At 38.3% G+C, this 55,815-nt stretch carries 73 protein-coding genes and 2 other annotated features (1 of these 75 only partly in view); of the genes, 69 read left to right on the top strand and 4 right to left on the bottom strand.

The features are described 5' to 3' along the window. From radA to rpsI, 64 genes are all read left to right on the top strand, one after another. Positions 1-698: the 3' portion of a DNA repair protein RadA gene (radA, locus tag F7888_RS18810; protein WP_191782230.1), read on the top strand. Its footprint begins 673 nt before the window's first position; 698 of the gene's 1,371 nt are visible here — the last part of the coding sequence; its start codon lies off the left edge, out of view; it ends in the stop codon at positions 696-698. Positions 699-700: 2 nt separating this feature from the next. Then, a complete protein-coding gene (disA, locus tag F7888_RS18805; protein WP_191782228.1) occupies positions 701-1,774 on the top strand; it encodes a DNA integrity scanning diadenylate cyclase DisA in 1,074 nt (357 codons plus the stop codon). A gap of 190 nt (positions 1,775-1,964) precedes the next feature. Then, a complete protein-coding gene (locus F7888_RS18800; RefSeq protein WP_191782227.1) occupies positions 1,965-3,053 on the top strand; it encodes a PIN/TRAM domain-containing protein in 1,089 nt (362 codons plus the stop codon). A 150-nt stretch (positions 3,054-3,203) separates the two neighbouring features. Next, the gene (ispD, locus tag F7888_RS18795; protein ID WP_191782224.1) at positions 3,204-3,893 is read left to right on the top strand and encodes a 2-C-methyl-D-erythritol 4-phosphate cytidylyltransferase; all 690 of its coding nucleotides are present in this window, start codon (positions 3,204-3,206) and stop codon (positions 3,891-3,893) included. A 16-nt stretch (positions 3,894-3,909) separates the two neighbouring features. Further along, positions 3,910-4,389, top strand: coding sequence for a 2-C-methyl-D-erythritol 2,4-cyclodiphosphate synthase (gene ispF / locus F7888_RS18790; RefSeq protein WP_191782221.1), 480 nt, complete (start codon positions 3,910-3,912; stop codon positions 4,387-4,389). An 18-nt stretch (positions 4,390-4,407) separates the two neighbouring features. Beyond that, a complete protein-coding gene (gene gltX, locus F7888_RS18785) occupies positions 4,408-5,865 on the top strand; it encodes a glutamate--tRNA ligase (RefSeq protein ID WP_191782219.1) in 1,458 nt (485 codons plus the stop codon). A 94-nt stretch (positions 5,866-5,959) separates the two neighbouring features. After that, positions 5,960-6,192, top strand: a binding site (T-box leader). Between the two features lie 79 nt (positions 6,193-6,271). Further along, positions 6,272-6,925: a serine O-acetyltransferase gene (gene cysE / locus F7888_RS18780; protein WP_191782217.1), complete on the top strand. Its 654-nt coding sequence runs from the start codon at positions 6,272-6,274 to the stop codon at positions 6,923-6,925. Continuing rightward, complete coding sequence (gene cysS / locus F7888_RS18775) at positions 6,906-8,309, top strand: cysteine--tRNA ligase (RefSeq protein ID WP_191782215.1); 1,404 nt, start codon at positions 6,906-6,908, stop codon at positions 8,307-8,309. The genes cysE and cysS overlap by 20 nt, the downstream gene beginning before the upstream one ends. Further along, the gene (locus tag F7888_RS18770) at positions 8,309-8,725 is read left to right on the top strand and encodes a Mini-ribonuclease 3 (RefSeq protein WP_191782212.1); all 417 of its coding nucleotides are present in this window, start codon (positions 8,309-8,311) and stop codon (positions 8,723-8,725) included. The genes cysS and F7888_RS18770 overlap by 1 nt, the downstream gene beginning before the upstream one ends. Positions 8,726-8,742: 17 nt before the next feature. After that, on the top strand, positions 8,743-9,486 hold the full coding sequence (gene rlmB, locus F7888_RS18765; protein WP_191782210.1) for a 23S rRNA (guanosine(2251)-2'-O)-methyltransferase RlmB: 744 nt from the start codon (positions 8,743-8,745) through the stop codon (positions 9,484-9,486). Between the two features lie 5 nt (positions 9,487-9,491). Continuing rightward, positions 9,492-10,001, top strand: coding sequence for an NYN domain-containing protein (locus F7888_RS18760; protein ID WP_191782209.1), 510 nt, complete (start codon positions 9,492-9,494; stop codon positions 9,999-10,001). 68 nt (positions 10,002-10,069) lie between these two features. After that, positions 10,070-10,720: an RNA polymerase sporulation sigma factor SigH gene (gene sigH / locus F7888_RS18755; RefSeq protein WP_412096014.1), complete on the top strand. Its 651-nt coding sequence runs from the start codon at positions 10,070-10,072 to the stop codon at positions 10,718-10,720. A 130-nt stretch (positions 10,721-10,850) separates the two neighbouring features. After that, a complete protein-coding gene (gene rpmG, locus F7888_RS18750; protein ID WP_191782207.1) occupies positions 10,851-11,000 on the top strand; it encodes a 50S ribosomal protein L33 in 150 nt (49 codons plus the stop codon). A gap of 30 nt (positions 11,001-11,030) precedes the next feature. Next, positions 11,031-11,213: a preprotein translocase subunit SecE gene (gene secE, locus F7888_RS18745; protein WP_191782205.1), complete on the top strand. Its 183-nt coding sequence runs from the start codon at positions 11,031-11,033 to the stop codon at positions 11,211-11,213. A 128-nt stretch (positions 11,214-11,341) separates the two neighbouring features. Further along, on the top strand, positions 11,342-11,875 hold the full coding sequence (gene nusG, locus F7888_RS18740; protein WP_191782203.1) for a transcription termination/antitermination protein NusG: 534 nt from the start codon (positions 11,342-11,344) through the stop codon (positions 11,873-11,875). A 227-nt stretch (positions 11,876-12,102) separates the two neighbouring features. Further along, a complete protein-coding gene (rplK, locus tag F7888_RS18735; protein ID WP_090859062.1) occupies positions 12,103-12,528 on the top strand; it encodes a 50S ribosomal protein L11 in 426 nt (141 codons plus the stop codon). A gap of 111 nt (positions 12,529-12,639) precedes the next feature. Then, positions 12,640-13,341, top strand: coding sequence for a 50S ribosomal protein L1 (rplA, locus tag F7888_RS18730; protein ID WP_191782201.1), 702 nt, complete (start codon positions 12,640-12,642; stop codon positions 13,339-13,341). 48 nt (positions 13,342-13,389) lie between these two features. After that, positions 13,390-13,541 (top strand) — a sequence feature (ribosomal protein L10 leader region). A gap of 47 nt (positions 13,542-13,588) precedes the next feature. Further along, on the top strand, positions 13,589-14,089 hold the full coding sequence (gene rplJ / locus F7888_RS18725; protein ID WP_191782199.1) for a 50S ribosomal protein L10: 501 nt from the start codon (positions 13,589-13,591) through the stop codon (positions 14,087-14,089). A gap of 55 nt (positions 14,090-14,144) precedes the next feature. Next, a complete protein-coding gene (gene rplL, locus F7888_RS18720; RefSeq protein WP_191782197.1) occupies positions 14,145-14,504 on the top strand; it encodes a 50S ribosomal protein L7/L12 in 360 nt (119 codons plus the stop codon). Between the two features lie 220 nt (positions 14,505-14,724). Continuing rightward, positions 14,725-15,327, top strand: a complete 603-nt coding sequence (locus tag F7888_RS18715) for a class I SAM-dependent methyltransferase (protein ID WP_191782195.1) — start codon at positions 14,725-14,727, stop codon at positions 15,325-15,327. Positions 15,328-15,576: 249 nt separating this feature from the next. Then, positions 15,577-19,143: a DNA-directed RNA polymerase subunit beta gene (gene rpoB / locus F7888_RS18710; protein ID WP_191782193.1), complete on the top strand. Its 3,567-nt coding sequence runs from the start codon at positions 15,577-15,579 to the stop codon at positions 19,141-19,143. 66 nt (positions 19,144-19,209) lie between these two features. After that, positions 19,210-22,809, top strand: coding sequence for a DNA-directed RNA polymerase subunit beta' (gene rpoC / locus F7888_RS18705; RefSeq protein ID WP_191782192.1), 3,600 nt, complete (start codon positions 19,210-19,212; stop codon positions 22,807-22,809). A gap of 131 nt (positions 22,810-22,940) precedes the next feature. Then, complete coding sequence (locus F7888_RS18700) at positions 22,941-23,189, top strand: 50S ribosomal protein L7ae-like protein (protein ID WP_191782190.1); 249 nt, start codon at positions 22,941-22,943, stop codon at positions 23,187-23,189. Positions 23,190-23,294: 105 nt separating this feature from the next. Then, positions 23,295-23,717 (top strand): 30S ribosomal protein S12, encoded by a 423-nt coding sequence (rpsL, locus tag F7888_RS18695; protein ID WP_090859042.1) that lies wholly within the window; start codon positions 23,295-23,297, stop codon positions 23,715-23,717. Between the two features lie 40 nt (positions 23,718-23,757). Then, positions 23,758-24,228, top strand: a complete 471-nt coding sequence (gene rpsG, locus F7888_RS18690; protein ID WP_191782188.1) for a 30S ribosomal protein S7 — start codon at positions 23,758-23,760, stop codon at positions 24,226-24,228. Between the two features lie 94 nt (positions 24,229-24,322). After that, positions 24,323-26,401, top strand: coding sequence for an elongation factor G (gene fusA, locus F7888_RS18685; RefSeq protein ID WP_191782186.1), 2,079 nt, complete (start codon positions 24,323-24,325; stop codon positions 26,399-26,401). A 132-nt stretch (positions 26,402-26,533) separates the two neighbouring features. After that, positions 26,534-27,724 (top strand): elongation factor Tu, encoded by a 1,191-nt coding sequence (tuf, locus tag F7888_RS18680; RefSeq protein ID WP_191782184.1) that lies wholly within the window; start codon positions 26,534-26,536, stop codon positions 27,722-27,724. A 1,271-nt stretch (positions 27,725-28,995) separates the two neighbouring features. After that, positions 28,996-29,304: a 30S ribosomal protein S10 gene (gene rpsJ, locus F7888_RS18675; RefSeq protein WP_191782182.1), complete on the top strand. Its 309-nt coding sequence runs from the start codon at positions 28,996-28,998 to the stop codon at positions 29,302-29,304. A gap of 36 nt (positions 29,305-29,340) precedes the next feature. Beyond that, the gene (gene rplC, locus F7888_RS18670) at positions 29,341-29,970 is read left to right on the top strand and encodes a 50S ribosomal protein L3 (RefSeq protein WP_191782180.1); all 630 of its coding nucleotides are present in this window, start codon (positions 29,341-29,343) and stop codon (positions 29,968-29,970) included. 26 nt (positions 29,971-29,996) lie between these two features. Further along, on the top strand, positions 29,997-30,620 hold the full coding sequence (gene rplD / locus F7888_RS18665) for a 50S ribosomal protein L4 (RefSeq protein ID WP_191782178.1): 624 nt from the start codon (positions 29,997-29,999) through the stop codon (positions 30,618-30,620). Further along, positions 30,620-30,907 carry a 50S ribosomal protein L23 gene (gene rplW / locus F7888_RS18660; protein ID WP_090859020.1) on the top strand — a complete coding sequence of 96 codons (288 nt, stop codon included), beginning with the start codon at positions 30,620-30,622 and terminating at the stop codon, positions 30,905-30,907. The genes rplD and rplW overlap by 1 nt, the downstream gene beginning before the upstream one ends. Before the next feature lie 27 nt (positions 30,908-30,934). Beyond that, positions 30,935-31,765, top strand: a complete 831-nt coding sequence (rplB, locus tag F7888_RS18655) for a 50S ribosomal protein L2 (RefSeq protein WP_191782176.1) — start codon at positions 30,935-30,937, stop codon at positions 31,763-31,765. A 57-nt stretch (positions 31,766-31,822) separates the two neighbouring features. Continuing rightward, complete coding sequence (gene rpsS / locus F7888_RS18650) at positions 31,823-32,101, top strand: 30S ribosomal protein S19 (RefSeq protein ID WP_191782174.1); 279 nt, start codon at positions 31,823-31,825, stop codon at positions 32,099-32,101. 17 nt (positions 32,102-32,118) lie between these two features. After that, positions 32,119-32,460: a 50S ribosomal protein L22 gene (gene rplV / locus F7888_RS18645; RefSeq protein ID WP_191782172.1), complete on the top strand. Its 342-nt coding sequence runs from the start codon at positions 32,119-32,121 to the stop codon at positions 32,458-32,460. Between the two features lie 3 nt (positions 32,461-32,463). Continuing rightward, positions 32,464-33,120: a 30S ribosomal protein S3 gene (gene rpsC / locus F7888_RS18640; protein ID WP_191782171.1), complete on the top strand. Its 657-nt coding sequence runs from the start codon at positions 32,464-32,466 to the stop codon at positions 33,118-33,120. 2 nt (positions 33,121-33,122) lie between these two features. Beyond that, positions 33,123-33,557, top strand: a complete 435-nt coding sequence (gene rplP, locus F7888_RS18635) for a 50S ribosomal protein L16 (RefSeq protein WP_191782169.1) — start codon at positions 33,123-33,125, stop codon at positions 33,555-33,557. Beyond that, complete coding sequence (gene rpmC, locus F7888_RS18630) at positions 33,547-33,741, top strand: 50S ribosomal protein L29 (protein WP_191782167.1); 195 nt, start codon at positions 33,547-33,549, stop codon at positions 33,739-33,741. The genes rplP and rpmC overlap by 11 nt, the downstream gene beginning before the upstream one ends. 29 nt (positions 33,742-33,770) lie before the next feature. Further along, a complete protein-coding gene (gene rpsQ / locus F7888_RS18625; protein WP_191782165.1) occupies positions 33,771-34,034 on the top strand; it encodes a 30S ribosomal protein S17 in 264 nt (87 codons plus the stop codon). Positions 34,035-34,077: 43 nt separating this feature from the next. Then, positions 34,078-34,446, top strand: a complete 369-nt coding sequence (gene rplN, locus F7888_RS18620) for a 50S ribosomal protein L14 (RefSeq protein WP_191782163.1) — start codon at positions 34,078-34,080, stop codon at positions 34,444-34,446. 38 nt (positions 34,447-34,484) lie between these two features. Next, complete coding sequence (gene rplX, locus F7888_RS18615; protein WP_191782161.1) at positions 34,485-34,796, top strand: 50S ribosomal protein L24; 312 nt, start codon at positions 34,485-34,487, stop codon at positions 34,794-34,796. A gap of 24 nt (positions 34,797-34,820) precedes the next feature. Beyond that, positions 34,821-35,360 (top strand): 50S ribosomal protein L5, encoded by a 540-nt coding sequence (gene rplE / locus F7888_RS18610; protein WP_191782159.1) that lies wholly within the window; start codon positions 34,821-34,823, stop codon positions 35,358-35,360. A 13-nt stretch (positions 35,361-35,373) separates the two neighbouring features. Beyond that, on the top strand, positions 35,374-35,559 hold the full coding sequence (locus tag F7888_RS18605; RefSeq protein ID WP_025909738.1) for a type Z 30S ribosomal protein S14: 186 nt from the start codon (positions 35,374-35,376) through the stop codon (positions 35,557-35,559). A gap of 31 nt (positions 35,560-35,590) precedes the next feature. Continuing rightward, the gene (rpsH, locus tag F7888_RS18600) at positions 35,591-35,989 is read left to right on the top strand and encodes a 30S ribosomal protein S8 (protein WP_191782139.1); all 399 of its coding nucleotides are present in this window, start codon (positions 35,591-35,593) and stop codon (positions 35,987-35,989) included. A gap of 29 nt (positions 35,990-36,018) precedes the next feature. After that, positions 36,019-36,555 carry a 50S ribosomal protein L6 gene (gene rplF, locus F7888_RS18595; protein WP_191782137.1) on the top strand — a complete coding sequence of 179 codons (537 nt, stop codon included), beginning with the start codon at positions 36,019-36,021 and terminating at the stop codon, positions 36,553-36,555. 33 nt (positions 36,556-36,588) lie between these two features. Beyond that, positions 36,589-36,951 (top strand): 50S ribosomal protein L18, encoded by a 363-nt coding sequence (gene rplR, locus F7888_RS18590; protein ID WP_191782135.1) that lies wholly within the window; start codon positions 36,589-36,591, stop codon positions 36,949-36,951. A 21-nt stretch (positions 36,952-36,972) separates the two neighbouring features. Next, positions 36,973-37,470 (top strand): 30S ribosomal protein S5, encoded by a 498-nt coding sequence (gene rpsE, locus F7888_RS18585; RefSeq protein ID WP_191782133.1) that lies wholly within the window; start codon positions 36,973-36,975, stop codon positions 37,468-37,470. Positions 37,471-37,484: 14 nt separating this feature from the next. Beyond that, on the top strand, positions 37,485-37,667 hold the full coding sequence (gene rpmD, locus F7888_RS18580; protein WP_090858976.1) for a 50S ribosomal protein L30: 183 nt from the start codon (positions 37,485-37,487) through the stop codon (positions 37,665-37,667). 34 nt (positions 37,668-37,701) lie between these two features. Next, positions 37,702-38,142 carry a 50S ribosomal protein L15 gene (gene rplO / locus F7888_RS18575; RefSeq protein WP_191782131.1) on the top strand — a complete coding sequence of 147 codons (441 nt, stop codon included), beginning with the start codon at positions 37,702-37,704 and terminating at the stop codon, positions 38,140-38,142. Further along, a complete protein-coding gene (secY, locus tag F7888_RS18570; RefSeq protein WP_191782129.1) occupies positions 38,142-39,434 on the top strand; it encodes a preprotein translocase subunit SecY in 1,293 nt (430 codons plus the stop codon). The genes rplO and secY overlap by 1 nt, the downstream gene beginning before the upstream one ends. A 59-nt stretch (positions 39,435-39,493) precedes the next feature. Further along, entirely contained in the window at positions 39,494-40,144 is a 651-nt protein-coding gene (locus F7888_RS18565; protein ID WP_191782127.1) for an adenylate kinase, read from the top strand. Further along, positions 40,144-40,890, top strand: a complete 747-nt coding sequence (gene map, locus F7888_RS18560; protein WP_191782125.1) for a type I methionyl aminopeptidase — start codon at positions 40,144-40,146, stop codon at positions 40,888-40,890. Before F7888_RS18565 ends, map begins: the two co-directional genes overlap by 1 nt. Before the next feature lie 17 nt (positions 40,891-40,907). Next, positions 40,908-41,243, top strand: coding sequence for a KOW domain-containing RNA-binding protein (locus tag F7888_RS18555; RefSeq protein ID WP_191782123.1), 336 nt, complete (start codon positions 40,908-40,910; stop codon positions 41,241-41,243). Next, entirely contained in the window at positions 41,221-41,439 is a 219-nt protein-coding gene (infA, locus tag F7888_RS18550; protein ID WP_191782121.1) for a translation initiation factor IF-1, read from the top strand. The genes F7888_RS18555 and infA overlap by 23 nt, the downstream gene beginning before the upstream one ends. Positions 41,440-41,471: 32 nt before the next feature. Next, entirely contained in the window at positions 41,472-41,585 is a 114-nt protein-coding gene (gene rpmJ / locus F7888_RS18545; RefSeq protein WP_017473641.1) for a 50S ribosomal protein L36, read from the top strand. A 23-nt stretch (positions 41,586-41,608) separates the two neighbouring features. Further along, a complete protein-coding gene (gene rpsM / locus F7888_RS18540; protein ID WP_191782119.1) occupies positions 41,609-41,974 on the top strand; it encodes a 30S ribosomal protein S13 in 366 nt (121 codons plus the stop codon). A gap of 19 nt (positions 41,975-41,993) precedes the next feature. Continuing rightward, positions 41,994-42,383, top strand: a complete 390-nt coding sequence (gene rpsK, locus F7888_RS18535) for a 30S ribosomal protein S11 (protein WP_191782117.1) — start codon at positions 41,994-41,996, stop codon at positions 42,381-42,383. A gap of 188 nt (positions 42,384-42,571) precedes the next feature. Then, positions 42,572-43,516 carry a DNA-directed RNA polymerase subunit alpha gene (locus F7888_RS18530; protein WP_191782114.1) on the top strand — a complete coding sequence of 315 codons (945 nt, stop codon included), beginning with the start codon at positions 42,572-42,574 and terminating at the stop codon, positions 43,514-43,516. A gap of 88 nt (positions 43,517-43,604) precedes the next feature. Beyond that, positions 43,605-43,967: a 50S ribosomal protein L17 gene (gene rplQ, locus F7888_RS18525; RefSeq protein ID WP_191782112.1), complete on the top strand. Its 363-nt coding sequence runs from the start codon at positions 43,605-43,607 to the stop codon at positions 43,965-43,967. Between the two features lie 171 nt (positions 43,968-44,138). Beyond that, entirely contained in the window at positions 44,139-44,981 is an 843-nt protein-coding gene (locus tag F7888_RS18520; RefSeq protein WP_191782110.1) for an energy-coupling factor ABC transporter ATP-binding protein, read from the top strand. Further along, positions 44,957-45,838 (top strand): energy-coupling factor ABC transporter ATP-binding protein, encoded by an 882-nt coding sequence (locus F7888_RS18515; protein ID WP_191782108.1) that lies wholly within the window; start codon positions 44,957-44,959, stop codon positions 45,836-45,838. The genes F7888_RS18520 and F7888_RS18515 overlap by 25 nt, the downstream gene beginning before the upstream one ends. After that, the gene (locus tag F7888_RS18510) at positions 45,826-46,620 is read left to right on the top strand and encodes an energy-coupling factor transporter transmembrane component T family protein (protein WP_191782106.1); all 795 of its coding nucleotides are present in this window, start codon (positions 45,826-45,828) and stop codon (positions 46,618-46,620) included. The genes F7888_RS18515 and F7888_RS18510 overlap by 13 nt, the downstream gene beginning before the upstream one ends. 4 nt (positions 46,621-46,624) lie before the next feature. After that, on the top strand, positions 46,625-47,365 hold the full coding sequence (gene truA / locus F7888_RS18505) for a tRNA pseudouridine(38-40) synthase TruA (protein ID WP_191782104.1): 741 nt from the start codon (positions 46,625-46,627) through the stop codon (positions 47,363-47,365). Positions 47,366-47,518: 153 nt separating this feature from the next. Next, positions 47,519-47,956, top strand: coding sequence for a 50S ribosomal protein L13 (gene rplM / locus F7888_RS18500; protein WP_191782102.1), 438 nt, complete (start codon positions 47,519-47,521; stop codon positions 47,954-47,956). A gap of 21 nt (positions 47,957-47,977) precedes the next feature. Then, entirely contained in the window at positions 47,978-48,370 is a 393-nt protein-coding gene (rpsI, locus tag F7888_RS18495) for a 30S ribosomal protein S9 (RefSeq protein WP_191782100.1), read from the top strand. A gap of 234 nt (positions 48,371-48,604) precedes the next feature. Here rpsI and F7888_RS18490 read toward each other — a convergent pair whose 3' ends face one another. Then, a complete protein-coding gene (locus tag F7888_RS18490; RefSeq protein ID WP_191782098.1) occupies positions 48,605-49,687 on the bottom strand; it encodes a DUF4179 domain-containing protein in 1,083 nt (360 codons plus the stop codon). After that, entirely contained in the window at positions 49,671-50,249 is a 579-nt protein-coding gene (locus tag F7888_RS18485) for a sigma-70 family RNA polymerase sigma factor (RefSeq protein ID WP_191782096.1), read from the bottom strand. The genes F7888_RS18490 and F7888_RS18485 overlap by 17 nt, the downstream gene beginning before the upstream one ends. Before the next feature lie 309 nt (positions 50,250-50,558). On the opposite strand from F7888_RS18485, the gene F7888_RS18480 reads away from it, so the two are divergent. From F7888_RS18480 to F7888_RS18470, 3 genes are all read left to right on the top strand, one after another. After that, positions 50,559-51,002, top strand: a complete 444-nt coding sequence (locus tag F7888_RS18480) for a YbaK family protein (RefSeq protein ID WP_191782094.1) — start codon at positions 50,559-50,561, stop codon at positions 51,000-51,002. Between the two features lie 144 nt (positions 51,003-51,146). Further along, positions 51,147-51,824, top strand: coding sequence for an N-acetylmuramoyl-L-alanine amidase CwlD (gene cwlD, locus F7888_RS18475; protein ID WP_412096016.1), 678 nt, complete (start codon positions 51,147-51,149; stop codon positions 51,822-51,824). A gap of 97 nt (positions 51,825-51,921) precedes the next feature. Further along, positions 51,922-52,965, top strand: a complete 1,044-nt coding sequence (locus F7888_RS18470; RefSeq protein WP_191782090.1) for an Mrp/NBP35 family ATP-binding protein — start codon at positions 51,922-51,924, stop codon at positions 52,963-52,965. Positions 52,966-53,015: 50 nt separating this feature from the next. On the opposite strand, the gene gerD is transcribed toward F7888_RS18470, so the two are convergent. Beyond that, a complete protein-coding gene (gene gerD, locus F7888_RS18465) occupies positions 53,016-53,600 on the bottom strand; it encodes a spore germination lipoprotein GerD (RefSeq protein WP_191782088.1) in 585 nt (194 codons plus the stop codon). Positions 53,601-53,769: 169 nt separating this feature from the next. On the opposite strand from gerD, the gene F7888_RS18460 reads away from it, so the two are divergent. After that, positions 53,770-54,369, top strand: coding sequence for a KinB-signaling pathway activation protein (locus F7888_RS18460; RefSeq protein WP_191782086.1), 600 nt, complete (start codon positions 53,770-53,772; stop codon positions 54,367-54,369). Positions 54,370-54,387: 18 nt separating this feature from the next. On the opposite strand, the gene pdaB is transcribed toward F7888_RS18460, so the two are convergent. Then, on the bottom strand, positions 54,388-55,152 hold the full coding sequence (pdaB, locus tag F7888_RS18455; RefSeq protein WP_191782084.1) for a polysaccharide deacetylase family sporulation protein PdaB: 765 nt from the start codon (positions 55,150-55,152) through the stop codon (positions 54,388-54,390). A gap of 149 nt (positions 55,153-55,301) precedes the next feature. Here pdaB and F7888_RS18450 point away from each other — a divergent pair, with 149 nt between their 5' ends. Then, the gene (locus tag F7888_RS18450) at positions 55,302-55,523 is read left to right on the top strand and encodes a hypothetical protein (protein WP_191782082.1); all 222 of its coding nucleotides are present in this window, start codon (positions 55,302-55,304) and stop codon (positions 55,521-55,523) included. Positions 55,524-55,815 lie beyond the last annotated feature (292 nt).

Here is a 55,815-nt window from a genome sequence, read left to right as displayed (position 1 = left end):
CGAGACTTTTAGAGCATATGGTTGATACGGTATTGTATTTTGAAGGTGAACGTCACCATACGTATCGAATTTTGAGAGCGGTTAAGAACCGATTTGGTTCAACAAATGAAATGGGTATTTTCGAAATGAAGGAATCTGGACTAGATGAAGTGGCTAATCCGTCCGAGATTTTTTTAGAAGAACGTTCACAAGGAGCAGCGGGTTCGACGGTGGTTGCCTCGATGGAGGGGACACGTCCAGTATTAGTTGAAATTCAGGCCCTCATTTCACCAACAAGCTTCGGTAATCCACGCCGAATGGCTACAGGGATTGATCAAAACAGGGTATCCCTGTTAATGGCAGTATTAGAAAAAAGGGTCGGACTGTTGTTACAAAACCAAGACGCCTATTTAAAGGTTGCAGGAGGGGTTAAGCTCGATGAACCTGCGATTGATTTAGCGGTAGCTATTAGTATTGCTTCAAGCTTCAGAGACAAACCGACTGGGGCAACAGATGTGTTTGTTGGAGAGGTTGGTTTAACGGGTGAGGTAAGAAGAGTGTCTAGAATTGAACAAAGAGTCCAAGAAGCAGCTAAGCTAGGATTCAAACGTGTGATTATACCAGAGAGAAACATCGGAGGCTGGAGTGTACCAAAAGGAATTGAAATTGTAGGAGTTTCAGATGTTAGGCAGGCGCTTAAACATGCACTAGGGGGATGAAAATGGATGAAATTATACATCATGAGCAAAGTTTAGCTCAAATTTTGAAGTTCGTTGCTCCAGGAACACCATTACGTGAAGGAATTGAAAATGTTTTAAGTGCAAAGACAGGTGGACTTATTGTCGTTGGATATAATGCCTCGATGGAACGTATTGTGGATGGTGGATTTCGAATTGATTGTAAATTTTCACCAGCTTCTCTTTATGAATTAGCAAAAATGGATGGAGCGATTGTATTAGATAATGAGGGAAAGAACATTCTTATTTCTAATGCACAACTAATGCCTGATCCAACCACCTTCTCTTCTGAGACAGGTATGAGGCATCGAACAGCGGAAAGGGTAGCCAGGCAAACGAGTAGCTTAGTTATTGCCATTTCACAAAGAAGGAATGTAATCACTTTATACAAAGGTGATTTAAGATATGTTCTAAAGGATATTGGAGTCATCCTTACAAAAGGAAACCAAGCGATTCAAACACTTGATAAATATAAGTCAGTTCTTATGCAATCCATTACAGACCTTAGTGTCTTAGAATTTGAGAATCTAGTCACGATTCAGGAAGTATTACTTGTAATTCATCGAATCGAAATGGTCGTTCGAATTAAGAGTGAAATCCTTGGCTATATTAATGAACTAGGAACAGAAGGTCGATTATTAAGACTACAATTAAGAGAGTTACTCGTTAGTATAGAAGAAGAGGCAGCTCATATTATTAAAGATTATGCGAAAGCGGAACTAACTGAACCTTATACAATTCTTGGGCAATTACAGTCCTTATCAAATCAAGAGCTTCTTGATGATTCGATTCTATTAAAGTTATTGGGATACTCTCCTAATACAAATGTGGATGAAATTGTTTGTCCGAGGGGGTACCGAGTTCTTCATAAAATACCAAGACTTCCGACTCATATTATCGAAAATGTCATAAATCATTTCAATCATTTGAAACATATTTTAACTTCATCCGTAGAAGACTTAGATGTAGTAGAAGGGATAGGTGAAGTCCGTGCAAGAAAAATAAAATCAGGATTAATGAATATTAGAAGACAACTAACAATTGACAGGGACGTATAGTAGAGTAAGATATGAATTTCAAAAATATACCATTTTTGGTTTGACTATCATTTTTTACAATGATAATCTTTATTTTATCTATTTTGCTTTTTTACACGTACATGTCATTACCTTTACATTTTAAAAAAACTATTTAATGTAGGTTTCAATTAGTATAAAGTGTTTATAATGATTATGAGGAGGTGAAGGAATGTTAAAGCGTATAGTTCATATCTTTTTTCTAATAGTCGGAGGTACTCTTGGAATTTTCTTTATACCAGAGCTTCTTGACTTATTAAATATCGGAGACGTTCCTTTTTTAGATAAACCATACACACTGGCTGTATTAGGTGCAATTATCTTATTTCTTACTACTTTTTGGTTAGTTGATTACATTGTAGGTTTAATTAAATGGCTAGAAGATACACTTATTAAAGCGCCGATTACAGATGTAATATTCGGTAGTTTGGGACTAATAATTGGACTCATTGTTGCGTTTTTAATTGTGATCCCATTAGGGCAAATACAATGGATTGTTGTTAACACAGTCATTCCTATCTTCGTCACTTTATTATTAGGATACCTTGGATTCCAAGTAGGATTTAGAAAAAGGGATGAGTTAGTGAACTTGTTTTCAATCAACAAGAGTAAGAAAAAGGGTCATGAGGAAGAAGAAATTGAGCCTATTAGTAAGAAATTAAAAATTCTAGATACTAGTGTTATTATAGATGGACGGATCGCTGATATTTGCCAAACAGGATTCTTAGAAGGAACCATTGTTATACCTCAATTCGTGCTTGAAGAGCTTCAGCATATAGCTGATTCATCAGATGTTCTTAAGAGAAACAGAGGAAGACGTGGTCTTGACATCTTAAATCGAATCCAAAAGGAACTAGCAATCAAGGTTGAAATTTATGAAGGTGACTTTGAAGAGATTCAAGAAGTCGATAGCAAACTAGTGAAGCTAGCGAAGCTAACGATGGGTGTCGTTGTAACCAATGACTTTAACTTAAACAAAGTATGTGAATTGCAAAATGTCGCGGTTTTAAATATAAACGATTTAGCAAATGCAGTGAAACCAGTAGTCCTTCCTGGTGAAGAGATGAAGGTTCAAGTTATTAAGGATGGGAAAGAGCATAATCAAGGGATTGCATATCTTGATGACGGAACAATGATTGTTGTTGAGGATGGAAGAGATTATATCGGCAAGCATATCGATGTATTAGTAACAAGTGTGCTACAAACATCTGCAGGTAGAATGATCTTTGCAAAACCCAAGCTATTAGAAAAAGCATTATAGTGTTGTTGGAGGTTTGAATGATAGATGTAGGCTTAGTATGCAAGTTCTTAGTTTTAAAACTGAGGAGGAAAAGCCGGGATATCTATCAGTTGCAAGCCTCTTTTTTTTGATTTAGAGAGAGTCTGATTTGACAATGAGGTGAATAATAAATTGCCATATGAAATTATTATTCTTGCTGCAGGGCAGGGAAAAAGAATGAATGCGGGAAAGAACAAGCAGTTTGTGACGATCAAATCGATTCCGCTTATTATACATACGTTGAGGGTGTTTGAAGAGGATGATCAATGTGCTGGGATTATTTTAGTCATCAATCCAATCGAATCCGAGCAGATAAATGAATTGTTAAAGAAATATGAGATAAAAAAAGTAAAAAGGATTGTGTTTGGCGGGAAGGAAAGACAGGATAGTGTGTATAATGGATTAAAGGCAATCGGTAACACGGAGATTGTTCTAGTACATGATGGAGCAAGGCCATTTGTAAGGATTCCAACTATTCATCAGCTTATAGAGCAAGCAAAGTCCAGTAGTGGAGCAATCTTAGCCGTTCCTGTTAAGGATACGATTAAGCAAGTCGATGACCAATTAGCTGTCAAAAACACGATAGACAGAACGAATGTTTGGTCTATTCAAACTCCACAAGCATTCCAGGTTGATATCCTTATTGATGCCCACCAAAAGGCAAGAGAAGAAGGCTTTCTTGGGACTGATGATGCAAGTTTAGTTGAACGTTTAGGAAAAAATGTGTATATTGTTGAAAGTGATTATAAGAATATAAAGTTAACAACTCCTGAAGATTTACTGTTTGCAGAGGCTATTCTAGCAAACTGGAGTAACCAATAAAAGAGGAGATGAACGTATGTTTCGAATTGGACAAGGCTATGATGTTCATCAATTAGTTGAAGGAAGACCGTTAATCATCGGGGGAATTGAGATTCCTTTTGAAAAGGGATTATTAGGTCACTCTGATGCTGATGTACTATTACATACGATTGCAGATGCCTGCCTTGGAGCGATTGCTGCAGGTGATATCGGGAAGCATTTCCCAGATACTGATCCAGCATTTAAAGATGCTGATTCAGCCAAGCTATTGACACATGTATGGAATCTTATTAAAGAGGAAGGGTATTCCTTAGGAAATATTGATTGCACCATCATTGCACAAAAACCGAAGATGGCGCCATATATTGGTCAAATGCAGGAGCGGGTTGCTGAATTACTAGAAGCAGATCCTTCTCAAGTAAATGTAAAAGCAACAACAACAGAAAAATTAGGATTTACAGGTCGTGAGGAAGGAATTGCTGCACAAGCAACAGTCCTCTTAATGAAAAGTAAATAATATCATGGAGGGATACAAATGACTCAAGAAGTGAGAGTCCGTTATGCACCAAGTCCAACAGGACATTTACATATTGGTAACGCTAGAACTGCTTTATTCAATTATTTATTTGCTAGAAATCAGAATGGTAAATTTATCATTCGAATCGAAGATACAGATAAGAAGCGTAATATCGCTGGTGGCGAAGAGAGTCAATTAAAGTACTTGAAATGGCTAGGCATTGATTGGGATGAGAGTACAGATGTAGGTGGAGAATATGGTCCATATCGTCAATCTGAGCGTAATGAGATCTATAAGAAATATTATGAAGAGCTTCTTGAAAAAGGACTAGCTTATAAATGCTATTGCACAGAAGAAGAAATTGAGCAAGAGCGTGAAGAGCAAATTGCAAAAGGAGAAATGCCTCGTTACTCTGGTAAACACCGTAATCTTACGGCAGAAGAGCAACTAGCATTTGAAAAAGAAGGTAGATTACCAAGTATTCGTTTCAAAGTAGAAGAAAACAAAGTGTATTCATTCAATGATATGGTAAAAGGCGAAATTTCGTTTGAATCTGAAGGGATTGGCGACTATGTCATCGTCAAAAAGGATGGAACGCCAACTTATAATTTTGCTGTAGCCATCGATGATCATTTAATGAAGATCACTCATGTTCTACGTGGAGAGGATCATATCTCAAATACACCAAAGCAAATGATGATCTATGAAGCATTTGGTTGGGAAGTTCCGACATTTGGCCATATGACTCTCATTGTTAACGAAAGCCGTAAGAAATTAAGTAAAAGAGATGAGTCTATTATTCAATTTATTGAGCAGTATGAGGAATTAGGCTACTTACCAGAAGCGCTCTTTAACTTCATTGCTTTATTAGGCTGGTCTCCATCTGGAGAAGAAGAAATTTATACAAAGGATCAATTTATTGATATTTTTGATGCAAATCGATTATCAAAGTCGCCTGCGGTATTTGATACACATAAATTAAAGTGGATGAATAATCAATATATTAAAACAGTGGATGCGGATAAGTTAGTTGACATCTCCTTACCACATCTTATCTCTGCCGGCCGTGTGGGTCAGGATATGACAGCTGATAAGAAGGAATGGGTAAAGGAATTAATTTTACTACATCAAGAGAAGATGAATTACGGAGCAGAGATTGTTGAGCTAACGGAACTTTTCTTCAAGGATGAGCTAAGCTATGATGATGAGGCGAAAGAAGTCTTATCAGAGGAGCAAGTAGAAGAGGTACTTAAGGCGTTTGTGAATGAGCTAAAGAGTCTTGAAGCATTTACTGCGGAGGATATCAAAGCAGCAATGAAGGCAGTTCAAAAGGCAACTGGGCAAAAAGGGAAAAAACTATTTATGCCTATTCGGGTAGCTACAACTGGCCAAACTCATGGTCCAGATCTACCAAAAGCAATCCATTTGTTAGGCCTAGAAACTGTAGTGAATCGAATTGAAAATATTTTTAGTTAACATTTTGACTTAAATGTAATATAGTTAACTATGATTAGTAATGTTTACGTAAGAATAAGTTCAAATAATTAAGGTTAATATAATAATTAAATAGCAGAAAATGTTGAGAAGGAGAGTAAGAAAGCATTTGCTTATTAGAGAGAACCATCGCCGGCTGAAAGTGGTTTAAGTGGAATGTTTTTTGAAATGCACCTTTGAGTCTTTTGTTGAACATACGAGTGTATTAGTAGGCAAAGGCGGCTGCTCGCCGTTAAGTGAGTTAAAGTTGAGGAATCGCTAATTAGAGGGTTCCTAAACAGAGTGGAACCGCGTGAAAACGTCTCTGTGTTTATACACAGAGGCGTTTTTTTTTTTTTTTTGAGGGGAAAAGGGGAAAATAATACCATTCTAAAGGGGAGTGGAGAACATGTTTCGTAGGATAAAAGAAGATATAGAAGTTGTATTTGAACAGGATCCTGCAGCAAGAACTCGTATTGAAGTGATTTTGACCTATTCAGGCTTACATGCCATATGGAATCATCGGATTGCGCATGGTCTATATAAGCGGAAATTGTTTTTCTTAGCCCGAGTGGTATCACAAATTAGTCGATTGTTCACTGGGATTGAGATTCATCCTGGGGCGAAGATTGGGCGAAGATTTTTTATTGACCATGGAATGGGTGTGGTCATTGGGGAGACATGTGAGATTGGCGACAATGTAACAGTTTTCCAAGGAGTTACTTTAGGTGGTACGGGGAAAGAGAGAGGAAAGCGACACCCGACAATTAAAGACAATGCCCTTATTGCTACTGGAGCAAAGGTATTAGGTTCTATCACAATTGGTGAAAATTCAAAGGTGGGAGCGGGAGCTGTGGTCTTAAATGATGTTCCCCCTAACTCAACAGTAGTCGGAATTAAAGGTAGAGTAGTTATTCAAAATGGAATTAAAGTCAATCGATTAAATCATTGTGATGTACCAGATCCAATTGCTGATCGGATTAAGGAGCTTGAGCTTGAAGTTGGGAAACTAAAGGAAGAGCTAAAGAAAGGAGAAAATAGCAATGTCCATTCAAATATATAATACTTTAACTAGAAAAAAAGAAGTGTTTACACCGATAGAAGAAAATAAGGTGAAAATGTATGTGTGCGGTCCTACTGTCTATAACTATATTCATATCGGGAATGCCAGACCTGCGATTGTTTTTGATACGGTTCGTCGTTACTTAGAATTTCGCGGGTATGAGGTGAACTATGTATCAAACTTTACGGATGTAGACGATAAATTAATTAGAGCAGCAAATGAATTAGGTGAGGAAGTACCTGTTATAGCTGATCGTTTCATTGAAGCATATCATGAGGATGTTTCGTCACTAGGGTGTAAGGAAGCAACTGTACATCCTCGAGTTACAGAAAATATTGATATTATCATTGAGTTTATACAGGCTCTTATCGACAAAGGATTTGCCTATGAAGCGGGTGGTGACGTCTATTACCGTACAAGGTCGTTTAAGGAGTATGGGAAACTATCACATCAATCAATCGATGAACTAAAGGTAGGAGCAAGAATTGATGTTGGTGATAAAAAGGAAGATGCTCTTGATTTTGTACTATGGAAGAATGCCAAAGAAGGAGAAATTTCTTGGCAAAGTCCTTGGGGCGAAGGAAGACCAGGTTGGCATATTGAGTGCTCAGCGATGGCAAAGAAATACCTAGGTGATACCATTGATATCCATGCTGGTGGACAGGATTTAGCGTTCCCGCACCATGAGAACGAAATTGCACAATCAGAAGCAATTAGCGAGAAATCATTTGCTAATTATTGGATGCATAACGGGTATATTAATATAGATAATGAAAAAATGTCTAAATCACTCGGTAACTTTATTTTGGTCCATGATATTATCAAGCAGCATGACCCACAGTTAATTCGATTCTTCATGTTATCTGTTCATTACAGACATCCAATTAACTACAATGAAGAATTGTTAGAAAGTACGAATAAGGGGTTTGAACGTATTAAAACCTCATACGACAACTTAAAGCACCGTAAAGAAAGCAGCACAAATCTAACAAATGATGACCAAGAGTGGATTAATACCATCAATTCTCTAAGAGAAGAATTTATCATCGCGATGGATGATGATTTCAATACGGCAAATGCTGTGTCAGTTCTATTTGAGTTGTCTAAGCAAGCGAATTATTATCTTCAATTGAAGAACACGTCTGTTGAGGTTATTGAGCACTTCATGAATCAGTTTGAAGAATTTTTCCAAGTCCTAGGATTGAAGCTGAGCAATGAAGAGGGCTTACTTGATGAGGAGATTGAAGAGCTTATTCAAAAAAGAATTGAAGCGAGAAAAAATCGTGATTTTGCCCTGTCAGATCAAATCCGCGATCAGCTAAAAGAAATGAATATCATCCTTGAAGATACCCCGCAAGGTACTCGTTGGAAAAGAGGGTCCTAATGTTACTTGATTCATCAACCATTGATGTGAACCAATTAAATAGCTTAGCTCTTGCTTATATGGGCGACGGGGTCTATGAAATGTACGTCAGACATCATATCCTTAGCAATGGTGCAGTGAGACCAAATCAATTGCACAAAATTGCGAAGGGGTATGTGTCAGCAAAAGCTCAAGCCAGCATTTTGCACCACTTATACTCGCTTGATTTCTTTACTGAGGAAGAAGAGGGTGTACTAAGAAGAGGAAGAAATGCGAAAAGTGGTACTGTTCCTAAAAATACGGATGTACAAACCTACAGGTATAGTACATCCTTTGAAGCACTAATAGGGCATCATCATTTGCATAAAAATAAAGACCGATTAGAAGAAATCATCAACGCATCATTTCACTATATCGATCAATCATTCAATAAATAAAAGAAAGGAGGATTACCATGTCAACAGATTTTATCATTGGAAGAAATCCAGTAATAGAAGCATTGAAATCTGAACGAGATATCAACAAAATCTTAGTTGCAGAAGGTTCACAAAAAGGATCTATGAGTGTCATAATCAATCTTGCTAAAGAGAATGGGGTCATGCTTCAAATTGTCCCAAAAAAGAAGATTGATCAAATGGTTGAAGGTAATCATCAAGGCGTTGTTGCACAAGTGGCCGCTTATGAATATGCAGAGGTAGAGGATTTATTTAAGGTAGCAGAAGAAAGAGGAGAACAGCCATTTTTCCTTTTACTAGATGAACTTGAGGATCCACATAATCTTGGATCTATTTTAAGAACAGCAGACAGTGTAGGCGCTCATGGTGTAATCATCCCAAAAAGAAGGTCAGTAGGATTAACGGCAACTGTGGCGAAGGCATCAACTGGAGCAATTGAATATATCCCAGTCGCTCGTGTTACTAATCTTGCTAGAACAATTGATGAATTAAAGGACCGTGGGGTTTGGATTTTTGGAACTGATGCATCAGGCAAAGACGATTATCGGAAGATGGATGGAACGATGCCTTTAGGACTTGTTATTGGTAGTGAAGGAAAAGGAATGGGAAGATTAATCAAAGATAAATGTGATTTCTTAGTTCGTCTACCAATGAAGGGAAAGGTTACCTCCTTAAATGCTTCTGTCGCAGCTAGCCTCCTCATGTATGAGGTATATCGTAAACGCAACCCTCTAGGTGAATAGGTAAGATGGATATCCTCATTGTTGATGGATATAACATAATTGGAGCATGGCCTGAGCTGCGAAAGCTAAAAAATGTTGATTTTGCTGAAGCACGAAAAATCCTTATTGAGAAAATGGCAGAATATCAAGCCTATACGGGATACCGAGTGATTATTGTTTTTGACGCACATCTTGTTCAGGGGACGGAAAAGAAAAGTAAGAATCATAAGGTAGAGGTTATTTTTACTAGAGAGAATGAAACCGCAGATGAGCGGATTGAAAAACTTGCTCAGGAGCTAAGTGATCGGCGGACCCAAATTCATGTTGCGACTTCAGATTATACGGAGCAATGGGCGATATTTGGTCAAGGGGCTCTAAGAAAGTCGGCACGAGAATTACAAACTGAAATGGGTTTGATTGAAAAGGGGATTGAAAAAAAAGTCCAGAAAACTTATCAAAAGAAAAGCATTACAAAGATCCCACTAACAGATGAAATGATAGAAATATTCGAAAAATGGCGACGAGGAGAGAAGTGACCTGTTGACGCCTTCAAAAAAAGTCCTGTATAATATTTCTATCTACAAGTCCGGTCGGGGGGATCGACGTGATTTCAAACTTCAATGGAAAAGTCAACACAGTGTATGAACGATTAGAAGATGAGGAAGTCGTAGAATTAGTTCATTCTGGTGAAAGTGATGCACTCGATTACCTAATTAACAAGTACAAGAATTTTGTACGTGCAAAAGCCCGGTCATATTTTCTGATTGGTGCTGACAGAGAGGATATTGTTCAAGAAGGAATGATTGGTCTATATAAAGCCATTCGTGATTTCAAAGAGGACAAGCTTACTTCGTTCAAAGCCTTTGCTGAGCTTTGTATTACGAGGCAGATTATCACAGCTATTAAGACAGCAACAAGACAAAAGCATATCCCGTTGAATTCTTATGTTTCATTGGACAAGCCTATTTATGATGAGGAATCTGATCGCACCTTAATGGATGTCATTTCTGGAGCAAAGGTGATGGATCCAGAAGAGTTGATCATAAATCAAGAGAAATTTGATGATATTGAAATCAAAATGGCAGAGCTATTGAGTGACTTAGAAAGGAAAGTATTGGCACTTTATCTCGATGGTCGTTCGTATCAAGAGATATCAGAGGATTTAAACAGACATGTGAAATCCATTGATAATGCCCTGCAGCGGGTCAAACGCAAACTTGAACGATACTTAGAGATTAGAGAAATCAGTCTTTAATTTGACACATACGTGAAGTGCAACCGAAAGCCCTTTCCCTGGAGTATTGACATCCAGAACAAGCTTATGTTACATTTTTAAAGAATTTATACAATTATTATAATTATTATCATAGCGGAAGGTGCTAATGATGAGCAAAAAAGTAGTTTTAGCATGTAATGACTGTGCGAGTCGTAATTATACAACTATGATTAACTCAGGCAAAGCAGAAGAGCGCCTTGAATTAAAGAAGTTTTGCAAGACTTGTAATAACCACACAATACATCGTGAAACAAAATAGGATTTTTCTAAAACTGTTGGAGGTAACATAATGCAGCGTCTAGTAAAGTTTTTCCAAAGTGTTGCTCGTGAAATGAAAAAAGTTAGCTGGCCTAAAAGGAAAGAGTTAACTCGATATACAATTATCGTTTTATCAACAATTACTTTCGTGTCTGTTTTCTTTGCACTCATTGATACAGGTATTTCAAAATTAATTCGTATGGTTATTGAATAAGTCATACAAAGTCATGGTATAATGATGGTAAATAATGTAGTCAGTAAAAGCCCGTTTACGGGTTTTTTTAATTGCGTTAATCCTATAAAAGATCAAGGGGAGGGACGGACAGCTGGTTGTCCTAACGAATGGAAAAAAATTGGTATGTAGTACATACGTATTCAGGTTATGAAAATAAAGTAAAAGCAAATTTAGAAAAACGTGTAGAATCTATGGGGATGCAGGATAAGATTTTCCGCGTTGTTGTTCCTGAAGAAGAAGAAACAGAAATCAAGAACGGCAAAAAGAAAGTTGTAAAGAAAAAAGTATTCCCAGGTTATGTTTTGGTTGAAATCATCATGACTGATGATTCATGGTACGTAGTTCGTAATACTCCAGGAGTAACAGGGTTTGTTGGATCTGCAGGTTCAGGTTCAAAGCCAACTCCATTATTACCAGATGAGGTTACTAGTCTACTTAAGCGCATGGGTGTTGATGAAAAGTCGGTAGAAGTCGACTTTGAATTAAAAGAAACTGTCCGAGTAAACGAAGGGCCATTTGCTAATTTCACTGGAAGTATTGAAGACATCGATCTGGACAAGCATAAAGTAAAAGTTCATGTTAATATGTTTGGGAGAGAAACTCCTGTTGAACTAGACTTTGCTCAAATTGAGAAATTATAAGAATTTGATTGAAAGAAATTGAGATACAGAAGGATTTTAAGTTAATTTCAAAAAAACTCTAGAAAAAACTTGAAATCTATTTAGTATAGTGTTAAAATTTCAAAGGTCAGTATGTCTAAAAGACATGACCAAGACATGTAAGGATAATAAAATTATCTTTATATAAAGAGATGAGTGGGAGGGAAAACCCCTATTACCACATCACGGACTTTAAGGAGGTGTGTACCGTGGCTAAAAAAGTAATTAAAATGGTTAAATTACAAATTCCTGCTGGAAAAGCTAATCCAGCGCCACCAGTTGGACCAGCTTTAGGTCAAGCCGGTGTTAATATCATGGGATTCTGTAAAGAATTTAACGCACGTACAGCTGAACAAGCTGGATTGATCATCCCTGTTGAAATCACGGTATTTGAGGACCGTTCATTTACATTTATTACGAAAACTCCTCCTGCTGCAGTTCTTCTTAAGAAGGCGGCTGGAATCGAGTCAGGTTCTGGTGAACCAAACCGTAATAAAGTAGCGACAGTTAAGCGTGACAAAGTACGCGAAATCGCAGAAACAAAAATGCCGGACTTAAATGCGGCTAGTGTTGAATCTGCAATGCGTATGGTTGAAGGAACTGCACGCAGCATGGGAATTGTTATCGAAGACTAATCCTGTGTAATGTCACATGTATTGGGGGGTTGCGTTACTAGGTTATACCTGTTCGCAACCTTTATTCGTGGGAGGTAAATCCGTTAAAACCACATTCGAGGAGGAAATATCATGGCAAAAAGAGGTAAAAAGTACGTTGAAGCTGCTAAATTAGTAGATCGTACAAAAGCATATCCAGTTGCTGAAGCAATTGAATTAGCGAAAAAAACAAGTACAGCTAAATTTGATGCTACTGTTGAAGTTGCATTCCGTTTAGGTGTAGACCCTAAGAAAGCTGACCAACAAATCCGTGGAGCAGTAGTGCTTCCAAACGGAACTGGTAAAACACAACGCGTATTAGTGTTTGCTAAAGGTGAGAAAGCGAAAGAAGCAGAAGCTGCTGGAGCTGACTATGTTGGAGATAGCGACTATATCACAAAGATTACTCAAGGTTGGTTTGAGTTTGACGTAATCGTAGCTACACCTGACATGATGGGTGAAGTTGGTAAGCTTGGTCGTGTATTAGGACCTAAAGGTTTAATGCCAAACCCTAAAACAGGAACAGTTACATTTGATGTAGACAAAGCTGTTAAAGAAATCAAAGCTGGTAAAGTTGAATACCGCGTTGATAAAGCTGGAAACATCCATGTTCCAATCGGAAAAATTTCTTTTGAAGATCAAAAGTTAGCAGAAAACTTCACAACTATTTATGAAACTTTATTAAAAGTTAAGCCTGCTGCTGCAAAAGGTACTTACATGAAGAACATCGCTGTTTCTTCTACAATGGGACCTGGCGTAAAAGTAGACGCTTCTACATTTGTTGCTTCTAAATAATGGAAGTTGACTTTTAATAACGTTTAAAATATAATATATTCTGTTGTTAAAAAAATATCATTTGTACCGTAGACAGTAGGTGCTTGCATATCAAGCTTAAATATCGGCCTGCCGAGGTGTAGTAATCGCATTTTTGTAATGCATTAATTGCTATATACCACCTCTACGTCTGCAGGGCGTAGAGGTTTTTTATACTTTTACACCGAATCGGTATTAAGTGTTTATAAAAACTATAGGAGGTGTAAGAATGAGCAGTGCTGTAGAACAAAAGAAACAAATCGTATCTGAGATCGAAACTAAGTTCCGTGAAAGTAAATCAACAATCGTTGTTGACTATCGTGGATTAACGGTTGCTGAAGTAACTGAACTTCGTAAGCAACTTCGTGAAGCTGGTGTCGAATTCAAAGTATACAAAAATACTATGACTCGTCGTGCAGCTGAAGCGGCTGAATTAGCTGGTATTAACGAAGCGTTAACTGGACCTAATGCTATTGCATTCAGTGCTGATGACGTAGTAGCTCCTGCGAAAATTCTTAACGACTTTGCTAAAAAGCATGAAGCGTTAGAAATTAAAGCTGGTGTTATCGAAGGAAATATCGCTACAGTTGAAGAAGTTAAAGCTCTTGCTGAACTTCCATCACGCGAAGGTTTACTTTCAATGTTGCTTAGCGTACTTCAAGCTCCAATTCGCAACTTTGCTCTTGCAACTAAAGCAGTTGCAGATCAAAAAGAAGAACAAGGCGCTTAATCTTTACCCGATATAAAAAAACAAATTGATAAATATTCCAAGGAGGAAACATACAATGACTCAAGAACAAATCATTGAAGCAGTTAAAAATATGACTGTTTTAGAATTAAATGACTTAGTAAAAGCAATCGAAGAAGAATTTGGTGTAACTGCTGCTGCTCCTGTAGCTGTAGCTGCTGGCGGTGCTGCTGAAGCTGCTGAGCAAACTGAATTTGATGTAGTATTAGCTTCTGCTGGTGCTCAAAAAATCAAGGTTATCAAAGTAGTACGTGAAATCACTGGTCTTGGCTTAAAAGAAGCTAAAGAATTAGTTGACAACACTCCAAAAGCTATTAAAGAAGGAGCTTCTAAAGAAGAAGCTGAAGAAATCAAAGCTAAACTTGAAGAAGTTGGAGCTGGCGTAGAAGTTAAGTAATTAAGATAAAAAGCTCGCAGTAATTGCGGGCTTTTTTTTAACTCTACCAAAAAACCTCTAAGTAAGTGAGTGGTACCTCAAGAGATGCATCTTTGATAGGGGAGATGCGCTTAATCAGTGAATCTCTACGAAAAAAAGTCACTACATACTATACTTCCAAGAAATAGTTTAGATAAATGGGAATAAGTAAATACTTCTTAATGGAGGAGGTGCGAGACTAATGAGTGATCATTACTATACTAGTCAACCATCTGTAGCAAGTAATCCCGTGCGATGGACCTTTGAATTAAGAAATCATACATATCAATTTACGAGTGATAATGGTGTGTTTTCGAAAAAAGAAGTAGATTTTGGTTCGAGATTACTAATCGAAAGTTTTGTAGAACCATCAGAAGAAGGACAAATTCTAGACGTAGGTTGTGGTTATGGACCAATCGGACTTTCGATTGCCAAGGAATTTTCGCAAAGAACAATTGAAATGATCGATGTGAATGAGAGGGCAATTGAATTAGCAAAGGAAAATGCGAAGCTTAATCAAATAGATAATGCTCTGATTTATAAGAGTGACCTATTTGAGAATGTAACACATACTAATTATGCTGCGATCCTAACCAATCCGCCAATTCGTGCAGGTAAAAAAGTAGTTCATGAAATATTAACTGAAAGCTATCACCGCTTAATTGACGGTGGAGAATTATGGGTAGTTATTCAGAAGAAGCAAGGGGCGCCGTCGGCCATAGAGAAATTAGAATCAATTTTTTCTGAGGTTGAGGTTGTGCTTAAGAAAAAAGGGTATTATATCATAAAATCAAAAAAAGGTTGACGGTTATTTTTACCTATGTTAACATTATAAAATGCCAATATGTATATTTTTCATGCAGAACTAATTTTTTATTATAATGTATAATATTAGAAAGTATGGAAAAACTAATAAAATCAATAGTTCGTTATGATGAAAAATGTGGTTTTCTTGAATGAAACCCTTTTTCTTTTTGTCTATAGGTATTCTACTATAGATGCAAAATAATAGCTTTATTTTTTTAAAAAACGCTTGATTTGAGAGGTGAATGAGTTGACAGGTCAACTAGTTCAGTATGGACGACACCGCCAACGAAGAAGTTATGCTCGCATTAGTGAAGTATTAGAATTACCGAATCTTATCGAAATCCAAACCTCTTCCTATCAATGGTTTCTTGATGAGGGATTAAGAGAAATGTTCCAAGATATTTCTCCTATTGAAGATTTCACTGGTAACCTATCATTAGAATTCATTGATTATAGTTTAGGGGAACCTAAATATTCAGTGGAAGAAACTAAAGAGCGTGATGTAACATATTCTGCGCCATTGCGTGTAAAGGTGCGCCTAATTAACAAAGAAACTGGCGAAGTAAAAGATCAAGATGTCTTTATGGGAGATTTCCCATTAATGACTGAAACAGGTACGTTTGTCATCAATGGTGCTGAACGTGTTATCGTTTCCCAGTTAGTAAGATCCCCGAGTGTTTATTTCAGTGGTAAAGTAGACAAAAACGGTAAGCGTGGATACACTGCAACCGTTATTCCAAACCGTGGTGCTTGGCTTGAGTATGAAACAGATGCTAAGGATGTAGTACATGTCCGTATCGATCGTACTCGTAAATTACCTGTTACGGTTCTTTTGCGTGCGCTTGGATTTGGTTCTGACCAAGAGATTCTTGATCTATTTGGTGATAACGAATATTTAAGAAACACACTTGAGAAAGACAATACAGAAAGCACTGAAAAAGCGTTACTTGAAATATATGAAAGACTACGCCCAGGTGAGCCACCTACTGTAGAAAATGCAAAAAGTTTGTTAGAATCTCGCTTTTTCGACCCAAAACGTTATGATTTAGCGAATGTAGGTCGTTATAAGATTAATAAAAAGCTTCATATAAAAAATCGCTTGTTTAACCAAAGATTAGCAGAAACGTTAGTAGATGGTGAAACTGGTGAAATTATTGCGGAAAAAGGTACTCTATTAGATAGAAGAACACTAGATCGTATTCTACCAAACCTAGAAAATGGGATTGGATTTAAGACGTTAACACCTTCTGGTGGCGTTCTAAATGAGGATACAACTGTTCAATCTATCAAAATTTTCGCTCCAAGCGATCCTGATGGCGAGCTTGTAATTAATGTGATTGGAAATGCTTATACAGATGAATCTGTTAAGAATATTTCACAATCTGATATTATCGCTTCTATTAGTTATTTCTTTAATTTATTACATCAAGTTGGAGACACAGATGATATTGATCATTTAGGTAACCGTCGTTTACGTTCTGTTGGTGAATTACTACAGAATCAATTCCGAATCGGTTTGTCTAGAATGGAACGTGTAGTACGTGAAAGAATGTCAATCCAAGACACAAACACGATTACACCACAACAACTGATTAATATTCGTCCAGTTATTGCATCAATGAAAGAGTTCTTCGGAAGCTCTCAGCTTTCTCAATTCATGGATCAAACGAATCCACTTGGTGAATTAACTCATAAACGAAGATTATCAGCTCTTGGACCTGGTGGATTAACAAGAGAACGTGCTGGATTTGAAGTGCGTGACGTTCACTACTCTCACTATGGTCGTATGTGTCCGATTGAGACTCCTGAGGGACCGAACATCGGATTAATTAACTCATTATCGTCATTTGCAAAAGTAAACCGATTTGGATTTATCGAAACTCCATATCGCCGAGTAGATCCTGAGACAGGAAAGGTAACGACTCGTATTGATTACTTAACAGCAGACGAAGAAGACAACTATGTAGTTGCCCAAGCGAACGTTCGCTTAGCAGAAGATGGTTCATTTATCGATGAAGATATCATCGCGCGTTTCCGTGGTGAGAATACGGTGGTTAATCGTGACCGAGTTGATTACATGGACGTATCTCCTAAACAGGTTGTATCAGCAGCGACAGCATGTATCCCATTCTTAGAAAACGATGACTCTAACCGTGCTCTAATGGGAGCGAACATGCAACGTCAAGCAGTACCACTTATGCAACCGGAATCTCCAATTGTTGGAACTGGTATGGAACACGTATCAGCGAAGGATTCTGGGGCAGCGGTGATCTGTAAGTACCCTGGAGTTGTTGAGCGCGTTGAAGCGAAGCAAGTTTGGGTAAGACGCTACACAGAAGTTGATGGACAAAAAGTCAAAGGTGACTTAGATAAATATCGTATGATGAAATTCATCCGTTCAAACCAAGGTATGTGTTACAACCAACGTCCAATCGTATCGGTTGGAGACGAAGTTGTGAAGGGTGAAATTCTAGCAGATGGTCCGTCGATGGAAAAAGGTGAATTAGCACTTGGTAGAAACGTTCTTGTTGGGTTTATGACATGGGATGGTTATAACTACGAGGATGCAATCATCATGAGCCAACGACTTGTAAAAGATGATGTATATACGTCTATTCATATTGAAGAGTATGAGTCAGAGTCTCGTGATACAAAGCTTGGACCAGAAGAAATCACACGTGATATTCCAAACGTTGGTGAGGATGCACTACGTAATCTTGATGAGCGCGGGATCATTCGTGTTGGTGCAGAAGTAAAAGACGGAGATTTACTAGTAGGAAAGGTTACACCTAAGGGAGTAACCGAATTAACTGCTGAAGAACGCCTTTTACATGCAATCTTCGGTGAAAAAGCGCGTGAAGTACGTGACACATCTTTACGAGTTCCACACGGTGGTGGCGGAATCGTATTAGATGTTAAAGTCTTCAATCGTGAAGATGGTGATGAATTACCACCAGGTGTTAACCAATTAGTTCGTGCTTATATCGTTCAGAAACGTAAAATCTCTGAGGGAGATAAAATGGCAGGACGACATGGTAACAAAGGGGTTATCTCACGTATTCTTCCAGAAGAAGATATGCCATACCTTCCAGATGGCACACCAATCGATATCATGTTAAATCCACTTGGGGTTCCATCTCGTATGAACATCGGGCAAGTGCTTGAGCTTCATTTAGGGATGGCTGCAAGAAAGCTAGGAATACATGTTGCTTCACCAGTATTTGATGGTGCACGTGAGGAAGATGTATGGGGCACTCTTGAAGAGGCCGGTATGTCACGTGATGCAAAAACTGTACTATATGATGGAAGAACAGGAGAACCATTTGATAACCGTGTATCTGTTGGGGTTATGTATATGATCAAGCTTGCTCACATGGTTGACGATAAGCTACATGCACGTTCAACTGGACCATACTCACTTGTTACACAGCAGCCACTTGGTGGTAAAGCACAATTTGGTGGACAGCGTTTCGGTGAGATGGAGGTATGGGCACTTGAAGCTTATGGTGCTGCATATACATTACAAGAGATTCTTACAGTTAAATCAGATGATGTTGTTGGTCGTGTGAAGACATATGAAGCCATCGTTAAAGGTGAAAATGTTCCAGAGCCAGGCGTACCTGAATCATTTAAAGTATTAATGAAAGAACTCCAATCACTAGGAATGGATGTTAAAATCCTTTCTGAAGATGAGCAAGAAATAGAAATGCGCGACACTGAAGATGATGACGATACAAATCAATCAGAAGGTGTTGCATTAGATAACGATACACTTGAAGAAGAAGTGCTTAAGGATACTGTGACTAAAGAGTAATCATTAAAAAATCCACTTGTTAGGCAATTAGGGTAAAACCTGGAGATAAAAAGGGAGGTAGGCCCCTTGCTAGATGTAAATAACTTTGAGTATATGAATATAGGTCTTGCTTCACCTGATAAGATCCGTTCTTGGTCTTTTGGTGAAGTAAAGAAACCTGAGACGATTAACTATCGTACATTAAAACCTGAAAAAGACGGTTTGTTCTGTGAGCGTATTTTCGGTCCAACAAAGGACTGGGAATGTCATTGTGGTAAATACAAGCGTGTCCGTTATAAAGGTGTTGTCTGTGACCGTTGTGGAGTAGAAGTAACTCGTGCAAAAGTGCGTCGTGAACGTATGGGTCATATTGAATTAGCTGCACCTGTTTCTCATATCTGGTACTTTAAAGGAATCCCTAGCCGTATGGGACTTGTCTTAGACATGTCCCCACGTGCTTTAGAGGAAGTCATTTATTTTGCTTCGTATGTAGTAACTGAGGTTGGCGATACTCCTTTAGACAAGAAGCAATTATTGTCTGAGAAAGAATATCGTGCATACCGTGAAAAGTATGGAAACACATTCCAAGCTGCTATGGGTGCAGAAGCGATTAAAAAGCTTTTACATGACATTGAGCTTGAAAAAGAAGTGTTAGCACTGAAAGAAGAGCTTAAGACGTCTCAAGGTCAAAGACGTACTAGAGCAATCAAGAGACTAGAGGTTCTTGAAGCATTCAGAAACTCTGGAAATGAACCTTCATGGATGATTCTTGATGTTCTTCCAGTAATCCCGCCAGAATTACGTCCTATGGTGCAATTAGACGGTGGACGTTTTGCTACATCTGACTTGAACGATTTATATCGTCGTGTTATTAACCGTAACAACCGTTTAAAGCGTCTGTTAGATCTTGGAGCTCCAAGCATTATCGTTCAAAACGAAAAGCGTATGCTTCAAGAAGCAGTTGATGCACTAATCGACAACGGACGAAGAGGAAGACCTGTAACAGGTCCAGGGAATCGCCCATTGAAATCTCTTTCACATATGTTGAAGGGGAAACAAGGCCGTTTCCGTCAGAACTTACTTGGTAAGCGTGTTGACTACTCTGGTCGTTCTGTTATCGTCGTTGGTCCTAACCTAAAGATGTATCAGTGTGGATTACCGAAAGAAATGGCACTAGAATTATTTAAGCCGTTTGTCATGAAAGAGTTAGTTGAAAAAGGTTTAGCACATAACATTAAGAGTGCAAAGAGAAAAATTGAACGAGTTCAACCTGAAGTTTGGGATGTCCTTGAATCAGTGATTAAAGAGCATCCAGTGCTACTAAATCGTGCCCCTACTCTACATAGATTAGGTATTCAAGCATTCGAACCAACACTAGTTGAAGGAAGAGCAATTCGTCTACATCCACTTGTATGTACTGCATACAACGCTGACTTTGATGGAGACCAAATGGCTGTTCACGTTCCACTATCTGCTGAAGCTCAAGCTGAAGCACGTATTCTTATGTTAGCTGCTCAAAACATCCTTAACCCTAAGGATGGAAAACCAGTTGTTACACCATCTCAGGATATGGTATTAGGTAACTATTACCTAACATTAGAACGCGTTGGTGCCGTTGGTGAAGGAATGATCTTCAAAGATACTGATGAAGCGTTAATCGCTTATCAAAATGGTTATGTACATCTTCACACAAGAGTCGCTGTACATGCTGGTTCTCTGAAGAATGAAACCTTTACTGAAGAACAAAACAACAAATTATTAATTACGACAGTAGGTAAGTTAATATTCAATGAAATCTTACCTAAGACGTTCCCATATATTAATGAACCAACAAGAAAGAACCTAGAAGAGAAGACACCTGAACGATTCTTTGTTGAAAAAGGTGCTAATGTTCTAGAAGCGATCCAAAATCAAGAATTGATTGAACCATTCAAGAAGAAAATTCTTGGTAATGTCATTGCTGAAGTATTTAAGAAGTTCAAGATTACTGAGACTTCAAAAATGCTTGATCGCATGAAAAATCTTGGTTTTAGATTCTCAACAAAAGCTGGTATTACAGTAGGGGTTTCAGATATCGTCGTACTTGCTGAAAAAGAAGAAATTCTTAAAGAAGCACAAGCGAAGGTTGATAATGTTCTTAAACAGTTCAGACGTGGTCTAATCACTGAAGAGGAACGTTATGATCGTGTTATCTCTATTTGGAGTGCTGCTAAAGACACCATTCAAGGTAAGTTAATGAAAACATTAGATAAAAGTAACCCAATCTTCATGATGAGTGACTCTGGAGCCCGTGGTAACGCATCTAACTTTACACAGCTTGCTGGTATGCGTGGATTGATGGCAAACCCATCTGGACGTATCATTGAACTTCCAATCAAATCAAGTTTCCGTGAAGGATTAACAGTATTAGAGTACTTTATCTCTACTCACGGTGCTCGTAAAGGTCTTGCCGATACAGCCTTAAAAACAGCTGACTCAGGTTACTTAACTCGTCGTCTTGTTGACGTAGCACAAGATGTTATCGTTCGTGATAATGATTGTGGTACAGACCGCGGATTACTAGTTAAATCGTTAAAAGACGGTACAGAGGTCATCGAACCGTTAGAAGAACGTTTAATTGGCCGTTATGCAAGAAGAACAGTTAGACATCCAGAAACAAAAGAAGTCCTTGTGAAGGAAAACGATCTTATTACTGAAGACATTGCTCGTATGATTATTGAAGCTGGAATTGAAGAGGTAACGATTCGTTCAGCATTCACATGTAATACAAGACATGGTGTATGTAAGAAATGTTATGGTCGTAACCTAGCAACTGGATCAGAGGTTGAAGTTGGAGAAGCAGTAGGTATTATTGCCGCTCAATCAATCGGTGAGCCAGGAACTCAGTTAACGATGCGTACTTTCCATACAGGTGGGGTAGCAGGAGACGATATCACACAAGGTTTACCGCGTATTCAAGAACTATTTGAGGCACGTAATCCAAAGGGGCAAGCAGTAATTACTGAAATTGATGGGGTAATTGCTTCAATTACTGAAGTGAAGGATCGCCAACAAGAAATTGTCGTTCAAGGAAGTGTCGAAAGCCGATCTTATACTGCACCTTATAGTGCACGTCTAAAAGTAAAAGAAGGTCAAGAAGTTGAACGTGGTCAAGAATTAACCGAAGGATCAATTGATCCGAAAGAGTTATTAAAAGTAAAAGACATGCAAGCAGTTCAAGAATACTTATTAAAAGAAGTTCAAAGAGTTTACCGTATGCAGGGTGTTGAAATTGGAGATAAGCACGTTGAGGTTATGGTACGCCAAATGCTTCGTAAAGTAAGAGTCATTGATGCAGGTGAAACAGATGTATTACCAGGTTCATTGCTTGATGTTCACCAGTTTACTGATGCAAATGCAAAAGTATTACTAGATGGTAGAGCACCAGCAACAGGTCGACCTGTATTACTTGGTATTACAAAAGCTTCTCTTGAAACAGACTCATTCTTATCTGCAGCTTCGTTCCAAGAAACAACTCGTGTCCTAACTGATGCAGCAATCAAAGGAAAACGTGATGAGCTTCTAGGTCTGAAGGAAAATGTTATTATCGGTAAGCTTGTACCAGCTGGAACAGGTATGAATCGTTACCGTAAAGCAGAATTAATCATGCAAGAAGAGTCTGATGAAGAAACTGTTGCAATTGATTAATCTCTAATTGATTTAGTGGAGTTAGGTGTCAACAAAAAATATTTTTCAAAGATTGTTGACACTTACCCACAATCAATGTTAATATATCCAAGGTGCTCCTATAACCTGATACTTTGGAGGATAGGTTCGAAATGTCTTATGAAAAAGTATTACAGGCAAGTAAGATTATTATTGGAACAAAGCAAACCGTTAAGGCGCTACAAACAACCGAAGTGCTGGAAGTAATCATCGCTGACGACGCTGATCGCCGTGTGTTAAACAAGGTCATTCAAGTGGCAGAAGAGAAGAACATTCCTGTTACAAAGGTAGAATCTATGAAAAAGCTTGGAAAAGCTTGCGGAATAGAAGTAGGTGCAGCAACAGTTGCTATAATTAATTAAAAACTGTTTTTGTGGATCAAATGCTCTGCAAAGACTTTGTTTTTTGTAAAAAAATGAACCACCTGGATGTGTGGTCTTAAAGAAAGTTTGAAAGGAGGAAAAAACATGCCTACAATTAATCAATTAGTACGCAAAGGCCGTGAGTCAAAGATTCAAAAATCTGATTCACCAGCTTTAAACAAAGGATACAACAGCTTCAAGAAATCACAAACTAACCAGTCTTCTCCACAAAAGCGTGGTGTTTGTACTCGTGTTGGTACAATGACTCCGAAGAAGCCGAACTCAGCATTACGTAAATATGCTCGTGTTCGTTTAACTAACGGAATCGAGGTTACTGCTTACATTCCTGGTATCGGACATAACCTACAAGAGCACAGTGTAGTGTTAATCCGTGGCGGACGTGTAAAAGACTTACCAGGGGTACGTTACCACATCGTTCGTGGAGCGTTAGATACTGCTGGAGTTAACAACCGTATGCAAGGTCGTTCTAAATACGGAACTAAGAGACCTAAAGCACCTAAGAAGTAATACACATTATAATTAATATGATTGAAAGGAGGAAATTAGAATGCCTCGTAAAGGACCTGTAGCTAAAAGAGATGTTTTACCTGATCCGATTTACAATTCAAAGCTTGTAAGTCGTTTAATTAACAAAATGATGGTAGATGGTAAGAGAGGTAAATCTCAAGCTATTTTATATAATGCTTTTGATTTAGTACAACAACGTTCTGGTAAAGATGCAATGGAAGTGTTTGAACAAGCTATCAAGAACATCATGCCAGTACTTGAAGTAAGAGCTCGTCGTGTTGGGGGTGCTAACTACCAAGTACCTGTGGAAGTTCGCCCAGACCGTCGTACTACTCTTGGTCTTCGTTGGTTAGTAAACTATGCTCGTCTTCGTGGAGAAAAAACGATGGAAGAGCGTTTAGCTAACGAAATCTTAGATGCAGCAAACAATACTGGAGCTGCTGTTAAGAAACGTGAAGATACACATAAAATGGCAGAAGCTAACAAAGCGTTTGCTCACTACCGTTGGTAGAATAAAAATAAATTGCTCTGTTAAAATAGTAATATGCTTTTAGCAGAGCTTTTTCCAAAAAAAAATACTTAATATATGGAAGGAGAAAGACCCCATGGCAAGAGAGTTCTCCTTGAACAACACTCGTAATATCGGTATCATGGCACACATCGATGCTGGTAAAACAACGACTACTGAGCGTGTCCTTTATTACACTGGTCGTATTCACAAGATCGGTGAAACACATGAAGGTGCATCTCAAATGGACTGGATGGAACAAGAGCAAGAGCGCGGAATCACTATTACATCTGCTGCAACTACTGCACAATGGAAAGGTCACCGCGTTAACATCATTGATACACCAGGACACGTAGACTTCACAGTTGAAGTTGAACGTTCTTTACGTGTACTTGATGGTGCTGTTGCTGTACTTGATGCTCAATCAGGTGTTGAGCCACAAACTGAAACAGTTTGGCGTCAAGCTACAACATACGGTGTTCCACGTGTTGTTTTCGTTAATAAAATGGATAAAATCGGTGCAGACTTCTTGTATTCAGTTGGAACAATCCACGATCGTTTACAAGCTAATGCACACCCAATTCAATTACCAATCGGTGCTGAAGATCAATTCGAAGGTATCATTGACCTAGTTGAAATGAAAGCTACTTTCTACGGAAATGACTTAGGTACGGACATTGAAGAGCGTGAAATTCCTGAAGAATACATGGCTCAAGCAGAAGAGTACCGTGAGAAGTTAGTAGAAGCTGTAGCTGAGCTTGATGAAGCTCTTATGGAAAAATACCTTGGTGGTGAAGAAATCACTAACGAGGAATTAAAAGCAGGTATCCGTCAAGGAACTGTAAATGTAGAATTCTACCCAGTTATCTGTGGTTCTGCATTCAAAAACAAAGGTGTTCAAAAAATGCTTGATGCAGTTATTGACTATCTTCCATCTCCATTAGATGTACCAGCAATCAAAGGTACTCTACCAGATAGCGAAGAAGAAGTAACTCGTCCATCAAGTGATGATGAGCCATTCTCAGCATTAGCATTTAAAGTTATGACTGACCCATATGTAGGGAAATTAACATTCTTCCGTGTGTACTCTGGTACATTAAGCTCAGGATCATATGTTCAAAACTCTACTAAAGGTAAGCGTGAGCGTGTAGGACGTATCCTTCAAATGCATGCTAACAGCCGTGAAGAAATCTCTATCGTTCACTCTGGAGATATCGCAGCAGCTGTAGGTTTAAAAGATACAACAACTGGTGATACTCTATGTGATGACAAAGCGCCAGTTATCTTAGAATCAATGAACTTCCCTGAGCCAGTTATCCAATTATCTGTTGAGCCTAAATCTAAGGCTGACCAAGATAAGATGACTACTGCTCTTCAGAAGCTTCAAGAAGAAGATCCAACTTTCCGTGCACATACTGACCAAGAAACTGGTCAAACAATCATCGCTGGTATGGGTGAGCTTCACCTTGATATCATCGTTGACCGTATGAAGCGTGAATTCAAAGTTGAAGCTAACGTAGGTGCTCCACAGGTTGCTTACCGTGAAACTTTCCGTGAATCTGCTAAGGTTGAAGGGAAATTCGCGCGTCAATCAGGTGGACGTGGACAATTCGGTCACGTTTGGATTGAATTTGCTCCTAACGAAGAAGGAAAAGGTTTTGAGTTCGAAAACGCTATCGTTGGTGGGGTAGTACCTCGTGAATACATTCCAGCTGTTCAAGCAGGTCTGGAAGAATCACTTAACAGAGGTGTACTTGCTGGATATCCGTTAGTAGACATCAAAGCAAAACTAGTTGATGGATCATACCATGATGTTGACTCTAGTGAAATGGCGTTTAAGATTGCCGCTTCTATGGCACTTAAGAACGCTGCATCAAAATGTAAACCTGTCATTCTTGAGCCAATGATGAGAGTAGAAGTTGTTGTTCCTGAAGAATATATGGGTGACATTATGGGTCAAATCACTGCACGTCGTGGACGTGTTGAAGGTATGGAAGCTCGTGGAAACGCGCAAGTAGTACGTTCAATGGTTCCACTTTCTGAAATGTTTGGTTATGCAACTTCATTACGTTCAAACACTCAAGGTCGCGGAGTATTCACAATGCACTTTGATCATTACGAAGAAGTTCCAAAATCAGTATCAGAAGAAATTATCAAAAAAAATAAAGGTGAATAATTGATTTTCACCACTAATTAAAGTATAACTACTTATGTAAGCTAAGAAAGTGAAGCAATGCTTTCACTTTCCTAGCATTTCATACTTAATTACTAAAATAATATTAGGTTTAATACTTAAGGAGGATTTATAATGGGTAAAGAAAAATTTGACCGTTCCAAGCCGCATGCTAACATCGGTACTATTGGACACGTTGACCATGGTAAAACAACTTTAACTGCTGCTATCACTTCAGTACTTGCTAGACGTTCTGGTAAAGGCCAAGCTATGGCTTATGACCAAATCGATGGTGCTCCTGAAGAGCGTGAGCGTGGAATTACAATCTCAACTGCACACGTTGAGTACGAAACTGAAAACCGTCACTATGCACACGTTGACTGCCCAGGACATGCTGACTATGTTAAGAACATGATCACTGGTGCTGCTCAAATGGACGGTGGGATCCTAGTTGTATCTGCAGCTGACGGCCCAATGCCACAAACTCGTGAGCACATTCTATTATCTCGTCAAGTAGGTGTACCTTACCTTGTTGTATTCTTAAACAAGTGTGATATGGTAGACGACGAAGAATTACTAGAATTAGTTGAAATGGAAGTTCGTGACCTTCTTTCTGAATACGAATTCCCAGGAGACGATGTTCCTGTAATCAAAGGTTCTGCTCTTAAAGCTCTTGAAGGAGATGCTGAGTGGGAAGCTAAAGTTATCGAATTAATGGACGCTGTTGATGAGTACATTCCAACTCCACAACGTGACACTGAAAAGCCATTCATGATGCCAGTTGAGGACGTATTCTCAATCACTGGTCGTGGTACAGTTGCTACTGGACGTGTTGAGCGTGGACAAATCAAAGTTGGTGACGTAATTGAAATCGTTGGTTTAACTGAAGAGCCAAAATCAACTACTGTAACTGGTGTTGAAATGTTCCGTAAGCTTCTTGACTTCGCTCAAGCTGGAGACAACATTGGTGCACTTCTTCGTGGGGTAGCTCGTGAAGATATTCAACGTGGTCAAGTACTTGCTAAGCCAGGTACAATCAACCCACACACAAAGTTCAAAGCTGAAGTTTATGTTTTATCAAAAGAAGAAGGTGGACGTCACACTCCATTCTTCACTAACTACCGCCCACAGTTCTACTTCCGTACAACTGACGTAACTGGAATTTGTAACCTTCCAGAAGGTGTTGAAATGGTTATGCCTGGTGACAACATCGAAATGACAGTTGAACTAATCGCTCCAGTTGCAATCGAAGAAGGAACTAAGTTCTCTATTCGTGAAGGTGGACGTACAGTAGGCGCTGGCGTTGTTGCTACAATCCAAGAGTAATTAATACTCTTTCTCAGAAACAGATGAGCATTTGCTCGTCTGTTTTTTTGTTGAGATTATAATGGGTGATCTCAGTATATTGTTTGTTTACGGGATAGTTCAGAGATGAGTAATGTATTTTGGAGGAAGCTAATAGGACAGTATAGAAAGAAAAGAGAGAGCAAATGTCTTATAGGGACAGGGCAATAAGACAATAAAGAGTGAAATAAGAGAAGAAATGTCTTGTAGGGACAGGGCAATAAGACAATAAAGAGTGAAATAAGAGAAGAAATGTCTTATAGGGACAGCCAATAGGACAAAATAAAGAGAAAAGAACGAAGAAATGTCTTATAGGGATAGCCAATAGGACAGTAGAGAAAGAAAAGAGAGAGGAAATGTCTCATTGGAACAACCAACAAGACAATAAAGAGTGAAAAGATCGAAGAAGTGTCTCGTTGGAACAGCCCATAGGACAAAACAAAGAGAAAAGAGTGAAGAAGTGTCTTGTAGGGGTACCCAATAAGACAATATAGAAAGAAAAGAGAGAGGAAATGTCTCATTGGAACAACCAACAAGACAATAAAGAGTGAAAAGATCGAAGAAGTGTCTCATAGGATCAGCCAATAGGATAAAACAAAGTAAAAAGAGTAAAGAAGTGTCTTGTAGGGATACCCAATAGGACAATATAGAAAGAAAAGAGAGAGGAAATGTCTCATTGGAACAACCAACAAGACAATAAAGAGTGAAAAGATCGAAGAAGTGTCTCGTTGGAACAGCCCATAGGACAAAACAAAGAGAAAAGATCGAAGAAGTGTCTCATAGGAACAGCCCATAGGACAAAACAAAGAGATAACTGAGATAAACTGTCTCATAGGAACATCTAACAGAACAAAACAACCCCCAAATACCACCGCGAAGCTCTATTGTAACCGCACAAACCCCACACAAAAAACCACCCGAATCAAACACAACAATATAATAGAAGAAACTCGTACAAACAATCGAAATAATCTAAAAAATACCCTTCCATTATCTAACTATAAATATATTCCCTACAGAGTTGAAAAGTAGCATAGACATATGTATAATAATAAAAGTGCGAAAAACATGCATAATAAAAACAATTTGTGTTGCAATTATGTTTTGTTTTTTATATAATAGACAATGTTGGTCTTTGACTGCGATGAAGTGAAAGGTTGCTGACACACCCGGCCGCTTTGCCATGGCGAGTGTGAGGAAATTTTCACGGAGAAGGTCTATTTAAAAAAGTAGGCGATAAAGGAGGGAAAATAATGGCAAAACAAAAAATTCGTATCCGTTTAAAAGCATATGATCATAGAATTCTTGATCAATCTGCTGAGAAGATCGTAGAAACAGCGAAGCGTTCTGGAGCTGCAGTATCAGGTCCAATCCCACTTCCAACTGAGAAATCAGTTTACACGATCCTTCGTGCTGTACACAAATACAAAGACTCTCGTGAGCAATTTGAAATGCGTACACACAAGCGCTTAATCGATATTATTAATCCAACACCACAAACTGTTGATGCATTAATGAGATTAGACCTGCCATCAGGTGTAGATATCGAAATTAAATTATAATAAATAAATTTCACATTACTATAGGAGGTGTGACTAATGACCAAAGGAATCTTAGGAAGAAAAGTTGGTATGACGCAAGTGTTCGTTGGAAATGGTGAGCTAGTTCCTGTAACTGTAATCGAAGCTTCTCCAAACGTAGTACTTCAGAAGAAATCATCAGAAACTGATGGTTACGAAGCAGTACAAGTTGGATTTGAAGATTTAAGAGAGAAACTTGCTAACAAGCCATCTAAAGGACATGTAGCAAAAGCTAATACTGCACCTAAGCGCTTCGTACGTGAATTACGTGGAGTAAGCTTAGAACAGTATGAAGTTGGTCAGGAAGTCAAAGTTGATATCTTTACAGAAGGAGATATCGTAGATGTAACAGGAGTATCAAAAGGAAAAGGATTCCAAGGTTCAATCAAGCGCCACGGACAATCTCGCGGACCTATGTCTCATGGTTCACGTTACCACCGTCGCCCTGGTTCAATGGGACCTGTTGCTCCTAACCGTGTTTTCAAAAACAAACTATTACCTGGACGTATGGGTGGAGAGCGCGTAACAGTGCAAAACCTACAAATCGTTAAGGTTGATACAGAGCGTAACCTTTTATTAGTAAAAGGAAATGTTCCTGGTGCTAGAAAATCACTTATTACTGTTAAATCTGCTGTTAAAGCAAAGTAATACAATAAGAAAGGAGGAATTAGCCAATGCCTAAAGTAGCATTGTATAGCCAAACCGGTTCAACAGTTGGAGAAATCGAACTTAATGATTCCGTTTTTGGTATCGAACCAAATCAGCACGTATTATTCGATGCTGTTGTTATGCAAAGAGCTTCCTTACGTCAAGGAACTCATAAAACAAAAATTCGTTCAGAAGTAGCTGGCGGAGGACGCAAACCATGGCGTCAAAAAGGTACAGGTCGTGCACGTCAAGGATCTATCCGTTCACCACAATGGCGTGGTGGTGGTACTGTATTCGGACCTACACCAAGAAGCTATAGCTATAAATTACCTAAAAAAGTACGCCGTTTAGCAATCAAATCAGCTTTATCAACAAAGGTTCAAGAGAACAACATTCTTGTATTGGAGAACCTATTATTAGATACTCCAAAAACAAAAGAAATGGTTGCAATCTTAACTGGTTTAAACATCGAACGTAAAGCATTAATCGTTACTGCTGATGCAAATGAAGCTGTAGCTTTATCAGCTCGTAATATCCAAGGAGTAACTGTTGTTGCTGCCGATGGAATTAATGTTCTTGATGTTTTAAATCACGATAAACTTGTGATTACTAAAGGTGCGGTGGAAAAAGTAGAGGAGGTGCTTGCATAATGAAAGATCCTCGTGATATTATTAAGCGCCCCGTTATTACAGAACGTACTACAGACTTAATGGCTGAGAAGAAATACACTTTTGATGTAGATGTGAAAGCTAACAAGACTGAAGTAAAAGACGCAATCGAGCAAATCTTTGGAGTAAAAGTTGAGCAAGTCAACGTAATGAACTACAAAGGCAAGTTTAAGCGTATGGGACGTCATAGCGGATATACAAACCGTCGTAGAAAAGCAATCGTTAAATTAACTGCTGATAGCAAAGAAATCGAATTCTTTGAAGTATAAGTTTTATAGTGAAGGAGGGAAATAGACATGGCGATTAAAAAGTACAAACCAACCTCTAATGGTCGTCGTGGTATGACAGTTTCAGATTTCGCTGAAATCACTACTGCCACACCAGAAAAATCATTACTTGCACCTTTACACAGAAAAGGTGGTCGTAATAACCAAGGTAAATTAACTGTACGTCACCAAGGTGGCGGACATAAGCGTCAATACCGTGTTATCGACTTTAAGCGTAACAAAGATGGTATACCTGGACGCGTTGCTACAATTGAGTATGATCCAAACCGTTCTGCTAACATTGCATTAATCAACTACGCTGATGGAGAAAAGCGTTACATCTTAGCTCCAAAAAATCTTCAAGTTGGCCTAGAAATCATGTCAGGTCCTGAAGCTGACATTAAAGTAGGAAATGCATTACCATTAGCTAACATCCCAGTAGGTACTGTTATTCATAATATCGAATTAAAGCCAGGTAAGGGCGGACAATTAGTACGTTCTGCAGGAACTTCTGCTCAAGTACTTGGTAAAGAAGGTAAATATGTATTAGTACGTTTGAACTCTGGTGAAGTTCGTATGATTCTTGCAACTTGTCGCGCGACAGTTGGTCAAGTAGGAAACGAACAACACGAGCTTATCAACATTGGTAAAGCTGGACGTTCTCGCTGGTTAGGTATTCGTCCAACTGTACGTGGATCTGTTATGAACCCTAACGATCACCCACACGGTGGTGGTGAAGGTAAAGCTCCAATCGGACGTAAATCACCAATGTCACCATGGGGTAAACCAACTCTTGGTGCGAAAACACGTAAAAAGAAGAGCAAGTCAGATAAATTCATTGTTCGTCGACGTAAAAAATAACGGGGTTGTGCTACGGTTCCATAGAACCGTAGATCAATCACGAGAGGAGGTTCATTTATGGGTCGCAGTCTGAAAAAAGGACCTTTTGTGGATGATCATTTGATTAAGAAAGTTGAAAAATTGAATGAAGTTGAGAAGAAGCAAGTTGTTAAGACTTGGTCTCGTCGTTCAACAATTTTCCCACAATTCATTGGTCACACAATCGCAGTTTATGATGGTCGTAAACACGTGCCAGTATATGTTACGGAAGATATGGTAGGACACAAATTAGGTGAGTTCGCACCAACACGTACTTATAAAGGACACGCAAATGACGATAAGAAAACAAGACGTTAATGAGAGGAGGCTTAACTATGCAAGCTAAAGCTGTCGCTAGAACAGTACGTATTGCTCCTCGTAAAGCCCGTTTGGTCGTTGATTTAATTCGAGGTAAGCAAGTAGGTGAAGCTGTTGCAATTCTTAAACACACACCAAAAGCAGCATCTCCTATTGTTGAGAAGCTTTTAAACTCTGCAATTGCAAATGCTGAACATAATTATGAAATGGATGCTAATAGCTTAGTCGTATCACAAGTATTCGTTGATGAAGGTCCAACGCTAAAACGTTTCCGTCCACGTGCAATGGGACGCGCAAGCGCGATTAATAAACGCACGAGTCACATTACTATCGTGCTATCTGAAAAGAAGGAGGGATAAGCAGTGGGTCAAAAAGTTAATCCTATAGGTTTGCGTATCGGTGTTATCCGTGATTGGGAATCAAAATGGTACGCTGGCAAAGATTATTCTGATTTATTACATGAAGACCTTAAAATTCGTGAGTATATCACAAAACGTTTAAGTGATGCTTCTGTATCAAAAATTGAAATTGAACGTGCTGCTAACCGTGTTAACATCACAGTTCACACAGCTAAGCCAGGTATGGTAATCGGTAAAGGCGGTACTGAAGTTGAAGCACTTCGTAAAGCACTTAACCAATTAACTGGCAAGCGTGTACACATCAACATCTTAGAAATTAAGAGAGCTGACTTAGACGCTGTTCTAGTTGCTGAAAACATTGCTCGTCAATTAGAGAATCGTGTTTCTTTCCGTCGTGCTCAAAAACAAGCGATCCAACGTACAATGCGTGCAGGTGCACAAGGGATCAAGACTATGACTTCTGGTCGTCTTGGTGGTGCAGATATCGCTCGTGCTGAACATTACAGCGAAGGAACAGTTCCACTTCATACTCTTCGTGCTGACATCGACTATGGTACAGCTGAAGCTGATACTACTTACGGTAAAATCGGAGTTAAAGTATGGATTTATCGTGGAGAGGTTCTTCCTACTAAGAAGAAAAAAGAGGAAGGAGGAAATTAATTATGTTATTGCCAAAACGCGTTAAATATCGCAGAGAACACCGCGGAAAAATGCGTGGTCGTGCAAAGGGTGGTACTGAGGTACATTTCGGTGAATATGGTATCCAAGCTCTAGAAGCTTCATGGATCACTAACCGTCAAATCGAATCTGCTCGTATTGCAATGACTCGTTACATGAAACGTGGCGGTAAAGTTTGGATTAAGATCTTCCCTTCTAAGCCGTATACTGCAAAACCTCTAGAAGTACGTATGGGATCTGGTAAAGGGGCTCCTGAAGGTTGGGTAGCAGTTGTAAAGCCAGGTAAAGTAATGTTTGAAATCTCAGGTGTATCTGAAGAAGTTGCACGTGAAGCATTACGTCTTGCGTCTCACAAATTACCGATTAAAACTAAGTTTGTAAAACGCGAAGAAATTGGTGGTGAATCAAATGAAAGCTAATGAAATCCGTGACTTAACCACTGCAGAAATCGAACAAAAAGTAAAATCTTTAAAAGAAGAACTATTCAACCTACGCTTTCAATTAGCTACTGGTCAGCTTGAAAACACTGCACGTATCCGTGAAGTGCGTAAAGCAATCGCTCGTATGAAGACAGTAGTTCGTGAAAGAGAGATTAGCCGATAGAATTGATAACCTGAGAGGAGGTTTGCAAAGTGAGTGAACGCAACCAACGCAAAGTCTACACAGGACGTGTGGTTTCTGACAAGATGGACAAAACAGTAACTGTACTTGTAGAAACCTATAAGAAACATTCTCTTTACGGGAAGCGCGTAAAGTATTCAAAGAAATTTAAAGCACACGATGAAAACAACACAGCTAAGACTGGTGACATCGTAAAAATTATGGAGACTCGCCCATTATCTGCAACTAAACGCTTCCGTGTATTAGAAGTTGTAGAAAAAGCGGTTATTATATAATTAAGGTTCGGATCAATCACAAATCCGAAGGGAGGTTTCATGAATGATTCAACAAGAATCTCGTTTGAAGGTTGCTGACAACTCTGGTGCTCGTGAAGTATTAACTATCAAAGTACTAGGTGGTTCAGGCCGTAAAACTGCTAATATTGGTGACGTAATCGTTTGTACAGTGAAACAAGCAACACCAGGAGGCGTTGTTAAAAAAGGTGATGTTGTTAAAGCCGTAATCGTTCGTACGAAGCGCGGTGTTCGTCGTAATGACGGAACATACATCAAATTTGATGAAAATGCTTGCGTTATTATCCGTGATGACAAGGGTCCACGTGGAACTCGTATCTTTGGACCAGTTGCTCGTGAATTACGTGACAGCAACTTTATGAAAATTGTTTCTTTAGCTCCGGAAGTACTATAATAGAAATTTGATTTACCTTTTAAGGAGGTGCGAAATCGATGCATGTTAAAAAGGGTGACAAGGTACAAGTGATCTCTGGAAAAGACAAAGGAAAACAAGGTGTTATTCTTGAAGCTTTCCCAAAGAAAGATCGTGTACTAGTTGAAGGCGTAAATATCGTGAAAAAACACTCAAAACCGTCTCAAGATAATCCTCAAGGTGGTATTATCACGAAAGAGGCAGCAATTCATGTATCAAACGTTATGCCATTAGATCCTAAATCTGGTCAACCAACTAGAGTAGGTTATGAAGTGGTTAATGGTAAAAAGGTACGTATTGCAAAAAAATCTGGTGAAACTTTAGATAAATAGTATAGAAGAAAGGAGGTACTTTAGATGAACCGCCTAAAAGAAAAATATCAATCAGACATTACACCTGCTCTTATGAGCAAGTTTAACTATACTTCTGTAATGCAGGTTCCTAAGCTTGAAAAAATCGTAATTAACATGGGTGTAGGTGACGCTGTTGCTAACTCAAAAGCATTAGACAATGCTGTTGAAGAATTAGCTGCTATTACTGGTCAAAAGCCTGTGATCACTCGTGCTAAGAAATCAATCGCTGGTTTCCGTCTTCGTGAAGGTATGCCAATCGGTGCGAAAGTTACACTACGTGGTGAGCGTATGTATGAATTCTTCGATAAGTTAATCGCAGTTTCATTACCACGTGTACGTGATTTCCGTGGGATTTCTAAGAAATCATTTGATGGTCGCGGTAACTACACTCTTGGTGTAAAAGAGCAATTAATCTTCCCTGAAATTGATTACGATAAAGTAAGTAAAGTACGTGGTATGGATATCGTTATCGTAACTACTGCAAATACTGACGAGGAAGCTCGTGAGCTATTAACAGGGTTCGGAATGCCGTTCCAAAAATAAAGGAGGCGAAATCGTGGCTAAAAAATCTATGATTGCGAAACAAAAGCGCCAACAAAAATTTAAAGTGCAAGAGTATACACGTTGTGAGCGTTGTGGTCGTCCTCACTCTGTACTTCGCAAATTTAAATTATGCCGTATTTGTTTCCGTGAATTAGCGTACAAGGGTCAAATCCCTGGTGTAAAGAAAGCAAGTTGGTAATCCCCATACATGGGAAGGAGGTAATTATACAATGGTAATGACAGATCCAATTGCAGATATGCTTACTCGCATCCGTAATGCGAATATGGTTCGTCACGAGAAATTAGAAATCCCTGCTTCAAAAATCAAAAAGGATATTGCTGAGATTTTAAAGCGTGAAGGTTTCGTACGTGATGTTGAATATATCGAAGATAACAAACAAGGTATTATCCGTATCTTCTTAAAGTACGGTTCAAATAATGAGCGTGTTATTACTGGTCTTAAGCGTATTAGTAAGCCTGGTCTTCGTGTTTATGCAAAAGCTGATGAAGTTCCTCGCGTATTAAACGGTCTAGGGATCGCACTAGTATCAACTTCTCAAGGTGTTTTAACTGATAAAGAAGCTCGTCAAAAACAAGCTGGTGGAGAAGTATTAGCTTACGTTTGGTAATATTTTTTAAATGACTGGAGGTGTACTATATGTCACGTATTGGTAAGAAACCAATCGAAATTCCTGCTGGAGTTACTATTACTCTAAATGGTAGTGAGGTTACTGTTAAAGGACCTAAAGGTGAATTAACTCGTAGCTTCCACCCAGATATTCAAATTAGCGTTGAGGAAAACGTAATTAACGTTGTCCGTCCAACTGATAATAAAGAACACCGTGCACTTCATGGCACAACTCGTAGCATTTTAGCTAACATGGTTGAAGGTGTATCAAAAGGCTTTGAAAGAGGATTAGAATTAATCGGTGTAGGTTACCGTGCTTCTAAATCTGGAAACAAGCTTGTACTGAATGTAGGTTACTCTCATCCAGTAGAAATGACTCCTGAAGCTGGCATCGAAATCGAAGTGCCATCTAATACTAAGGTAGTTGTAAAAGGTATTGATAAGGAACGTGTTGGCGCATTAGCTGCTAACATTCGTGATGTACGTCCACCTGAGCCTTACAAAGGTAAAGGTATTCGTTATGAAGGTGAAAATGTACGTCGTAAAGAAGGTAAAACTGCGAAGTAATAACTTCTTAGCTTAAAGAAAGGAGTGACGTAAATGATTACGAAACAGGATAAAAATGCAGTTCGTAAAAAGAGACATGGACGTGTACGTGCTAAATTATCTGGAACTGCTGCTCGCCCTCGTTTAAATGTGTACCGTTCAAATCAACACATTTATGCTCAAGTGATCGATGATACTAATTCTGTAACTCTTGTAAGTGCATCTACTTTAGATAAAGAACTTAACCTTGAATCTGCTGGTAATGTTGCAGCTGCTCAAAAGGTTGGAGAGCTTGTAGCAAAGCGTGCAATTGAAAAAGGTGTTAAAACAGTAGTATTTGACCGCGGAGGATATTTATATCATGGTCGTGTAAAAGCTTTAGCTGATGCTGCTCGTGAAGCTGGATTAGAATTTTAATAGTAAAAGGAGGGACATGAGATGCGTATTGATCCAAACAAATTAGAACTTGAAGAACGCGTTGTTACCGTTAACCGTGTTGCTAAAGTTGTTAAGGGTGGACGTCGTTTCCGCTTTGCTGCTCTAGTTGTTGTCGGTGATAAAAACGGTCATGTAGGTTTCGGAACTGGTAAAGCACAAGAAGTTCCTGATGCTATCCGTAAAGCAATTGAAGATGCAAAGAAAAACTTAATTACTGTTCCTATGGTTGGAACAACTATTCCTCACCAAGTAATCGGACAATTCGGTGCTGGAAACATTTTATTAAAGCCTGCATCAGAAGGTACTGGGGTTATCGCTGGTGGACCTGTTCGTGCGGTGCTTGAATTAGCTGGTGTTGCAGATATCCTATCTAAATCATTAGGAACTAACACTCCAATTAATATGGTTCGTGCTACATTAGAAGGACTTAAACAATTAAAGCGTGCTGAAGATGTTGCAAAGTTACGTGGTAAATCAGTAGAAGAACTGTTAGGATAAGGGAGGGAAATAAGATGTCAAAACAATTAGCTATCACCCTTACTCGCAGTGTCATTGGACGCCCTGAAGACCAACGTGTAACTGTTCGTACACTAGGATTGAAAAAAATGCATCAAACTGTTGTTCATGATGATAATGCTGCGATTCGCGGTATGATTAATAAAGTTGCCCATCTTGTTACAGTTAAAGAACAATAATATAGATTTTCTTCTTAAATAAGGAGGTGCCCAAATGAAGCTACATGAATTGAAACCGACGGAAGGTTCTCGTAAAGAGCGTAACCGTGTAGGACGTGGAATTGGTTCTGGTAATGGTAAAACTGCTGGAAAAGGTCATAAAGGTCAAAATGCACGTTCTGGCGGAGGTGTTCGTCCAGGGTTTGAAGGTGGTCAAACACCATTATTCCAACGTTTACCTAAGCGTGGATTCACTAACATTAACCGTAAGGATTTTGCTATCGTGAATCTTGAGACTCTTAACCGCTTTGAAGATGGAACTGAAGTTACTCCAGAATTACTTGTTGAGACTGGTGTAGTAAGTAACCTAAAAGCAGGAGTTAAGGTTCTTGGAAAAGGAACTCTTGATAAAAAACTTACTGTTAAAGCTCACAAATTCTCCTCTACTGCTAAAGATGCTATTGAAGCGGCTGGCGGAACAGTTGAGGTGATCTAATGTTTCAGACAATCTCCAATTTTATGCGCGTTGGTGATATAAGAAACAAGATTATATTCACCTTACTGATGTTAGTTGTATTTCGAATTGGTACATTTATTCCAGTTCCAAACGTTAATGCTGATGTTTTAAGGTTGAATGATGAGTTGAATGTATTTGGAATTCTAAATACATTCGGTGGCGGTGCTTTAAGTAACTTCTCTATCTTAGCTATGGGGATTATGCCTTACATCACCGCTTCGATTATTATTCAGTTATTACAAATGGACGTTGTTCCTAAGTTTACTGAATGGTCGAAGCAAGGTGAGGTTGGCCGTCGTAAATTAGCACAATTTACTCGTTATGGTACAATTGGTTTAGGATTCATACAGGCACTTGGAATGTCATATGGCTTTAATAGTATGGCAGGCGGGATGTTGATTGAAAATCCAGGGATCACTACTTACTTGTTGATCGCGTTAGTTCTTACAGCTGGTACTGCATTTTTAATGTGGTTAGGTGAGCTAATTACATCAAAGGGTGTAGGTAACGGGATTTCAATTATTATCTTTGCTGGTATTGCTGCTGGAATTCCTACAACAGTGAACCAAATCTATGCTCAGCAATTCGAAGATGCTGGTGATCAATTATTTTTACGTATTGTTACAGTATTACTAATTTTGCTTGCTGTAATAGCGATTGTTGTCGGAGTTATCTTCGTTCAACAGGCATTACGTAAAATACCAATTCAATATGCAAAACGATTAGTTGCGAATAGCCCTGTAGGAGGACACTCCACTCATTTACCTCTTAAAGTAAATGCTGCTGGTGTTATTCCAGTAATCTTTGCAGTATCATTTATCATAACACCACCAACAATTGCATCCTTTTTTGGTCAAAATGATGTAACCTTGTGGATACAAAAAACATTTGATTACACTCAACCTGTAGGTATGATTCTGTATGTTGCACTTATTGTTGCTTTCACTTATTTCTATACATTCGTTCAGGTTAACCCAGAACAAATGGCTGAAAACTTGAAGAAACAAGGTGGCTATATACCTGGAATTCGCCCAGGAAGAAATACACAAGAATATGTAACAAAAATTCTATATCGTCTTACTTTCGTAGGAGCAATATTCCTATCAGCGATATCAATTCTTCCTGTTATCTTTATAAAGATTGCTGACCTGCCTCAATCTGCACAGATTGGTGGAACAAGTTTGTTGATCGTTGTTGGTGTTGCATTAGAGACAATGAAGCAACTTGAAAGTCAGTTAGTTAAGAGACATTATAAAGGTTTTATTAAATAGTATCTGGGGAGTGCTATCTCCCTGATTCTAAAATAGAAGAGACTGAGGGGAGTCATACGATGAATTTAGTTTTAATGGGCCTACCAGGTGCTGGTAAAGGTACTCAAGCAGAACGTATTGTAGAAGATTATCAAATCCCTCATATCTCAACAGGAGATATGTTTAGAGCTGCAATGAAGGATGAGACTGATTTAGGTTTGAAAGCTAAATCCTTTATGGATAAAGGCGAGCTTGTTCCGGATGAAGTAACGATTGGGATTGTACGTGAGCGTCTAAGTAAGGATGACTGTGAAAAAGGATTTCTACTTGATGGATTTCCACGAACAGTACCACAAGCTGAAGCTTTAGAACAAATCTTAGCTGATTTAAATCGTAAAATCGATTATGTAATTAATATCGATGTTGATCAAGACATCTTAATGGAAAGATTAACAGGTCGACGAATCTGTAAGAGTTGTGGGGCGACATTCCACTTAGTATTCAATCCACCGGCTAACCCTGGTGTATGTGATAAGTGTGGAGGCGAACTATATCAACGTGCAGATGATAACGAGGAAACAGTTGGAACTCGTCTTGAAGTAAATGTGAAGCAATCCCAACCACTACTAAGTTTTTATGAAGTGAAGGGATATCTACGAAACATTAACGGTCAACAAGAAATCGGTAAAGTTTATGAGGATATTGAGCAATTGCTTGGGGGCTTAAAATAATGATTATTTGTAAGACTCCGCGTGAGATTGAAATCATGCGTGAAGCTGGCAAGATTGTAGCTTTAACCCACCAAGAATTAATCAAACATATTACTCCAGGAATCACTACTTTAGAATTGGATACTATTGCAGAAAAATTCATACGCGGGTTAGGTGCAATTCCATCCTTTAAAGGGTATAATGGTTTTCGCGGGAGTATATGTGCTTCTGTTAATGAAGAATTAGTACATGGAATTCCTGGTGATCGTAAGCTACTAGATGGTGATATAATTAGTATCGATATCGGTGCGTATTATAATGGCTATCATGGAGATTCAGCTTGGACATATCCTGTTGGTACTATTTCGGCTGAAAATCAAAAACTTCTTGAGGTAACTGAGAAGTCACTTTATAAAGGATTACAGGAAGCAAAACCTGGTGAGCGTCTTTCAAATATATCTCATGCAATCCAAACATACGTTGAAGAACATAACTTTTCTGTTGTCAGAGAGTATGTCGGACATGGAGTTGGGCAAGAATTGCATGAAGACCCACAAATTCCGCATTATGGTCCACCGAACAAGGGGCCTCGTTTAAAACCAGGCATGGTACTTGCCATTGAACCGATGGTGAATGCAGGTAGTCGATATGTGAAGACGTTAGCTGATGATTGGACTGTTGTGACAGTGGATCGTAAGACATGTGCTCACTTTGAGCACACAATTGCAATTACTGAAACAGGATATGAAATCCTAACAAAAGCCTAAGTGAAGGTGATTATGTATTGAATGATTCTGATTCGAGTCCGTGCATAGGTCAGTTTGTTTTGATAACTCAAGGCAGAGACGCTGGTCAGTTTGCTGTCATAGTAGAAATTCTCGATGATCGCTTCGTATTACTTGCAGATGGGGATAAGCGGAAGTTTAAAAATCCTAAAAAGAAAAATATTAATCACCTTGAATTTTTTGATTTCGTATCTCCGGAAGTTCAGAGCAGTATTAATGAAACTGGTCGTGTGACAAACGGTAAACTGCGTTTTGCCTTAACGAAGTTTGTCAATGAGCAAGTTACTGATTTGAAGAAGGGAGAACTTTTCAATGGCGAAAGACGATGTAATTGAAATTGAAGGTACTGTCGTAGAAACATTACCTAATGCTATGTTTAAAGTAGAATTAGAAAATGGGCACACAGTGTTAGCCCATGTATCTGGAAAAATTCGAATGCATTTTATTCGTATTTTACCTGGCGATAAAGTAACGGTTGAATTATCACCGTATGACTTAACTCGCGGTAGAATTACGTACCGTTTTAAATAAATTCACTCCGATATATCAAGGAGGTTTAAAAGATGAAAGTGAGACCATCTGTAAAGCCGATCTGCGAAAAATGTAAAGTTATTCGTCGTAACGGTAAAGTTATGGTTATTTGTGAAAACCCAAAACATAAACAAAAACAAGGTTAATAAACAAGGAGGTGTACGTTTAAATGGCACGTATTGCTGGTGTAGATATTCCACGCGATAAACGCATTGTTATTTCTTTAACATATATTTTTGGAATCGGCCGCCCAACAGCGGAGAAAGTACTTGCTGAAGCTGGTGTTTCTGAAGATACACGCGTTCGCGATTTAACAGAAGAAGAATTAGGGAAAATCCGTGATATTATCGATCGTCTAAAAGTTGAGGGGGATCTTCGTCGTGAAGTTTCACTTAACATTAAGCGTCTAATCGAAATCGGTTCATACCGCGGTCTTCGTCACCGTCGCGGATTACCTGTTCGTGGTCAAAATACGAAAAACAACGCTCGTACACGTAAAGGTCCACGTCGTACTGTAGCTAACAAGAAAAAATAGTAAAGGAGGTACTAGATAAATGGCTCGTAAAACGAATACTCGTAAACGTCGTGTGAAAAAGAATATTGAAGCTGGTGTTGCTCACATCCGTTCAACATTCAATAACACAATCGTAACAATAACAGATGTACACGGTAATGCGATTTCATGGTCAAGTGCTGGTGCGTTAGGTTTCAGAGGTTCTCGTAAATCTACTCCTTTCGCTGCTCAAATGGCTGCTGAAACAGCTGCTAAAGCATCACAGGAACATGGTTTAAAAACTCTTGAAGTAACTGTAAAAGGCCCAGGAGCTGGTCGTGAAGCAGCTATCCGTGCTCTTCAAGCTGCAGGCTTAGAAGTTACAGCTATCAAAGATGTTACTCCAGTCCCACATAACGGATGCCGTCCACCAAAACGTCGCCGTGTTTAATTTTTCTGTATAGATTTTGTATCCATGTCTATAATGGGTTATGATAAACTAAAAAATTTATAAGTTCTTACAGAATAATTATTCCAGTTGTTGTGCACATTCGGGAACTTAACTTTGGGGAATTTCGGTTAGATAAGTAATCGTAATCGTCTAGCCGAGGTTTCGACGTTTTGAAGGAGGGTTTATAAATGATCGAAATTGAAAAACCAAAAATCGAAACGGTTGAAATCAGCGAAGATACCAAATACGGTAAATTCGTCGTCGAGCCACTTGAGCGTGGATATGGTACTACTTTGGGTAACTCCTTACGTCGTATCCTATTATCTTCTCTCCCTGGTGCCGCTGTAACATCTATTCAGATAGATGGTGTACTGCACGAGTTCTCAACAATTGAAGGCGTCGTCGAGGATGTAACATCTATTATTTTAAATGTTAAGAAACTAGCACTTAAAATCTACTCTGATGAAGAGAAGACGCTCGAAATTGATATACAGGGTGAAGGGGCAGTGACTGCAGGAGATATTACTCATGACAGTGATGTGGAAGTGTTAAATCCTGATTTGCATATTGCAACACTTGCAAAGGATGCACATTTACGCATGAGATTAACTGCAAGACGTGGACGTGGATATACTCCAGCTGATTCAAACAAACGTGAAGATCAGCCAATAGGTGTAATTCCTATTGATTCAATTTTCACACCGGTTTCGCGCGTATCTTATCAAGTAGAAAATACCCGTGTAGGACAAGTATCGAACTTTGATAAGTTGACACTTGATGTCTGGACAGATGGTAGTACTGGTCCGAAAGAAGCAATTGCTCTTGGTTCAAAAATTTTGACTGAGCATTTGAACATTTTCGTTGGACTGACTGATGAAGCTCAAAATGCAGAAATTATGGTAGAGAAAGAAGAAGACCAAAAAGAAAAAGTTCTAGAGATGACGATCGAAGAACTAGATCTTTCTGTTCGCTCATATAACTGCTTAAAACGTGCTGGAATCAACACAGTTCAAGAACTTGCTCATAAAACAGAAGAAGATATGATGAAGGTTCGTAACCTTGGTCGTAAATCTTTAGAAGAAGTTAAGGCTAAATTAGAAGAACTAGGCTTAGGCTTACGTAAAGATGACTGACTAGTTATTTCTAGAAATAACTAGGCATTTTCTTGCCTAATGAATGTTTCATCTTCCAATTCAAGCTTAACAAAGGAGGGGACATCGAATGGGATATCAAAAACTAGGTCGTACAAGTGCTCAACGTAAAGCTTTACTTCGTGATCTTACAACTGACTTAATCATCAACGAGCGTATTGAAACTACTGAAGCTCGTGCGAAAGAATTGAAATCTGTTGTAGAAAAAATGATCACTTTAGGTAAGCGTGGAGACTTGCATGCACGTCGTCAAGCTGCAGCTTATATCCGTAATGAAGTAGCAAACGAAGAGTCTGGTCAAGACGCACTTCAAAAGCTATTCAGTGATATTGCAACTCGCTATGAAGAACGCCAAGGTGGATACACTCGTATCATGAAACTTGGACCTCGTCGTGGAGATGGCGCACCAATGGTTATTATTGAATTAGTATAATTCTAGCTACAAATATTTAAGGGCGGGGCAGTTTTTAACTGGATCTATGCCCTTTTTTATTTGGAGAAAAATAGGTTACATACATAACATGATATTTTTATTATTCATATACATCATATATAATTAACTCTATTACACTAGTCACCTGATAGTTGTGCTTAGGAGGAAAAAATGGCGGAAAATGAGATACTCCAAGTAAATGCTGTTACCTTTAAATATAATGATGAAGCACAGGATGTATTAAAAGAGGTTTCTTTCTCTGTACGTGCTGGTGAGTGGCTTGCGATTGTTGGTCATAATGGTTCAGGGAAATCAACACTAGCCAAAATCCTGAACGGAATTCTTTTCCCAGTCAGTGGGAATGTGTTGTTTCAAGGACTTGAGCTTAATGATGAAACAATTTGGGATGTACGTAAAAAGGTCGGTATGGTCTTTCAAAATCCAGATAATCAGTTTGTAGGATCAACGGTTAACGATGATATCGCATTTGGTCTCGAAAATAATGGTGTGCCTCGAAGTGAAATGTTACAACGAATTGCTGAGGCTGTTAAGCTAGTGAAAATGGAGGATTATCTTGACTCTGAACCTCATCAGCTTTCTGGTGGTCAAAAGCAAAGGGTGGCCATTGCTGGTGTCATTGCTCTCCATCCTGAAGTGATTATTTTGGATGAAGCCACAGCAATGTTAGATCCAAAGGGACGAGAAGAGGTCATTGAGACGATTTGGAAGCTAAAGGAACAATCTAATATTACTGTTTTATCAATTACACATGATTTGGAAGAGGCGTCTAGAGCAGACCGGATGATTGTTATGAAAGAAGGAGAACTCTATGCCGAAGGAACTCCAAGTGAAATCTTTAAGATGGAAAAGGAGTTAGTTGAGATTGGTTTAGATATTCCCTTTCCTGTTAAGTTATCTGGGCAGTTGGCTCAAAAAGGGATTGCTCTTACAAAAAAACATGTGACGGAAGAGGAGTTAATTGAAGAATTATGGACATTAGGTTTGAAGAATTAGAATATCGTTATCAGGTCCGTACTCCTTTCGAACGACTAGCATTATATGATATTAATACGACGATTAAGTCAGGGACTTTTATGGCGATAATAGGTCATACGGGGTCTGGTAAATCGACAATCATTCAGCATCTCAATGGGCTGTTAAAACCAACTTCAGGGACAATGACTATAGGGAATCGAAGCATAAGTGCAAAGAAGAAGGAAAAAGAGTTGAAATCTCTTCGACGTAAGGTAGGGATTGTCTTTCAATTTCCAGAGCATCAGTTGTTTGAAGAAACGATTGAAAAAGATATCTGCTATGGACCATTGAACTTTGGTGTTTCACTTGATGTTGCCCAAAAAAGAGCCAAAGAAGCGATTAAGCTTGTTGGATTGTCTGAGGAGTATTTATCAAGGTCACCGTTTGATTTAAGTGGTGGACAAATGAGAAGGGTAGCCATTGCTGGTATTCTTGCGATGGAGCCTGAAGTGATTGTTTTAGACGAACCAACTGCAGGATTAGACCCTAGAGGCCGTAAAGAGATGATGGATATGTTTTATCAGTTACATAAGGAGAAGCAGCTGACGACCATTCTAGTGACACATAGTATGGAGGATGCGGCTAGGTATGCCGATGAAATTTGTGTGATGCATAAAGGTACGATTGTTAATCAAGGTTCAGTTGAACAGATTTTCTCTAATCCTGAAGCACTTCATGCTCTTGGTCTGGATGTGCCAGAAACTGTTCGATTTAAGCAAAAGCTTGAACAACGTTTCAATATCACCATTCCTTCATCATGCTTAACGATGGATGAGTTGGTTGCCCATATAAATGAGCTTATAGCAAAGAGTGAGGGTGCACAATGCAAGGATTAATTATTGGCAGATATGTCCCTGGAAAATCGCTCATACATCAAATGGACCCTAGATCAAAGCTTGTCATTGTATCTCTTTTTGTGTTTGTTGTCTTTCTAGCAAACAATGCCTACTCCTATGCATTATTAGGACTCTTCACTATAGCTATTATACTTCTAACAAGAATTCCGCTCTATTATATTATAAATGGCTTGAAGCCTATCCTATTGATCATTATTTTTACTTTCTTTGTTCATCTCTTTATGACAAAAGAAGGGGAGTTACTATTTGAACTAGGGACCCTAGATATTTATGAAGGTGGACTAATCCAAGGGATCTATATTTCACTTAGATTATTATTCTTAATCCTAATGACAACGATCTTAACGTTGACCACAACACCCATTGAAGTCACTGATGGGATGGAGAGCTTATTACAACCATTAAAACGATTTAAATTCCCTGTCCATGAATTATCATTGATGATGTCTATTTCGTTAAGATTTATCCCAACACTGATGCAAGAAACGGAAAAAATTGTGAAGGCCCAAACGGCAAGAGGGATGGATTTTAGATCTGGTCCGGTGAAGGATAGACTTAATGCCATTGTTCCGTTATTAGTGCCATTATTTATTAGTGCTTTCAAACGAGCCGAGGAACTTGCAACAGCGATGGAGGCACGTGGTTATCGTGGAGGGGAAGGAAGAACGAAATTAAGAGTTCTACAATGGAAATTCATTGACACCATCATGCTAGGCCTTCTTATCCTTTTGGCAATAGGCCTCTTTTTTCTAAGGAGCTAAGAATATGAAACGACTTAAATGTACGATTGCGTATGATGGTACGAGCTTTTTTGGGTATCAAATTCAACCGAATAAACGATCCGTTCAGGAAACGGTAGAGAGTATCTTATCTAAGATGCATAAATGTCCTATTCATATTGTCGGGTCAGGACGGACAGATGCGAAGGTTCATGCGGTGGGACAGGTGATTCATTTTGACACTCCTTTAGATATTGCGGTAAATAGGTGGAAAAAGGCGTTAAATTCTTTGTTACCAGAAGACATTGTTGTCCATAATGTTGAAGAGGTATCAACTGATTTTCATGCCCGTTTTAATGTTGTTAAAAAGGAATACCGCTATAAGCTATCTCATACCCCAACAAGGGATGTGTTTAACAGACACTACGCTTATCACTATCCATATCAACTAGACCTAGAAAGCATAAAGGAAGCGATGCGTTATTTAATAGGTACCCATGACTTCACAAGTTTTTGTTCAGCAAAGACTGAGGTAAAGGATAAAGTAAGAACGTTGTATCAGGTGGAGCTGTTAGAAGAACGAGATGAGTATATTTTTCGTTTTGTTGGGAATGGTTTCCTCTACAATATGGTTCGTATTCTTGTTGGAACATTGTTGGAGGTTGGACAAGGGAAAATTAAGCCCCAGGATATCCAAGGAATGCTGTTGCAGCAGGACAGATCTCTAGCAGGAAAGACAGCCCCAGGTCATGGACTATATTTATGGAAAGTCACGTATGACAACTAATCCTGGTGTAACATTTTCTTGACATTAGTTGCACAAAGTTATATCATATCAAAGGTATGGTATTTTAACCCCACGATAAAGCCCCGGAAAGTCTTTAATCGTGTTAGAATAAAATAAACCAAAAGTATTTTTTACTTATTAGGAGGGAAACACATGCGTACAACGTTTATGGCGAAAGCTAATAACATAGAGCGTAAATGGTACGTTGTAGACGCTGAAGGTAAAACTTTAGGTCGTCTTGCAAGTGAAGTTGCTTCAGTTTTACGTGGTAAAAACAAGCCAACTTTTACACCAAATGTTGACACTGGTGATTATGTAATCATCATCAATGCTGAAAAGATCGAATTAACTGGTAAAAAACTAACTGATAAAATCTACTACCGTCACAGCCAATTCCCTGGTGGATTAAAGCAAAGAACGGCTTTAGAAATGCGCACAAACTACTCAGAGAAAATGTTAGAGCTTGCTATCAAAGGCATGCTTCCAAAAGGTTCTCTTGGTCGTCAAATGATCAAAAAGCTTCACGTTTATGCTGGAGCTGAACATCCACATCAAGCACAACAACCTGAAGTTTACGAACTTCGCGGTTAATTAATAAGGAGGTAATTTAATTTGGCACAGGTACAATATTATGGCACTGGTCGTCGTAAGAGCTCTGTTGCACGTGTACGCTTAGTTCCTGGCGACGGTAGCATCATCATCAACGGTCGTGACATCTCAGAATACATTCCATTCGAAGCTTTAAGAGAAGTTGTGAAACAACCACTTGCTGCTACTGAAACTGTAGGAAGCTACAATGTTCTTGTAAATGTAAATGGTGGTGGATACACTGGTCAAGCTGGTGCAATTCGTCACGGTATCGCTCGTGCGTTACTTCAAGCTGACCCAGAATTCCGCGGAACTCTAAAGCGCGCTGGACTATTAACTCGTGACGCTCGTATGAAAGAACGTAAAAAATACGGTCTTAAAGGCGCTCGTCGTGCACCTCAGTTCTCAAAGCGTTAATATTACGTTTCAAGGCTCTTTTCACTTTTTGTGGAAAGGGTCTTTTTTTATCAATGAATATGCCACATTTGGGTGACGAAAGGAGATGTTATGAGGCGGAATATGAATTATTAGCCACTCTAAATTAATAAGAAATAAGTAAGGTGGTTGAGGGAGATTACAAGCAAATACATAAAAAATACCCCAAGTATAACTTGAAAATAGTTTATACTATACTGGGGTATTTTCTTTTGTTTATTTATTAATTTTCACAACGATTTCTTGTAGCTTGATTGTTTCTATTGGGGCTGTACTATTTTCGTTACGATATACCCCTCCATATTCGTCTGTTCCATCAGACTGAGAAAGTTCTACTATTGGTGTAATAATTAGGCTTGTTGCTTCTAGATTAAGTTTTTCAAATGTACTCGTTAAATAGAGCATTGTTTCCGAGTTACTATATCCACCATTATGTTTGTATTTATATACATGACCAAGGTTATCCTTCACTTCAATATACGTTGATACAAAATCCCACTTGTCTCTTATTTCTTTTGAGATTACTTCATCGTAGAAGATTAAAAATGACATGGGGGTATATGTTATTTTCTTAATATTAATGGCTATGCCTGTCTTCTCAGAATGTAAGTCCACCAATTGTACCTCATTATCAGTAGCAACTAGCTTAAATTGAAAATTCCAATTGCCCATTATCGGTTCCGTACCATAAGTAAGATTCGGTATGATTTTTTCAATAACAAATTCAAAGGTCCCCTGATTAATTTGCTCTTCAGATAAAAGATTAGCAGTAGTTACTCCGATGTATGTATTCTCATCGATTTTCATCATTTCGTGATTTGCAGTATGAATAAATGTATCTTCTCCTACGATATTAGGCATTCCATCAATAAGAGGAGATTCTCCAAGATCTAATTGGCTCTCTATCGTATAGGTAATATAGAGGGTTTTTCCATCGAATATAGCTTCATTGACAGTAACGGATACGCCATTTACTTCTTGTGTAATGGTTAGGCTTTTCGCATTTTCATCATAACTCTCAAAAAATCCGTCATTATTGAAGAATTTAAATATATTACCTAAGATAGGAATTTCCTCTGCATTAGTGGTAAGGGAAAGTCCAAATAGTGTCGCTGACAATAGAAAGATGGAAATAGTGGCGGATGTTAGAGCTTTCTTCCATCTTGAGGGTTTTGCTTTTCTGATTTTTTTTAGTAGCTCTTTCTTCATCTTCTTCTTTTCAAATTCGCTAACATCTGCTTCTTCAAACTGATTTACATCTAATTCAACATCATTTAGATAATTATATATGTCCTTCATAAATAAACCTCCGATCAAGACTAGAAATGGTTTTTTTTAGCTTCTTTCGCCCTCTAAATATTCGATTGTCGATTGCAGATGTTGTCATGTTGAGTTTCACTGCAATTTCCTCTGATTTTAAATCTAATAAGTATCTCATAATAAAAATTTTTTGATCAAGAGGGTCCAATCGTCTAATTAGTTCCATGACCTCATCTTTGTTCTCAAAACGATTGATAGTATTCTCCGCAGATTTTACAGAATAGACCTCAAGATATTCTGAAGTTTTATCTCTGTTCTTTACTTCTCTTCTGTAATAATCAATAGATTTGTATTTTGCGATCGCACATATCCAACTTTTAAAGGCATTTGAATTATCACCGCGAAACTTATGCGCATTTTGCCAAATAGATAGAAAAACATCATTTACGCACTCCCCAATAACCTCTTCTTTTTGAATGGGCCTAAGTACTTTTTGAACAATACCTTTAATAAGAGGTAAATACAAATCAATAATATACTCCAAGGCATCTTCCTTCCCTTGTTGGAGACGCTTAATATAATTGGTTTCATTGGACTTCATTTGTGTTTTCTCCTTTAATTTGTTGTAAAAGCTGTTATACAATATATAACGAGAAGAAGATAATTTTTTTCTCATGATTTTTAAATTAATTGCTTATTTAATGAGGAATTCATTAGATATCACCAAAAATGGTTGATAATTACTTAATTATAATAATTTCTACTTTATTCCAATAGCGTAATTTGGAATATCATGTTTTTTGTTTTTAGGATTTAAACAAAGCAAGTTGTGGAAGTATTGGTAGTTTACACCTTGGTGCATGAATCACTGAACAAAACGGAAACTAGAGGTAAGGGAGGTTTCCGATCTATGAATGTCATTACAACGTTTAAAGAAAAGAAGGTCCAAAAGCAATTAAGTTATGAACGAAAGATGCTACGAGAAATCTCACTAGAAAGCCTGAAGGAGAAAATCAATCATAGCTTTGGGAGCTACTTACGTTCAAAGACTTTATTTGTGACTTCGATTGAAGAGGGATGTATGGATATAGCCATTGAGGCTTTTTTACTTGGAGCAAGGAATAGTCGTTTTGGCTATTATGGTGAATCGGTTGAGAGTGTGAAACAAAGAAGCTATTATGACCTTAAATATCTTACTGATCATTTATATGATTTTATCACGTATTGGACCCATGCTGGAGATTATGACATGGTAAGTGAAGGCTTGTATTATACCTGTGAACATTATGTGGATTCATGGTGGAATGAAGGCTTTATCAAAGGAGAAAAGCGATATCGATTAAAATTACATTAGAGGTAGACTTGAGGTGTTCTTTTCTAAATGAAAAGATCCCTTTTTTTATTCATAATATTTCCCCTTGTCCCATATAGTTAATTGACGGGACATGCAGGAGGGGTTAGGTTGAGAAAAAAATTAATACTAGGTGGCTTAATTATTATTTTTATTGCAGCATTTTCGGTTTTTCAAGTGATCTATTTAGATAAACCGTCATTAAATCCGTGGAATCTACCTCTATCAGGCAAGATTATTGTCTTAGATCCTGGGCATGGTGGGCCAGATGGGGGAGCAAATAGCGGTAAGGTGCTAGAAAAAGACATTGCCCTGGAAATTAGTTTGAAGCTTAGAGACTATCTGCAAGAACAGGGGGCTCTTGTCCAAATGACAAGAACGGATGACTCAGACCTAGCAGCTGAAGATACATCAGGTTATAGTCGTAGAAAATCGGAGGACTTAAGGAAAAGGGTTGAAATGATTAACTCCTCTGAGGCTGATTTATTTCTTAGTATTCATCTAAATGCGATTCCATCTCCAAAGTGGAGTGGCGCACAAACCTTTTATTATGGTACCTACAGTGAGAACGAAAGGGCAGCTAAGTTTATTCAAGATGAACTTCGCACCAACCTAGGAAACACCGACCGCAAAGCAAAAAAAATAAATGGTGTATACCTACTAAAGAATGCAAAGAAACCTGGTGCATTAGTAGAGGTTGGATTCTTATCAAATCCGAATGAGAGAAATATGCTGACTAAAGAAGAATATCAAACAAAGGTTGCTGAATCGATGTACCTTGGAATACTTAGATATTTTTCCAATGAAAACAACCCTCCTGATTAATAGGCGGGTATTTTCATTTTGTCTGAGTAATCTGACACGAAAATAAGACGAGATTATGCTATACTAACTTTAATTACTATAATAGGCGGTGTAGACGATGATAACTGAAGAGAAAGTACTTACCACATTATCAAGCTTAAATGATCCATTTTTACATAGAACCTTTGAGGAGACAGGTGCTGTCCAAGAAATTAAAATCAAGGAAGAAAAGGCACATGTGAGTGTGAAAATTGCACTTGCTAAGACTGGTACCTCTGAACAACTTCAGTTACAGAGTAAAATTGTAAACGCATTAAAAGAAGCTGGGGCTGAATCTGTGGGATTGAGATTTATGGATTTACCTAGTGAGGTTATTGAGAAATTTATTGAAAATGATGAATCAGAATCATTGCTATCCCCAGGGAATAAGACAACCTTTATCGCTGTAGCTAGTGGGAAGGGTGGAGTAGGTAAATCAACCGTTTCTGTCAATTTGGCGGTCTCATTAGCGAGATTAGGGAAGAAGGTTGGTTTAATCGACGCTGATATCTATGGTTTCAGTGTGCCAGATATGATGGGTATCTCCAAAAGACCGGTTGTAAAGGGAGAGAAAATTATCCCGGTTGACCGATTTGGGGTAAAGGTCATCTCTATGGGATTCTTTGTTGAGGACAACTCTCCGGTTATTTGGAGAGGGCCGATGCTAGGGAAAATGCTAGGAAATTTCTTCAATGATGTAGCATGGGGTAACTTAGATTACTTATTGTTAGATTTACCACCTGGTACTGGGGATGTAGCGTTAGATGTACATAATATGCTTCCTGCATGTAAGGAGGTCATCGTCACGACTCCCCATCCAACCGCAGCATTTGTTGCAGCAAGAGCGGGAGCAATGGCAATTAAGACAGATCATGAAGTCATTGGTGTGATTGAAAATATGTCTTATTTTGAAAGTAAGTTAACAGGTGAAAAGGAGTATGTATTTGGAAAAGGTGGAGGAGAGAAGTTAGCAGAAGAATTGCAAGCACCACTTCTTGGCCAATTACCTCTACAGCAGCCTGATTGGAACGAGGATGATTTTGCACCATCGATTTATGAAAAAGACCACCGTGTAGGGAAGGTCTATATGGAAATTGCTCAAAAGTTAATTGACACACTATAATTTAGAAAAAAAGAACTGTCCAACGCAATTGGTCAGTTCTTTTTACTTTGTTATTCTTCCTCTTCAGCCTTTTTTTCAGCTGATTTGATTGCTTGTACATCTTCAGCAGCTTTTATAAGGATATCTTGTATCTTTGTTTTATATAATGGACTGTCAAAGGTTTCACTCATGACTGTTTGGAGGTACCCGCGGTATTCTTTGCTTTTTAATAGCTCCAGCATTTCTTTCTCTAACTCAGGGTCCTTCATAATATCCATCATTAAACCTTGATATTCAGGGTCCTTCATTAAGCCCTTAATCATCTTTTCGTGCTCTGATTGCATACTTTTTGCAAATGTTTCTACAAACTTTGGATCTTCGAATGTCTTCTTCCAGAAAGCAATCCCTTCATCTGAGGTAAGTGTCGATTGAATAGACTGAGAAACGACGGATTGGTCCATAATTAACTTTTGCTGCATTTTTTCATCGTTGAAAATCTCTTCAATTGCTCCCTTACCTTCGTCCGTTTTTAATATATCAATGACCATTTTCTTTGTTTGGTCATAATCCATTCGATTACTTCCCTGCTCCGCCGGGGCACATCCTATCATAAGGAAAAAAGGAGTAAACAGGAGGAGCACTTTTAGTTTTCTCATATTGACAATAGCCCCTTTCAAGAATCATCCTATGTTTAATATGATACTATCGCAAAAAAATATACGTTTGTTATAATGAAGTTATGGAAATTTACAGAATCCATTGTTACAATCAAAACGTACGATTACTTGGTCATACTCAAGTAAATAGAATCTGGAGGATATTCTTGTGAAAAGCCGTAATTGGGTTAAATTATTTTTATCAACTTTACTCGTTGGTGCGTTAAGTACCTCAATCGTAGGGTTTGCTCTAAAATGGGATGAATATAAGCAATTATTCGTAAATGTTGAAGTGATAGAAATCCTTTCAATATTACTTTGGCTTATTGGAGTCGGATTTATATTTAGTATTATTAGCCAAATGGGGTTCTTTGCTTATTTAACAGTACATCGCTTCGGTCTAGGAATGTTTAGGAAGCTTTGGAATCCAGTACAGCTCGTCATTATTGCTTTCGTGCTCTTTGATTTGGTCTATTTTCGATATCAGGCATTTGCTGAGGATAAAGGGTATTCGCTACTCCCATACATAACCATTGCGTTGTCAGTATTTGTATTTTGCTTAATCATCGCTTACTTCAAGAGCAAAATGACGAATAAACAGGCGTATATCCCTGCTTTATTCTTTATGTTTGTTGTAACCACTATCGAATGGGTCCCTGCTCTAAGAGTGGATGAGTCAAGCTGGTTATATTTAATGATCATTCCATTATTAATATGTAATGCTTATCAATTACTCATCCTACCTAAAATTACAAATCAAAAAAGCTGATCAACATGATCAGCTTTTTTATTTGATTTCTTTTTCCTTCGCTTCTGCATTAGCAAGTAGGGATGATACGGATGCATTTTGGTAACCCATTTCCTTAATTTCATTAATGATTGGTGATAGTGCTTTTTCAGTTTGCTTGGCAGAGTCTGATGCATGAAGAAGAATGATGTCTCCGCCGTTAAGAGGCTTTACAACATTTTCAATGATTTTTTCAGTACCAGGGTTCTTCCAATCCTTTGAATCGATACTCCAATGGATGACAGTGTAACCCAATGAATCAGCAATCTTTAGAACTGTTTTATCAAAATTACCATTCGGTGGTCGTAACAAATTGATTTTCTTCACACCTAAGCTTTTAAATACATCTTGGGCATGTAAGATATCCCTTTTGACCTTTGCTTCTTCCATTCCAGTATAATTATCATAATTGTAGCCCATACTTCCAATCTCATGACCATCTTTAATAATTCGCTCCACAATATCTGGATGCCTTTCAGCCCACGATGCAGATAAAAAGAATGTCGTATTCTTTATTCCAGCATTTTTAAGTTCATCAAGGATCGGAATGGCTTTTGTATCTCCCCAGGAAATATTAAATGTCAGTGCCACTTTCTTTTCCTTTTCTTCACCTTTATAAATTGCCGTCGGCCCACCTTCTGAAGAAAATACAGGAGCAAGTGCCCCATTTTCAATATATAGGACTCCAGCAGTAAAGAATGCAGCAACGACAACGATAAGAGTTTGCTTTACTTTTTTTCCGTTCATAATAAAGAAAAAATTCATGCTAATCCCTCCAAAACAAAGTGAACTCCTTGTCTACATAATATGCTTGTCAACCTAATATATGAGGATTTTTTAGAGCGAAAAAATATTTCATAATTTCTCTATTAGTGGAAATAACTAGAAGTAAAGATAATCTTGGGGTGAAATCAATGATAGGGTTACTAATAAATAATAAAGAAGTAAAAGAAATAGAGTATCTAATAAAACGTGAGTTGGAGGAAATTCTCCTTGATATTGAAGACTCAAGAATTGATCACATTGTAAAAAAGGCAATGGAAGAAAGATATAAAATCTTATTCCAATTGTTCAAGCGGGTGGCAGCACCCTCTGAATGTACAAAGTACATACGAACGAAATCAATGAAAGTATAAAAAGGTAGAGTGAGCCTCTATCTTTTTTTGTTTTGTTGTTGACTTATTAAAAATAGGGTGGTATATTAGATTTCGTCGCAAAAAACAGTTACATGTTTTCAAAAAAACATTTCAAAGTTTTTGTTGACATTGAAAGAACATCATGTTATATTATGAAAGTCGCCTAAACGACATTCTTACGAAAAGTTCTTTGAAAACTGAACACAATAAACAAGCGTCAACGTTTTATCAAGTAACAAATTATTGAGCAATCAATACTCTTTTTGGAGAGTTTGATCCTGGCTCAGGATGA

This window comes from Litchfieldia stipae, from assembly GCF_014837155.1.
Lineage (GTDB): Bacteria > Bacillota > Bacilli > Bacillales > Bacillaceae_L > Litchfieldia.
Note: the sequence above shows the minus strand (reverse complement) of the source record. Positions and strands in the feature narration are given on the sequence as shown.

What these genes read in the sequence shown, in the direction of transcription:
- rpsK (WP_191782117.1), top strand. Translation starts at nt 41,994, where the DNA reads ATGGCTCGTAAAACGAATACTCGTAAACGTCGTGTGAAAAAGAATATT.
- rplV (WP_191782172.1), top strand. Translation starts at nt 32,119, where the DNA reads ATGCAAGCTAAAGCTGTCGCTAGAACAGTACGTATTGCTCCTCGTAAA.
- rplA (WP_191782201.1), top strand. Translation starts at nt 12,640, where the DNA reads ATGGCAAAAAGAGGTAAAAAGTACGTTGAAGCTGCTAAATTAGTAGAT.
- rpmD (WP_090858976.1), top strand. Translation starts at nt 37,485, where the DNA reads ATGTCAAAACAATTAGCTATCACCCTTACTCGCAGTGTCATTGGACGC.
- rpsM (WP_191782119.1), top strand. Translation starts at nt 41,609, where the DNA reads ATGGCACGTATTGCTGGTGTAGATATTCCACGCGATAAACGCATTGTT.
- rplD (WP_191782178.1), top strand. Translation starts at nt 29,997, where the DNA reads ATGCCTAAAGTAGCATTGTATAGCCAAACCGGTTCAACAGTTGGAGAA.
- nusG (WP_191782203.1), top strand. Translation starts at nt 11,342, where the DNA reads ATGGAAAAAAATTGGTATGTAGTACATACGTATTCAGGTTATGAAAAT.
- map (WP_191782125.1), top strand. Translation starts at nt 40,144, where the DNA reads ATGATTATTTGTAAGACTCCGCGTGAGATTGAAATCATGCGTGAAGCT.
- rplR (WP_191782135.1), top strand. Translation starts at nt 36,589, where the DNA reads ATGATTACGAAACAGGATAAAAATGCAGTTCGTAAAAAGAGACATGGA.
- rpsE (WP_191782133.1), top strand. Translation starts at nt 36,973, where the DNA reads ATGCGTATTGATCCAAACAAATTAGAACTTGAAGAACGCGTTGTTACC.
- rplJ (WP_191782199.1), top strand. Translation starts at nt 13,589, where the DNA reads ATGAGCAGTGCTGTAGAACAAAAGAAACAAATCGTATCTGAGATCGAA.
- rpsH (WP_191782139.1), top strand. Translation starts at nt 35,591, where the DNA reads ATGGTAATGACAGATCCAATTGCAGATATGCTTACTCGCATCCGTAAT.
- rplL (WP_191782197.1), top strand. Translation starts at nt 14,145, where the DNA reads ATGACTCAAGAACAAATCATTGAAGCAGTTAAAAATATGACTGTTTTA.
- F7888_RS18520 (WP_191782110.1), top strand. Translation starts at nt 44,139, where the DNA reads ATGGCGGAAAATGAGATACTCCAAGTAAATGCTGTTACCTTTAAATAT.
- pdaB (WP_191782084.1), bottom strand. Translation starts at nt 55,152, where the DNA reads ATGAATTTTTTCTTTATTATGAACGGAAAAAAAGTAAAGCAAACTCTT.
- F7888_RS18760 (WP_191782209.1), top strand. Translation starts at nt 9,492, where the DNA reads ATGGATATCCTCATTGTTGATGGATATAACATAATTGGAGCATGGCCT.
- disA (WP_191782228.1), top strand. Translation starts at nt 701, where the DNA reads ATGGATGAAATTATACATCATGAGCAAAGTTTAGCTCAAATTTTGAAG.
- fusA (WP_191782186.1), top strand. Translation starts at nt 24,323, where the DNA reads ATGGCAAGAGAGTTCTCCTTGAACAACACTCGTAATATCGGTATCATG.
- rplF (WP_191782137.1), top strand. Translation starts at nt 36,019, where the DNA reads ATGTCACGTATTGGTAAGAAACCAATCGAAATTCCTGCTGGAGTTACT.
- rplN (WP_191782163.1), top strand. Translation starts at nt 34,078, where the DNA reads ATGATTCAACAAGAATCTCGTTTGAAGGTTGCTGACAACTCTGGTGCT.
- F7888_RS18800 (WP_191782227.1), top strand. Translation starts at nt 1,965, where the DNA reads ATGTTAAAGCGTATAGTTCATATCTTTTTTCTAATAGTCGGAGGTACT.
- cysS (WP_191782215.1), top strand. Translation starts at nt 6,906, where the DNA reads ATGTCCATTCAAATATATAATACTTTAACTAGAAAAAAAGAAGTGTTT.
- F7888_RS18715 (WP_191782195.1), top strand. Translation starts at nt 14,725, where the DNA reads ATGAGTGATCATTACTATACTAGTCAACCATCTGTAGCAAGTAATCCC.
- F7888_RS18480 (WP_191782094.1), top strand. Translation starts at nt 50,559, where the DNA reads ATGAATGTCATTACAACGTTTAAAGAAAAGAAGGTCCAAAAGCAATTA.
- rpsL (WP_090859042.1), top strand. Translation starts at nt 23,295, where the DNA reads ATGCCTACAATTAATCAATTAGTACGCAAAGGCCGTGAGTCAAAGATT.
- rplM (WP_191782102.1), top strand. Translation starts at nt 47,519, where the DNA reads ATGCGTACAACGTTTATGGCGAAAGCTAATAACATAGAGCGTAAATGG.
- truA (WP_191782104.1), top strand. Translation starts at nt 46,625, where the DNA reads ATGAAACGACTTAAATGTACGATTGCGTATGATGGTACGAGCTTTTTT.
- rplO (WP_191782131.1), top strand. Translation starts at nt 37,702, where the DNA reads ATGAAGCTACATGAATTGAAACCGACGGAAGGTTCTCGTAAAGAGCGT.
- F7888_RS18700 (WP_191782190.1), top strand. Translation starts at nt 22,941, where the DNA reads ATGTCTTATGAAAAAGTATTACAGGCAAGTAAGATTATTATTGGAACA.
- infA (WP_191782121.1), top strand. Translation starts at nt 41,221, where the DNA reads ATGGCGAAAGACGATGTAATTGAAATTGAAGGTACTGTCGTAGAAACA.
- rpmC (WP_191782167.1), top strand. Translation starts at nt 33,547, where the DNA reads ATGAAAGCTAATGAAATCCGTGACTTAACCACTGCAGAAATCGAACAA.
- F7888_RS18485 (WP_191782096.1), bottom strand. Translation starts at nt 50,249, where the DNA reads ATGAAGTCCAATGAAACCAATTATATTAAGCGTCTCCAACAAGGGAAG.
- F7888_RS18510 (WP_191782106.1), top strand. Translation starts at nt 45,826, where the DNA reads ATGCAAGGATTAATTATTGGCAGATATGTCCCTGGAAAATCGCTCATA.
- F7888_RS18450 (WP_191782082.1), top strand. Translation starts at nt 55,302, where the DNA reads ATGATAGGGTTACTAATAAATAATAAAGAAGTAAAAGAAATAGAGTAT.
- rplC (WP_191782180.1), top strand. Translation starts at nt 29,341, where the DNA reads ATGACCAAAGGAATCTTAGGAAGAAAAGTTGGTATGACGCAAGTGTTC.
- rplE (WP_191782159.1), top strand. Translation starts at nt 34,821, where the DNA reads ATGAACCGCCTAAAAGAAAAATATCAATCAGACATTACACCTGCTCTT.
- rplW (WP_090859020.1), top strand. Translation starts at nt 30,620, where the DNA reads ATGAAAGATCCTCGTGATATTATTAAGCGCCCCGTTATTACAGAACGT.
- rplQ (WP_191782112.1), top strand. Translation starts at nt 43,605, where the DNA reads ATGGGATATCAAAAACTAGGTCGTACAAGTGCTCAACGTAAAGCTTTA.
- F7888_RS18565 (WP_191782127.1), top strand. Translation starts at nt 39,494, where the DNA reads ATGAATTTAGTTTTAATGGGCCTACCAGGTGCTGGTAAAGGTACTCAA.
- F7888_RS18470 (WP_191782090.1), top strand. Translation starts at nt 51,922, where the DNA reads ATGATAACTGAAGAGAAAGTACTTACCACATTATCAAGCTTAAATGAT.
- rplX (WP_191782161.1), top strand. Translation starts at nt 34,485, where the DNA reads ATGCATGTTAAAAAGGGTGACAAGGTACAAGTGATCTCTGGAAAAGAC.
- rpsS (WP_191782174.1), top strand. Translation starts at nt 31,823, where the DNA reads ATGGGTCGCAGTCTGAAAAAAGGACCTTTTGTGGATGATCATTTGATT.
- secE (WP_191782205.1), top strand. Translation starts at nt 11,031, where the DNA reads ATGCAGCGTCTAGTAAAGTTTTTCCAAAGTGTTGCTCGTGAAATGAAA.
- rplP (WP_191782169.1), top strand. Translation starts at nt 33,123, where the DNA reads ATGTTATTGCCAAAACGCGTTAAATATCGCAGAGAACACCGCGGAAAA.
- rpsJ (WP_191782182.1), top strand. Translation starts at nt 28,996, where the DNA reads ATGGCAAAACAAAAAATTCGTATCCGTTTAAAAGCATATGATCATAGA.
- rpmJ (WP_017473641.1), top strand. Translation starts at nt 41,472, where the DNA reads ATGAAAGTGAGACCATCTGTAAAGCCGATCTGCGAAAAATGTAAAGTT.
- gltX (WP_191782219.1), top strand. Translation starts at nt 4,408, where the DNA reads ATGACTCAAGAAGTGAGAGTCCGTTATGCACCAAGTCCAACAGGACAT.
- rpmG (WP_191782207.1), top strand. Translation starts at nt 10,851, where the DNA reads ATGAGCAAAAAAGTAGTTTTAGCATGTAATGACTGTGCGAGTCGTAAT.
- F7888_RS18770 (WP_191782212.1), top strand. Translation starts at nt 8,309, where the DNA reads ATGTTACTTGATTCATCAACCATTGATGTGAACCAATTAAATAGCTTA.
- tuf (WP_191782184.1), top strand. Translation starts at nt 26,534, where the DNA reads ATGGGTAAAGAAAAATTTGACCGTTCCAAGCCGCATGCTAACATCGGT.
- F7888_RS18515 (WP_191782108.1), top strand. Translation starts at nt 44,957, where the DNA reads ATGGACATTAGGTTTGAAGAATTAGAATATCGTTATCAGGTCCGTACT.
- rplB (WP_191782176.1), top strand. Translation starts at nt 30,935, where the DNA reads ATGGCGATTAAAAAGTACAAACCAACCTCTAATGGTCGTCGTGGTATG.
- cysE (WP_191782217.1), top strand. Translation starts at nt 6,272, where the DNA reads ATGTTTCGTAGGATAAAAGAAGATATAGAAGTTGTATTTGAACAGGAT.
- F7888_RS18530 (WP_191782114.1), top strand. Translation starts at nt 42,572, where the DNA reads ATGATCGAAATTGAAAAACCAAAAATCGAAACGGTTGAAATCAGCGAA.
- rlmB (WP_191782210.1), top strand. Translation starts at nt 8,743, where the DNA reads ATGTCAACAGATTTTATCATTGGAAGAAATCCAGTAATAGAAGCATTG.
- secY (WP_191782129.1), top strand. Translation starts at nt 38,142, where the DNA reads ATGTTTCAGACAATCTCCAATTTTATGCGCGTTGGTGATATAAGAAAC.
- gerD (WP_191782088.1), bottom strand. Translation starts at nt 53,600, where the DNA reads ATGAGAAAACTAAAAGTGCTCCTCCTGTTTACTCCTTTTTTCCTTATG.
- F7888_RS18490 (WP_191782098.1), bottom strand. Translation starts at nt 49,687, where the DNA reads ATGAAGGACATATATAATTATCTAAATGATGTTGAATTAGATGTAAAT.
- ispF (WP_191782221.1), top strand. Translation starts at nt 3,910, where the DNA reads ATGTTTCGAATTGGACAAGGCTATGATGTTCATCAATTAGTTGAAGGA.
- rpsG (WP_191782188.1), top strand. Translation starts at nt 23,758, where the DNA reads ATGCCTCGTAAAGGACCTGTAGCTAAAAGAGATGTTTTACCTGATCCG.